Genomic DNA, 56,494 nt, shown 5'->3' with positions numbered 1-56,494 from the left:
ATAAAACGTGAAGGCAGGGGAATGTATGACGAAATTTAATTGGCATGAATCAGCAGAGAAAAAATGGGATAATAGTGCAGAATTTTGGACTCAAAATAGTCAGGAGATGTGGGACAGCGGGAGTAGGAGTACAATTATTCCATTTTTTGAACAATACGTGAAAAAAGAAGCTCAAGTGCTTGATGTTGGTTGTGGTGATGGATATGGTACATATAAATTAAGTCGGACGGGCTATAAAGCAGTTGGAGTAGATTTATCAGAAGTGATGATTCAAAAAGGGAAGGAGCGCGGAGAAGGACCGAATTTATCTTTTATAAAAGGGGATCTTTCTTCCTTACCATTTGAAAATGAGCAATTTGAATCAATTATGGCAATTAATTCTTTAGAATGGACCGAGGAGCCATTACGAGCATTAAATGAGATAAAGCGCGTTTTAAAAAGAGATGGGTATGCATGTATTGCAATTTTAGGACCGACAGCAAAGCCTCGAGAGAACAGTTATTCTCGTTTATATGGCAAAGACGTTGTTTGTAATACGATGATGCCTTGGGAGTTTGAACAGTTAGCGAAAGAACAAGGTTTTGAAGTTGTGGATGGGATCGGTGTATATAAGCGCGGAGTAAATGAGAAGATGCTAGGTCAACTATCTATCGAGTTACAACAATCGTTAACATTCTTATGGGTATTTATGTTAAAAAACGCATAAAGAAATGAAAGAATTTTTAGGAGGTAAATAAGTGCAGAAAATACAAAAAACTGATACAATATCATCAGAACCAATTAAAGGGGGACTAGGGTATATGACAACTACTACAACAGTTAAATCCGATATTGAAATCGCGCAAGAAGCGAGTATGAAGAAAATTCAAGAAATTGCAGCTGAATTAAATATTTTAGAAGATGAATTAGAGCCATACGGGCATTATAAAGGTAAGTTATCTCTTGACATTTTTAAGCGCTTACAGGATGAGAAAGACGGTAAAGTTGTTTTAGTAACAGCGATTAACCCAACTCCAGCTGGAGAAGGTAAATCAACAGTAACAGTTGGTTTAGGTCAAGCTTTTAATAAAATTGGTAAGAAAACAGTAATTGCACTTCGCGAACCATCTCTTGGACCAACGATGGGGCTAAAAGGTGGAGCAGCAGGTGGTGGTTTTTCACAGGTTGTACCTATGGAAGACATTAACCTTCACTTTACTGGAGATATTCATGCGATCACAACTGCCAATAACGCGTTAGCGGCGTTTATTGATAATCATATCCAACAAGGAAACACACTTGGAATTGATACGCGTAAAATCGTTTGGAAACGCTGTGTTGACTTAAATGATCGTGCCCTACGTAACGTAGTAATTGGTCTTGGTGGACCAGTTCAAGGTGTACCACGTGAAGACGGTTTCGATATTACAGTAGCATCTGAAATTATGGCCGTATTCTGCCTTGCAACAGATATACAAGATTTAAAAGCGCGTCTATCTCGCATCGTAGTTGCTTATAACTTTGCAAATCAACCTGTAACGGTTAAAGATTTAGGTGTAGAAGGTGCGTTAACATTATTATTAAAAGATGCATTAAAACCAAACTTAGTGCAAACGTTAGAAAATACACCAGCTATCATTCACGGTGGACCATTTGCGAATATCGCTCACGGTTGTAACAGTGTTATCGCTACAACAATGGCCGCAAAATTAGGTGATTATGTTATTACAGAAGCTGGATTTGGTGCTGATTTAGGTGCAGAGAAGTTTTTAGATATTAAAGCTCGTGCAGCTGGCATTAAACCAGAAGCAGTTGTTATTGTTGCGACTATTCGTGCGCTTAAAATGCATGGCGGCGTAGCAAAAGATCAATTAAAAGAAGAAAATGTAGATGCATTAGCAAAAGGTATGGAAAACTTACAGAAGCATGTTGAAACAATTCAAAGCTTCGGTGTGCCTTTCGTAATTGCAATTAATAAATTCATTACAGATACAGATGCAGAAGTTGCTTACTTACAAGAGTGGTGCAATGAGCGTGGCTATGCAGTATCCTTAACAGAAGTTTGGGAGAAAGGTGGCCAAGGCGGAGTTGACCTTGCTGAAAAAGTATTAAAAGAAATCGAAAAAGGTGAGAACAACTACGCACCACTTTATGAATTAGAATTACCATTAGAAGAAAAAATTCGTACAATTGCTCAAAAGGTGTATGGTGCAAAAGATATTGAATTTGCTCCGAAAGCACGTAAGCAATTAGCTCAATATGAAGGAGAAGGTTGGAGTAACCTACCAATTTGTATGGCGAAAACACAATACTCTCTTTCTGACGATGCAACGAAATTAGGTCGTCCATCTGACTTCATCGTTACAATTCGTGAGCTAAAACCATCTATTGGTGCAGGGTTTATCGTTGCGTTAACAGGAACAATGTTAACAATGCCAGGCCTTCCAAAACAGCCAGCAGCACTACAAATGGATGTAAATGAAGATGGAAAAGCAGTAGGTTTATTCTAAAAGGTTGTAATTCATCTCGTTTATCTGTACACTATATATACATCAAGTGGCGCCTTTCCATCGAAAGGCGCCTGTTTTTTGGAGGAAATTATGTTTGATCCAACTGCTTTTGATAATTTAAAAGTAATCGTAGAAGGTGCTGTTTATGATTTTGATTTACATGGAGATATTCTTGTAACAGATCGAAAAGATATGATGGACCTTGCCTCATTAAGTCGTATATACCGTATTTCATTTCAATTAACAGAACCGTTCGAACCGGTAGTAAAAGCAACATTTTCACTATCTGTAGATGCAAAGAACTTGTCTGGTGAAATATTGGAAGTACCACAATTTACACCAGGTTGTGAAATGAAGTTAGCATTTTCATTCCCGATAGAAAAGCCAGAGGTAGTGTGTGAAGAAATTGAAAATTTCATGCATTCTATATGGGGAAAAGAAAGAATGATTACGCAGAAAATTTCATACGAATATAATAAGCAAGCGATTTCATATCATAATAAGGTAGAGGTTCTATTTCAAAAAGCGATTACAGAAGACCATGTTGATGATTTAATAGCTGTTATTTCACACATGATAGAAACGGTGCGAACAATACAACATTTTCTTCAAAAATAGAGATAAAGGAGAAAAACAAATGATAAAAGATATGCAACCATTTTTACAACAAGCTTGGGAGAAGGCTGGTTTTAAAGAATTAACTGAAATTCAAAAACAAGCGATTCCAACTATTTTAGAAGGACAAGACGTTATAGCTGAATCTCCAACTGGAACAGGAAAAACATTAGCGTACTTATTACCCCTTTTACATAAAATTAATCCTGAAGTAAAACAACCACAAGTTGTTGTTTTAGCGCCAACACGTGAGCTTGTCATGCAAATTCACGAAGAGGTTCAAAAGTTTACAGCAGGGACTGAAATTTCAGGGGCATCTTTAATTGGTGGTGCAGATATTAAGCGCCAAGTTGAAAAATTAAAGAAACATCCGAGAGTAATTGTCGGTTCACCAGGACGTATTTTAGAATTAATTCGAATGAAAAAGCTAAAGATGCATGAAGTGAAAACGATTGTATTTGATGAGTTTGATCAAATTGTAAAACAAAAGATGATGGGCGCAGTACAAGATGTAATTAAATCTACAATGCGAGATCGTCAATTAGTATTCTTCTCGGCGACAATTACAAAAGCGGCAGAAGATGCTGCACGTGATTTAGCAGTTGAACCACAATTAGTACGTATAACACGTGCAGAGTCAAAAAGCTTAGTTGAGCATACGTATATCATTTGTGAGCGACGCGAAAAAAATGATTACGTAAGAAGAATTATGCATATGGGCGATGTAAAAGCAGTTGCTTTCTTAAATGACCCATTCCGTTTAGATGAAATTACACAGAAATTGCAATTCCGTAAAATGAAAGCAGCAGCTCTTCATGCAGAGGCAAGTAAGCAAGAGCGTGAAGCAACGATGCGTGCTTTCCGCGGAGGGAAATTAGAAATTCTACTTGCTACTGATATTGCAGCACGCGGTATTGATATCGATGATTTAACACATGTAATCCACTTGGAGTTACCAGACACAGTAGACCAATATATACACCGCTCAGGACGTACAGGACGTATGGGTAAAGAAGGAACAGTCGTTTCTCTTGTAACACAACAAGAAGAGCGTAAATTACTTCAATTTGCAAAAAAACTAGGCATCGTATTTACGAAGCAAGAAATGTTCAACGGATCATTTGTAGAAACGAAACCGAAAGCACCAAAGAAAAAGAAACCAGCGTTTACTGGGAAGAAAAAACCTAGATAAATAATGGAGAAGGCGTAGCTACTTGTAGTTGCGTCTTTTATGTTTGTAATTGAATGAAAAAGGAATAATAATAACATCTGTAGAAACCTACATAGAATATAAAAACCATTAGGGGGAAAAACAATGATTCATAAAGTCGGACAAATTATGTTATATGTAAATAATCAAGATGAGGCAGTACATTTTTGGACGGAAAAGGTAGGGTTTCATGTAGTTGCAGAGGAAGATAATAAGCAAGGAATGAGATGGATTGAAATCGCTCCGACTAACAGTGCAGAAACGAGCATTATATTACATAATAAAGAAGTTATTTCTAAGATGAGCCCAGAATTAAATCTTGGTACACCGTCCCTAATGTTCTTCTCAGAAAATCTTGATCAACTATATACAGATTTAAAAAATAAAAATGTTACTGTTGGCGAAATGGTAACTATGCCTTCTGGTAAAGTATTTAACTTTGCTGATAGTGAAGGGAATTATTTTGCGGTTATGGAAAAGAACAAATAATAATATTGCTATGTGAAAATCCCCCTCAAATATATTGAGGGGGATTACATGTTTGAAGTGGATTTTTCATTAGAGAGTTGTTTAATAAAAAATGTCCCTTTTTCAATAGCTGTTTCAATATAACCAACGATTTGATCGAACGTAAATACTTGCAAGTTTTCATGTAAATGTTGCTCTGGATACAACATATCTTCAAAAAGATACTTTCGAAAAGCTAAAACGTTTTCTTTAGAAACCTCTTCAATATCTATAATGTGAGCCTCTTGATTGAGAAGAGAGAAGAGCCGTTGTTCTTTATCGTAATGATAAAGTAATTTTGCGTTCAATAATTTAAAGTCGTTGTAGTACATAGGCGCGATAGTTTCGTCATTTTCGATTCTGTTTTTAAGCCAAGGTAGAAAAAAGCCGCTTAGCCAATTATCATCGGCAATGAGGTGGGTGCAATAGCCTAGGAGAAAAGGGGACTCCATATAATCTTTATATTTATGAATAAATGATCCATAATCAATTCGTCTCGTATAGTCTTTCGTTGAGCCGGCGTAAAAATGTGAGGTGACTTTTTCTATCTTTGAATGCACAGCATCAGGGGCCACACCTCCAAGTATAAAAGAAGTTTTATCTTGAATAGATAATTTCTCGGCAATCCTGTTAGCGATAATAGCATGCATAATTCGTGATCCCATGAATGACACCTCGGTTTCAAGTATTCATTTCAGGAAGGGGACTGAACAGTTAGTATTACTTTCCCTGTACTTTTTCTACTTTCGACCCATTCATGTGCTTTCCCTGCATCTTGAAGTGGAAAAGATTTCGCAGCTTTCATTTTCAGACGGCCATCACGTAAATAACGGAAAACTTCATTTGCAGTTTCTTGGAGTAGTTCAGGACGTTTTTTTCGTGTAGTACCAAAGCTAAAACCGAGTATAGAGCGGCAACTTGCGTGTAAATCTTTCGTTTGCGACAACGTATTCTGCGTAAGATCCATTTTGAGGAAAAGCAATGACACGTTGTCCAGGATAAATATTTTTCACATGAGAACCGACACGTTCTACAATACCAGCGGCATCTATCCCTGGTATAAAAGGTAGTGCTTTATTTCCTTTTTTACCATAACGGGATTTAATATCAGCGAAATTTACACTAGTAGTAACAACGCGAATTAAAACTTGATCTTCTGAAATAGCTGGAATATCTACATCTGTATATTTCATCACTTCAGGACCACCGAACGACGTTACAACGATAGCCTTCATCATTTATCCTCCTAAATTTGACTATATAAATCATTTTAAGACTTCATTAGAAATTGGAGAATTATATAATAGTTATGCAAGGTTATAAGTGAAGCTTATGAACTCATTGAATCATTATATTAATTTATATAAAAAACTTTTTAAAAAAATCGAACGAAATATAAATTACTTGCCAATATATTGTGTAAGACAAAGGAGGGCTGGTATATGAAGAGTGAAATAGATTACGTACATTTAATTCAATTAACTTTATCAGGCAATAAAGAAGCGTATAGCGAGTTGTATGATGTGACGATTCAAGAAGTATATAAAACAGCACATTTTTTGATTGAAGATAAAACGGATGTAGATGATGTCGTTCAAGAAATATACATACAGCTATATGAATCGCTTCGTAAGTATGATAGCGAGAAGCCATTTCGTCCTTGGCTAATTGGACTTGCGATTAAACAAATTCACTCTTATAGAAGAAAGAGGTGGATGCGACTACGAATTATAAAAAAAGCAGAAGAGCAAAGAAAACCAGTACAAATTGATTTTTCTAATGATCTTATAAGTAAAATATCAAACCAAAAACTAATCGAACTTATTCATAAATTACCGTATAAATTAAAACAAGTTATTATCTTAAGATACTTACACGATTACTCTCAAGAAGAAGTAGCACAAATATTACATATTCCAATTGGTACTGTGAAATCTAGAATTCACGCAGCATTAAAAAAACTACGTCAAAAAGAGCAAATAGAAGAAATCTTTTTAGGAGAGGTAGGGAATGTGAAATGAGTTTAGATTATAGAGTTAGAGAATCTATACAAGAAGAAGCAAAGGGGATTGTTGCCCCGCCGGAGTTGAAAGAAAAAGTAATCGTTCAAATAAAAATGAATCAAGGGGGGCGTAAGAGGAAGAAACGCCTTATCGCAGGAGTACTTGCAGCGGCTTTTTTAATCCCGACGACTGGTTTTGCGTATCAATCTATTATGGCAGATGGTATTTACGGATCTTTTGAGAATTTAAAAAAACATGCTGGAACGATGACATTAGAGGCGTACATGCGTTTTAGTGCAAAGCTATCAGAAGCGAAAGATGAAATGGGTACGAAAGAATATGAAGTGTTTACAAAAGAACTAAAGAAATTAACCAATGCAAAGCTTGCGTACGGAGATTCGAACGGTAATATTGATTATGATGCATTATCACCAGCAAAAAGAGAAGAAATGAAAAAGGTAAGTATGGGCCTTCAACCATACTTTGATAAATTAAATGGTCATAAATCAAGTAGAGAAGTATTAACGCAAGAAGAGTTTGATCGCTATATGGAAGCTTTAATGACACATGAAATAGTACGAGTGAAGACAAAATCAACCGGTGGGATGAAAGTAGAAGAAGTACCTGAGGTATATAAAGAAAGATTTATGAAAGCAGAGCAGTTTATGGAGTATGTAGACGAAAAGGTGAGATAAGTAAAAAAGCTCAGAGTCTAAGCTCTGAGTTTTTCTTATTGAAACGTAAATATATTAACCACCTATGCCTTTTGCTAGCAATAGGAAATATGCAACTACTAGTATTAGTCCATTTAATACTGTACCAACTATTCCGAATAACCAATTTTTTGATGCTATCGCAAAAATAATGCCGAGTAATGAGAGAATAACTAGTATGGAAATAACTAAAGTTAAATTTGCATTAGGCCCTCTTAAAATAAAGAAAGAACATATGCTTGCGAGAAACATTAGACACGAGAATCCAAAAAATCTATACATAATAATTCTCCCTTGATTAAAATGTCTTTTGACTTAGTACGTGATTCCTTTTAGTTTAACATAAATTTCCTTTTATCGTGTATAGCGACTTTTACAAGTAATATTGCATTTATAAATAAACCGCCGAAACCAATGACATTTAAGTATTGGTTATCAATTATATTTTTTCATATTTGCAATATCTTTTTGTATAAAACAATCTAAAAGAGAATAGCCAGCTATTAAACTTATTATAGTAACAAAAGTTGTATTTATAAGAATAATATTAGCTAAATAAGGTAGGTATTGGCCAACTGGCGAAAAGAGTAGAGCTGGAGAAAAGGAAATGAATAGCGTAGGCAACGTAATAGCGATAAATTTATCCGGTTGAAAGCGCCAGTTTTGTTTACTCGTTTCGCGATTAATAGATTGAAGGAATCGTAATAAAATGCCAACTATAAGAGGGAAGAGTGTAAAGTAGAATAATCTTGGATAAACGTTAAAGTTCGCCTGCGCATCTGTATCTAAATAAAATTGAATTTTCACTCCGACAAATAATAATAAGACGATAAATAATGTGAAGCAGAGGTATAGCATCACTTTTTGCATTGCATTCCACCATCCTTTACTCAAAATATATTCAAAAAAAGAAGAGATATACAATAACTACTGTTGTATATCTCTTCTTTTACGGTTATTTAATAGTGGAGTTTGCTTTTTCTTACTTCGTGAAATAATCAATAATGCCCATAGCGCTAATTTCTATATCTAGATGTAAAATGTTATAAACGGAATGATCTGATGGAACGTTTACCTTTGTAAGGTGAGAAGAGATCTTATCCATTAATATAGTTTGTAAAGCTTTAGTCGCTTCATCGAAATCATTATACTGTTCAAAGACCTCTTTACCAGTATGAACGAAAATAGGTAGCCAATGTTCCAGTTGGTTATATACTTCTGTAACATTAGAGGATGCACCGTAATGACCGAAATAAATAGTATCTACATTCATACTTTGAATGTGATTTTTAGAAGCAATCATCGCATCTGGTTGGAATTGTGAAGGGGACGTTGATGGTAAATATAGTTCGACACCAAGGTCTGCGAGTTCTCTATAATAAATTCCAATTGTATCGCCAGTAAAAATGCCGTTTGTTAATGAATCGTGAATGCTAATATGGTGTTTCGCATGTCCCGGTGTATCGTAAAATGTAAGTGTACGGTCTGCGGCAATTTTTAACGTATCACCATTTTGTACAATACGAACACGTTCTTCTTCTATAGGAAGAATTGGATCAAATAGTTTATCGAATTCTTCTTTGTATACAGCTTTTGCGCCTAAAATGAGTTTTGTTGGATCAATCATATGACGAGCACCGCGAGAATGCGCATATAAAGTAGCGTTTGGACATCTTTCCATCATTAAACCAGCAGCCCCGGCGTGATCTAAATGAACATGTGTAACGATAATGTTTTTAACTTCGTTTAAATCAATATGTAATTGTTGTAAGCCGTCTAAAATATAAGGAAGAGAAGGGGCTGCACAAGTTTCAATTAAAGTAATATCGTCACCTAATAAAACGTACGTACCAGTTCGTTCACTATGTTGTAAATCAAAATCATCAATAAGATATAGGTGAGAAGATAATTGCTCTACTTTTTTCATCGTTACCACTCCTTAGTTATTGTATGTTTCTATTATACGCTAAAATAGAAAAAGGCAGAAAACGAAAGCTCGTCTTCTGCCTTTTTAAAGTGTTGTTATTTCATTTGTTCTTTATTGATAGACATAACGAACAGTCCAACTATGCCACCAACGATTGGAAGCATAATCTCTCCTGCTAAATTAAAGTAGGAGCTTAAAAATAAACCATTTACATCGATTACCCAGCCAATCACATACAATAACATCATATATAGTACGAAATAAAACTCGCGATTTGAAATCGTTTCATGTTGTGCAGTTTTCATAATGAACACCATCCTTTTCTTTTATAATGGAATATAAACTGTCACACTTTGTTCACAATTTAATTGTAAAACTTTCCATCATAAAAGTCTAGTAGTTTGTGTCGAATTTTTGAACGGAAATAAAGCGCTATCATATTGGGGTGTAAGTACGTAATAAGAGCTGTATATTCATGAATGTAGTATAGTATAAACATAGAATGATAGTGAAGAGAGGGGTAAGGAAAATGACAGTTTATGATTTTTCAGCTAAAACGATAACAGGAGAAGATAAATCGTTAAAAGATTACGAAGGAAAAGCACTTCTTATTGTAAATGTAGCTAGCAAGTGTGGTTTTACACCGCAATATAAAGGTTTACAAGAAGTATATGATAAATATAAAGACCAAGGACTAGAAATACTCGGTTTCCCTTGTAACCAATTCGGAGGACAAGAACCAGGTACAGAAGCAGATATTACTAGTTTTTGTGAGTTAAACTACGGTGTAAACTTCCCGATGTTTGCAAAGGTTGATGTAAAAGGTGACAAGGCTCATCCTCTGTATACATATATGACAGAACAGGCCCCAGGTTTACTCGGTATGAAAGCAGTGAAATGGAACTTTACTAAGTTTCTAATTGGAAAAGATGGGAAAGTAGTAGGGCGTTTTGCGCCGCAGACGAAGCCGATGGATTTAGAGGTTGAGATTGAGAAGGTACTTGGAGAATAACTAGAAGTTTCACTTTATTAAAAAACGCCTCAAAGAACAATGTAGTTCTTTGAGGCGTTTTCTTTCAACTCACATTATCAAGATTAAATCGCTGAATGGAAGTCATTTGATTTAGGCGGAGAGGCTGCTTTTTTCATAAGAATTTCCCATATGTGTACGGATTTCTTCCATTCTGCTGCGGCCTGTCCTTTTTGATACATAGCGTTCTCATAACTGAAAGTAAGTTGTTGCATATGAGCCGAGTTGTAAAGTGTATCAATGTGGAGAGCATATTCTCGGAATGTTTGACTTTCCCCTCGTGGTATACCAATTCTGCCAAATTGTTTTAAAAGTGCACCGTAAGCTTTGCTATAAACAGCATCATCTTTTCGGTATTTATAGAAAAGAATGATAAAAAATGTAATCCATTTCATTCTAGTAGCGAAGAGAATGTATCCTATAATACTAATTAACATCGAAGAGAGGAATACGTACCACCAAAAAAATCTATTTTTAGCATTTGTAATCTTTTTAGTAGGAGCTTCTTCTGTATCTTCTATTAAACTTTTGAGCTTTGCTTCATTGTTTCTTTGGTGCATTTGCGCATTTTGAGAATTAGTTTCTGCGCTATTTTGTATAGTAGGAGCAGGCGTATTATTTGTAAAGTTATATGGATTGGTAAATCCTTTTGTTGGTTCGAATGGAATCCATCCGTATCCAGGGAAATATACTTCGACCCAAGAGTGTGCGTTATCGTTCGCGATTTTATAAACATCCTCACCTTCTGCAGAGGCAAGCGTATTATCAAGAGTTCCTTCTGTATAACCTTTTACCCAGCGAGCAGGAATCCCAGCAGAACGAAGTAACACAATCATAGACGTCGAGAAATTATTACAGTAGCCGCTTTTTGTATCGAAAAGAAATTGATCTACATAATCTTGGTTTTTGGCAGGGAACGACACATTCATTGTTTCATATACGAAAGAATGGTCGGTGAAGTAGTTTTCAATAGCTAAAACTTTATCATATCGGTTGTCTTTATCATTTGTTAGATTAACAGCTAAGTCTCTGACTCGCTGCGGTAATGATTCGGGAAGTTGCGTGTACTTTGTCATGAAATAAGGATTTGTTTCTTGGCCTTCATTCGTGTTTACAGCTTTCAAGTTTTCTATGGAAAACTCCGGGATCTCATATGTTACTTTATATGAATGTAAAGTAGTAGAAGAATCTCCTTCCATCGTATAGATTTTTTCTGAAAAGGGGTCAACACTGTATGATACATTAGATGAAGCCTCGACAGATACTAATCCTGCTGGATAGGTAAGGTGAGGATAACTTTTTTGCATGGTGATTGTTGCCTCAGTGGCCTCCGTTTTTGTATTTTGTTCGTACCAGCTCACGACGTCGTTTTTATTTTTAAAAGAAACCTTTTTTTGATTTTCAGAAACTTCCCAGCCTTTTCCTGTATAAAAATCTTTCGTTTCGACTCTCCAATATTGTTTGTTTTGCGTTTGTGCTGTGAAAACAATTGTCGGATCTGCCTTAAAAGGACCGCCTAATCGCGAGTCATCTAAACCATACCCAATTTTAGAAACTTCTTGTTTTTTACTTGCTTCGGATGTGTTGAATTTTAAAAAATCCATTGGGTTTGGCCATTGAGGGCCAAATTTTGGAGCGAAGTATGCGATCGTTGCTGACAATACAATAAATATTGTAAGAGGTCTAAGTAATTTTGAGATTTCTCTAGCAAAATTTTGTAGGTGTTCCATCTCTTTTATTCGTTCTATTCGAAGAAGACTAAGCATAAAAAAGCCGATGACAACAGTACGAATAATAGCGTAGTTTGCAGTGTATAAATGTAAGTTATGAAAAGTGGTGATATAAATAATAGTCAATATAAGAAATAACAACCCACGTTTTTTATGAATCATCCAAAAAGAGATGAAAGCACTCAAAAACCAAAAGGATAAAAAAAATAAAAGTGTTGGAAAAACTGGAGAGATATCCAGCAAATTCCCCTGAAATAACAAGGAGGAATTTCGAGAAATATCAGTGAAAAATTTCGTTAGCCAAGATGGATTTATAAAAACATTTTTATAATATAGGAAATGAATGATGAATAAAATCGTGACGATCTTTATTGGAATCTGCCATTTTATTTGAAAAAAAGAGAGAGTGAAGCAAATCCCTATAAATATTACGAAAACATCTAATCTACCTACGTTTGTAATACCTACGAGCGGCCTTAGCCATTCTAGTAAAAGTAGAAATGCGCATGCATGCATGAAAAATCTAGTCATATCCAATTGTTTTTTTGCCTGTAATGTTATCATTTGCTCACCTCAAAAAACACGGTTGTATACTGGTTTCCATAAACCACATTTACAAATATTTGTCGTTTTTGTAGAGTTTCTAGAATACTAAGTTCTCGGTGTGAGAGTTGATTTGCTTTTTCTTTTACGACAAACACCATTAATTTTCTATTTTTTATAGCAGCAAAGTCAGCCGCCTTTTGAATATCGGAGGAAAGATCGCTTGTCACGAGTATAATCGTGACGGGCTCATAAATTTTTCTTAATTCCATTTCTACACTCCGGGAGAGCGGGAATACACTATCTGCGTGTACTTTCGCTAAATGACAAAAGATTTGATGCAACTGACTATCCCCATTGTCTAAAGGGAAAAAAGTTCGTTCTTTTCCGATAGATACGAATGACGCCGGTGAATTTTGCTTCAAGACAGACCTGACAATAGAGGCAGTAAATGTGACGACTGATTCGAATAGAGGGGATGGGGTTCTGTCCATGAATATCATAATATTATGGCTGCGCTGTTGTTCAAACTCTTTCGTCATAATGTTGTTTGTTCGTGCAGTTGCTTTCCAATCAATCCATGAAAAGCGGTCACCAGGTTTATAGTCTCTCACACCGACAGAAATGGTAGAGTCTTTTACTAAATTTATATTTGCTGAAAGTGCTCCTTGTTCGAAATGATTTTCCATTTGTCGATATGTTATATCTACATACTGAGGGTAGACTAAAAATGTATCTGGAACTGAAAAAGTTACTTCTTTCTCCATCATACCGAATAGATCGCCAGTTTTGACACGTACGCTTGAAAAAGAGTGCTCTCCTCTAGGGATTGTGTCAATTGCATATTGAAACGAAATATTTCGTTTCAATCCTGGAAAGAGTATTGCCTTATTTACTTTCGTTTGTTTACAATTTGTGAATTGTAATGGCAGTTCATCTTCTATAATTAAATAAAGTAAGGGAAATGGAAAACTTCTTTTTATTGTAATCGTGCTTAAAAATGGTTCTCCTGCTACATATTCGTCTTGATTTGTTCTTCGTTTTACCTCGGCGTTCCGTAAAGCAAAGAAGGGAAGCAATAGTGAATAAAGGCCAATAGGAATCGCACTGTAAAACAAAAACCAACTTACAAATCCTCCTTGAAGCATAGCGTATACAAATGTTAAGACTAGGCATAACGGAATGAGTGATAACTTAATAAAATGATAGAGTGCTCGTAGTATCCGTTTCATTAAAGGTTCATCTTCCTTTGAGTAGGTACGGTAGTTCGCGCAACGATTTTTGCGATAACTTGTTCTCCTGTAATTCCTTCAAATTTTGCTTCCATTTTTAGAATGAGTCTGTGAGCCAATACGTAAGGAGCTAAAAATTTAACATCGTCTGGAATAACATAATTTCTACCATGGATGAATGCATAAGCTTGTGAAGCTTTCATTAAAGCAATCGAGCCACGTGGACTTGCACCTAGTTGTATAGAACTATAAGAACGAGTCTGACTAACAAGCTTTACAATGTAATGCTTGATTGCTTTGTCCATGCTTATTTCCCGTACGCTCTGTTGTAAATAAAGTAATTCTTCTATTGTTGTAATAGCTTGTAAATGGGAGAGGGGATTTGTTTTTTCCATCCTGTTTAAAATTTCAAATTCTTCTTCTGGTGTAGGATATCCCATTTTTAGCTTCAATAAGAAACGATCGAGCTGTGCTTCTGGTAAAGGATATGTTCCCTCATATTCGACCGGATTTTGTGTAGCCATTACAAAGAACGGTTTTGGTAACGGTCTTGTCATGCCATCTATTGTAATATTGCCTTCTTCCATACTTTCAAGTAAGGCAGACTGTGTTTTTGGAGATGTACGATTAATTTCATCAGCAAGTATAAAATTCCCCATGATTGGTCCAGGCTTGAACTCAAATTGGAGCTCTTTCGGATTATAAATAGAAACTCCAGTTACATCTGACGGCAGTAAATCAGGTGTAAATTGAATGCGCTTGTAATCAGCATCAATTGATTTAGAAAGTGCACGTACTAACATTGTTTTCCCAACGCCAGGCACATCTTCTAATAGTACATGACCATCAGCTAAGAGAGCTGTCAAAGCTAAGATCGTTTCTTTTCGCTTTCCGACCATTAACTTTTCAATATTGTTAATTATTTTTTCTATAATGGGATGTAATGAATCAAGCTGGTGCATCGTAATCCTCCTAATTTTATTATCGTTTTCTAATCTATTTAGTGAAAAAATAGAATGACTCCATCTAATTGCGGGCAGTAAAGATTCTATCTTTAATTCTGAGAATATTCAGATTATTTATCGCGATTACATCTAGTATAATTGTTTCCGTAACTTAGGGCAATATGGTAAATAATGATTTCTCGTTTTATGTGAAATACGTTTTGATATAGAATAGTATCGTCGGTAAAAGTAGAAGAGGGGAAGGAAAGGAAAGATTGACCTCAATGAGCAAAATAAATAGCGTAGGAAACCCTACGTGTAAAGTTTGGAACATATATTAATACGCCTTGTGATTAAAATGTATATGAATAAAATAAAGTCGGCTTCACATGAAGAGGCCATCTATTTAAATTAATACACTCCTTTATTTTTTATCTTTTTTATATTCTTTTCGTTTATTTAACCAAATATGAATCAATTCTACCAATTCCATTGTTTCAATCTCACAATATTCTCCTTTCCCATCTTCGGCTAAATTGTCTAACACAGTAGTTGTGTCGTGCCGGATTTCTAAACCGCAAATGTTGCCATTTACTACTACATAATTTTTTTCTCCGTTTAAAACACTATGTATTTCTTCTAAAATCCAATCTCCAAAAGCTGCAACTTCAATTCCTAAAAAAGTTTCAACAAGTTTTATTTCTTGAGGAAGTCTCATAACTAAATCACTACTGTTAAGTACTTCAAAACTATATGGATATTTCATGACTATTTTACTCCTTTATTTCTGGCTTTAGTGACTCTATTTACTTTTCTATTAATCTCATAAGCTCTATTAAGGTAATAAATTCTTATACTATCATTACTCTTGTCTTACTTACATTTATAGTAAAAGTAGATTGTTATTAAACTTATTTATCCAATATCTCTCTGATGTAGGTATGAGTTCAGTGAAATCTTCATATGTACCTATCCAATCTTTTGGTACATAGTTTTCGTATGATGCCGGTTCTGGAAACATTGAATATAGTATTTTATTATCAAAGTTAATTAATAAGACTGGACTATAATCTAATAGATCTTCTCCTGCCTTCTTCCTTTTAATATTTTCAAGTAGTAAATAATTTAATTCTTCTTTAGTTGTTTTATATTGATTAATCCTTACTAAAAATACTTCTACATTTTCATGATCTAATACTTTTATTTCATTTCTTTCTTCCGTTTCATCATTATCTTCAATGCTTATACCTAAATTTTTATATGCATTATCTAATTTATTATAATCTAAAAACCATAGTTCTTTATCTGTTACATACCACCTAAACTCATTTTTATATATGACGGCTACTATAATGTTTTCTGCATAAAGCGGTTCTAATATCATAATCTACTCCTTTTATTATTATCTTAATATCCTGCCATTCTGGTGTATTCTTCTCTTCATTCAATCCAAGTTGCTGGCAAATCATATGGATTTCCTGGCGTTTTTGGTTCAACTATTTTCAGGATATTTACCCTTAGTATGGTGGATTGAAAGTATTTTATTTTCATTTATAAACTTATCTTACGATTTAGGCAAATCAAATTTAACTATTCCCAAATTACTTCCGCTATTATATAAGAAATTTTTTGTACGCTCAGTTTAATCTGTACTACATCTTAAACTTTGCTAGAAGCAAGGAAGTAATTTAACAGTCAGTGAAGTATGTGAACCCTCCACAATGATTAGATTTTCACTTTTTTATATTTGTTCCGGAATTTTTGACAATCTCTTGAACTGTGCGAAATGTCACATCTGTATTTTACAACCTCTCTTATAGTAAGGGTATGTAAGAGAGACGTATTAAAGGAGTGAACAATATGAAGAAGAAACCTTCAGCACTAATGAGACGTTTAAAATATTTTTCACCAATAGATCGTTATAACGATAACCATACACAAGAAACATATGAAGATCGCGAATGGGAAAATGTGTACAGAAAGCGTTGGCAGCATGATAAAGTAATTCGTTCTACACATGGCGTGAACTGTACTGGTTCATGTAGTTGGAACATTTATGTGAAAGATGGAATTGTAACTTGGGAAGGGCAGGAGCTTAATTATCCGACTACAGGTCCTGATATGCCTGATTTTGAACCGCGAGGATGTCCGCGTGGAGCAAGTTTTTCTTGGTACATTTATAGCCCGCTTCGTGTGAAATATCCGTATGTACGTGGTGTTCTTTGGAGTATGTGGCAAGAAGAATTACAAAATAACGAGTCACCACTAGACGCTTGGAAAAGCATTGTGGAAAACCCTGAAAAGGCACGTACGTATAAGCAGGCACGTGGTAAAGGGGGATTCATTCGTGCGAATTGGGATGAAGTGTTACAACTCGTTTCAGCTTCTTTACTTTACACAGTAATAAAATACGGTCCAGACCGAAATGTTGGTTTTTCACCAATTCCAGCTATGTCGATGTTAAGTCATGCAGCTGGTAGCCGCTTTATGCAACTTATGGGTGGACCAATGCTTAGTTTCTATGATTGGTATGCAGATTTACCACCAGCTTCTCCTCAAATTTGGGGCGATCAAACAGATGTACCAGAAAGTAGTGACTGGTATAACTCTGGTTACATTATGACATGGGGTTCAAATGTACCGATGACGAGAACACCAGATGCACACTTTTTAGCAGAGGTTCGATATAAAGGAACGAAAGTCGTTTCTGTCAGTCCTGACTTCGCTGAATCTACAAAGTTTGCGGATGATTGGATTAGTGTGAAACAAGGTACAGATGGTGCGCTTGCGATGGCAATGGGGCACGTAATCTTACAAGAATTTTACGTAGATAATCAAGTGGAATACTTCACAAAGTATGCGAAACAATATACTGATTTTCCTTTCTTCGTCACATTGAAACAAAAAGGGGATCAATTCGTTGCTGATCGTTTCTTAAATGCTTCTGATATTGGACGCGAAACGAAGTTAGGAGAATGGAAACCTGTACTTTGGAACGAGAATACGAACGATTTTGCAACACCTCACGGCACAATGGGGTCACGTTGGGATAATGAAAAGAAATGGAACTTACGTTTAGAAGATGAAGAAACAGGTGAAAAGATCGATCCACGTCTTTCTTTACTTGGAATGGAAGATAATGTTGGAACTGTACAAATTCCGTACTTCTCTGATGATGGAAACAAAGTATTAGAACGTACAATTCCAGTGAAAAAGGTTATGACAGAAGAAGGCGAAGTGTTCGTTACAACTGTATATGACTTAACGTTAGCAAATTACGGTGTGAACCGAGGACTTGGCGGACAAGAGCCGAAAGACTTCAATGATGACGTACCGTTTACACCTGCATGGCAAGAGAAAATGACAGGAGTAAAACGTGAGCTTATTATTCAAATCGCTCGTGAGTTCGCACAAAATGCTGTTGATACGAATGGTCGCTCAATGATTATTGTCGGAGCAGGTATTAACCATTGGTTTAACTCTGATACGATTTATCGCGCCGTTTTAAATCTTGTTCTTCTCGTTGGGGCACAAGGTGTAAACGGCGGTGGTTGGGCGCATTACGTTGGTCAAGAAAAATTACGACCAGCGGAAGGATGGCAAACAATCGCGATGGCAAAAGATTGGCAAGGGCCACCAAAATTACAAAACGGTACATCTTTCTTCTATTTTGTAACAGATCAATGGCGCTATGAAGATACACCAGTGGGACATTTAGCATCACCAGTGGAAGGCAACTCTCGTTATCAACATCACGGTGATTACAACGTATTAGCGGCACGACTTGGCTGGTTGCCTTCGTATCCGACATTCGAGAAAAATGGGATCGAATTATATAAAGAAGCTGTTGCTGCTGGTGCAACAACGCAAGAAGAAATCGGAAAATACGTTGCACAAAAATTAAAAGATAAAGAACTGAAATTTGCGATTGAAGATCCTGATAATAAAAATAACTTCCCGCGCAACTTATTCGTATGGCGTGCAAACTTAATTTCAAGTTCTGGTAAAGGACACGAATATTTCTTAAAACATTTATTAGGTACAACGAACGGATTAATGAATGACGATAGTGATTCGTTACGACCAGAAGAAATTAAGTGGCATGAAGAAGCACCAGAAGGGAAGTTAGATTTACTCATTAATTTAGATTTCCGTATGGCTGGAACAGCGCTTTATTCTGATATCGTCTTACCTGCTTCAACTTGGTATGAAAAGCATGATTTAAGTAGTACAGATATGCATCCATTTGTACATCCATTTAATCCAGCAATCGGTTCACCGTGGGAAGCACGCTCTGACTGGGACATTTTCACTTCTCTTTCTAAAGCTGTGTCAGATTTAGCGAAGAAAATCGATCTTGAACCAATGAAAGAAGTTGTTGCAACACCACTTCTTCACGATACACCACAAGAATTAGCGCAACCACTTGGCAAGATTAAAGATTGGAGCAAAGGCGAGTGTGAACCGATCCCAGGTAAAACGATGCCACAAATTCATGTTGTCGAAAGGGATTATAAAACGATTTATGACAAAATGACTGCGCTAGGACCAAATACCGGAAAACAGCCGATTGGTACGAAAGGGATTTCTTGGTCTGCGGAAAAAGAATATGAGCAATTAAAGAGTCGATTAGGGGTCGTTCGAACGGATTCTATTGCGAAAGGTTGCCCTGACATAAAAGAAGCAATTAATGCTGCTGAAGCGGTATTAACACTTTCTTCTACAACAAACGGTCATATGGCTGTAAAAGCATGGGAAGCACTTGAAAAACAAACGGATTTAAAACTACGTGATTTAGCAGAAGAACGTGAAGAAGAATGCTTCACATTTGAACAAATTACAGCGCAGCCGAAAACAGTAATTACTTCTCCGGCATTTACAGGTTCAGAAAAAGGTGGACGCCGTTATTCACCATTTACTACAAATGTGGAACGTCTCATTCCTTGGAGAACGATAACTGGTCGACAATCTTTCTATTTAGATCATGACATGATGAAAGAATTTGGTGAAACGATGGCAACATTTAAACCAATTCTGCAACATAAACCGTTCCGTAAATCACGACCTGAAGTAGAAGGGAAAGAGATTACACTAAACTATTTAACACCGCATAATAAGTGGTCAATTCATAGTATGTACTTCGATTCATTACCGATGTTAACGCTATTTAGAGGTGGTCCAACTGTTTGGATGAATAAAGAGGACGCTGCAGAAGCTGGCGTTGCAGATAATGATTGGATTGAGTGCTTTAACCGTAACGGAGTTGTTGTAGCGCGTGCTGTTGTAACGCACCGTATACCGAGAGGAATGGCATTTATGCATCATGCGCAAGATCGTCACATTAACGTGCCTGGTACGAAATTAACAAGCACCCGCGGAGGAACGCATAATAGTCCAACCCGTATTCATGTGAAACCGACACATATGATTGGTGGATATGGCCAATTAAGCTACGGATTTAACTATTATGGTCCAACAGGGAACCAGCGTGACTTAAACGTTGTAATTCGCAAACTGAAGGAGGTAGATTGGCTTGAAGATTAAAGCACAAGTCGGAATGGTAATGAACCTAGATAAATGCATCGGCTGCCATACTTGTAGTGTAACGTGCAAAAACACCTGGACAAATCGTCCAGGTGCTGAATATATGTACTTCAATAACGTAGAAACGAAACCGGGAATTGGTTATCCGAAGCAATGGGAAGATCAGGAGAAATATAAAGGCGGCTGGGAATTGAAAAATGGTGAAATTCAACTGAAATCCGGTTCAAAAATGAAGCGCCTTATGAATATTTTCCACAATCCAGATCAACCAACAATTGATGATTACTTTGAACCTTGGAACTATGATTATGAAACGTTAACAAATAGTCCACAGCGTAAGCATCAGCCAGTTGCTCGTCCGAAATCAGCAATTACAGGTGAATTCATCGACAAAATTGAATGGGGTCCAAACTGGGAAGATGATTTAGCTGGCGGACATATAACAGGATTGCAAGACCCGAACGTAAAGAAAATGGAAGAAGAAATTAAAACGGATTTTGAAAATGTCTTTATGATGTATTTACCGCGCATATGCGAACACTGTATGAATCCATCTTGTGTATCTTCGTGTCCATCGGGTGCGATGTATAAACGTGAAGAAGATGGGATTGTCCTTGTAGATCAAAATGCATGTCGTGCTTGGAGATTTTGCGTATCTTCTTGTCCTTATAAAAAAGTGTATTTTAACTGGCAAACGAATAAAGCTGAAAAATGCACAATGTGCTTCCCGCGTATTGAAGCGGGTATGCCAACAATATGTTCGGAAACATGTGTAGGACGTATTCGATATATTGGGGTAATGCTATATGACGCTGACAAAATAAAAGAAGCGGCGTCTGTTGAAGATGAAAAAGATTTATATGAATCTCAGCTTACTGTTTTCCTAGATCCAAATGATCCAGAAGTAGCAGCTGAAGCGAAAAAACAAGGGATTCCTGAAGAATGGATTAAAGCGGCACAACAGTCACCAATCTATAAAATGATTATCGATTGGAAAATCGCTCTACCTCTTCATCCAGAGTATCGTACAATGCCAATGGTTTGGTATATCCCGCCGCTTAGCCCAATTATGAACATGGTGGAGGGGAAAGGTAGTAACTGGCAAGCAGAAGAGATTTTCCCTGCTATTGATAATATGCGTATTCCAATTCAATATTTAGCGAATTTACTCACTGCAGGAGATGAATCACATATTCGTCTTACATTGAAAAAAATGGCTGTTATGCGAACACATATGAGAGCATTGCAAATTAATAAAGAACCAAATGAATCGGTATTAAAAGAACTTGGCTTAACGAAACAGGATGTAGAAGATATGTATCGTCTTCTTGCTATCGCGAAATATAAAGATCGCTTCGTCATTCCGGCCACTCACCGCGAGCAAGTTGCAGATTTATATAGTGAACAAGGAAGTTGTGGTTTATCATTCGCAGGTGGTCCAGGTTCTTGTATGACAATTTCTTAAATAATGGGGGCGGAAAAATATGAAACAAAGTTTACAAACTGCTTTTTCATGTTCTTCATTCCTTCTTTCCTATCCGGAACTCGGGTGGAGAGAAGCTTTAACTGAATTGCAAGAAGAGATTGAAGCGATTGAACAGGAAGACGTTAAAGCATCACTTACATCATTTATAAAGCAAGCGCTGGATAAAATGGATGATCAATTAATTGACTGTTACGTATATACATTTGATTTTGGTAAAAAGACAAATATGTATCTTACTTATATGAACACCGGCGAACAAAGAGAAAGAGGTATTGAGTTATTAGAGTTAAAACAACATTATAAAAAATCAGGTTTTGAAGTAACAGATAAAGAACTACCTGATTATTTACCGTTATTACTCGAGTTTTTTGCAAATGCAAATGAGCAAGACAGTGAACCAATTATGAGTAAATACAAGGAAAACATACAAGCATTACACGTTCAGTTAAAAGAAGCAGATAGTATGTATGAACCAATTCTTGCGGCTGTTCTACTCACTATCGATACATGGGGTGTACAGACAAATTAGAAAGGAGAGTTGTCAAAATGATGGATCAATTTCTATGGGTATTGTTTCCCTATATCATTTTTGCAATCTTTATCGGTGGACATATTTTCAGATACAACTATGATCAATTTGGATGGACATCAAAATCTAGTGAACTATTAGAAAAGAAAATGCTCCGAATTGGAAGTCTATTATTCCACTTTGGGATCATGTTCGTAATTGGCGGTCATGTTATGGGGATTTTAATTCCAGAGGCTATATACCGTTCAATAGGTATTTCGGAGCATATGTATCATGTAGTAGCGATTAGTTTCGGACTTCCGGCAGGTGTTGCTTCTATCATCGGTTTAATTATATTAACGTACCGCCGCGTAACAGTAAAACGTATCATTGCAACGAGTACAAAGGGAGATTATATTGCGCTTATTTTATTACTTATCGTAATGCTAGCAGGACTTTCTTCAACTTTTTTAAACATCGACTCAAAAGGGTTTGATTATCGTACAACGATCGGTCCTTGGTTCCGAAGTCTCTTTATTTTCCAACCGAAAGTCGAATATATGATGGAAGTGCCTGTATGGTTTAAAATTCATATTCTTGCAGGGATGGGGCTTTTCGCAGTATGGCCATTCACTAGGCTAGTACATGTTTTTAGTGCCCCAATTAAATACTTAAGCCGTAGTTATGTGATTTACAGAAGACGTATTCCAAATGAATTGAAAAAATGATTTAGTTTTATATGTTTAGTAGTTTATAAGGAAAGCCGAGATCTAATTGGAGACCTCGGCTTTCCTTATAGGTATAAGTATCTAAAAAAGATGCTAATCAATACTACAAACAGAGGCAGAGCAATCTTCACAAGCAATTTCACATTTTAAAAATTGTAAATCGTGAATTGTAATCTTTCCTTTATGAATAGAAATTGTACCTTGCTTTTTTAATTCATTTAACATTCGATTTACACTTTCACGTGAAGTTGCACAGAAATTAGCGAGTTCTTGATTTGTTAACGGTAAATCGATGAGAATACCATTTTCTTTTAATACACCATAACTATTTGTCATTCGAATGAGAGTAGAATAAAGGGCACCTTTTTTGCCGTGTAATACTAAATCTCGGAACTTCGTTTGCATTCTTCTTAAATGTTCACTAATCCATTTCATAAATTCAAATACAAGTGCGGGCTTTTGGAGTAATTCTCTTTCTAACGCTTCACGCTTTATAACGCCTACTTCAACATCTTCAAGGCATTTTGAATTTAATAAATACTTCGCATCGTCCGTGAACAATGTTAATTCTCCAATAATGTCATATGCCGAACAAATTCGAAGTGTTAATTCTTGTCCGTCAGCACTAAGTTTACTAATTTGTACTTTTCCTGAGTGGATAATATAGAGTTCGGTTGCCTCCATACCTTCTTGAAAAATAAAACTACCTTTTTTTATCTGCATTTTATATTCAACAGATGCAAGTAATTCCTTTAAATCTTGAGATAATTTCATACTGTTTGTCACAGCAATCACCTTTCTTCTTATAAGCAATCCATTTCCTATTTTGAGTGTAAGTATGCTGGAAATGCAAGAGATATTTGAAAAATATAGTGAAATTTCAATGACCGTAAGGAGTAGGCACTGAAGATGTGAACAAAATTCGAACGGATTTGTGAAGAATTTTTGAATGGGGAAAGTGATGTGAGAAAAGTCACATTGAATATGTAGCTTCTTTTTTATAATAAAGACAAATGAAAAATTGAAAACTTACTAAGGATTGCAGCAGAAAAGAAGGGATATAGATGCACGAGAAAATGAAAGATTCTTTAGAACGGCCACTTCAAGATTTACGTATTTCAGTTATGGATCGTTGTAATTTCAGGTGCACATATTGTATGCCCGCTGAAGTATTCGGACCTGATTACGCTTTTTTACAAGAAGAGTTATTATTAACGTTCGATGAAATAGAAAGATTAGCAAGATTGTTTATAAGTATGGGAGTCAATAAAATTAGGCTTACTGGCGGCGAACCGTTATTGCGTAAAGACTTACCGAAGTTAATCGCTAGACTTACAAAGCTAGAAGGTTTAAAAGACATTGGGCTCACAACAAACGGAATTCATTTAGCAAAACAAGCTAAGGCGCTAAAAGACGCGGGATTAAAGCGTGTAAATATTAGTTTAGATGCGATAGAGGATCACGTCTTCCAAAAAATTAACGGAAGAAATGTAAGTACAAAACCTGTACTGAAAGGAATTGAAGCAGCGAAGGCAGCTGGATTAGAAGTAAAGGTAAATATGGTCGTAAAAAAAGGAATGAATGATAGTCAAATTCTTCCTATGGCTCAGTATTTTAAAGAACAAGAAATACAGTTACGTTTCATTGAGTTTATGGATGTTGGCAGTACGAACGGATGGAACTTTGAACAAGTTATTACGAAGGAACAATTAATAGAGAAGATTAATCGCGTATATCCGATTGAGCCTGTTCAACCTCGTTACTTTGGAGAAGTTGCGAAATTGTATCGATATGTAGGGAGCGATGCCGAAGTTGGATTTATTACTTCAGTATCTGAGTCATTTTGTTCTTCTTGTACGAGAGCTCGTATTTCGGCAGACGGCAAGTTTTATACGTGCTTATTTGGAGAAAAAGGAACGGATTTGCGAACGCTTCTTCGAGAAAATATTTCGGATGCCTCACTATTAAAAATTTTACAACATACATGGCGATATAGAACAGATCGATATTCAGATGAAAGAACGATGGAAAGTACAAATAAACGTCCAAAAGTTGAAATGTCATACATTGGCGGATAGCGAAAGGAGGATTCTCTATGCAAGAGCGATATTCAAGGCAAGTATTGTTTTCTGGAATTGGTGAAATGGGACAAAGCAAAATAAGCGAAAAGCAAGTGCTCCTAATCGGTGCGGGTGCACTAGGAGCTGCAAATGCGGAAGCGCTCGTTAGGATGGGAATTGGGAAATTGACAATTGCCGATCGTGACTACGTCGAATGGAGTAATTTACAGCGGCAACAGTTATATACAGAAGAAGATGCAAAGCATTGTAAACCGAAAGCAATTGCAGCGGCAGAACATTTAAGAAAGATTAATTCTGAAGTGGAAATTGTACCAGTTGTAACGGATGTCACAATGCAAGAAATAGAAGAGTTAACAAAAGAAGTGGAGCTCATATTAGATGCGACTGACAATTTTGATACGCGCCTACTTATAAATGACATTTCACAAAAAGAAAATATACCTTGGATATACGGTGGATGCATTGGAAGTTACGGTGTAACGTATACAATTCTTCCTGGGAAAACACCATGTTTTCGCTGTCTAATGAATCATCCTATGGGCGGTGCAACATGCGATACAGCCGGAATTATTCAGCCAGCTGTACAGATGGTTGTTGCTCACCAAGTGACAGAGGCGATGAAAATATTGGTGGATGATTATGAGTCGCTAAGAGGAACGATGTTATCATTTGATATTTGGAACAATCAATATCTCTCATTAAAAGTAAATAGACAGAAAAAAAGTACATGTCCATCTTGTGGGAAATCACGAACGTATCCAAGTCTAGCATTTGAAGCGCAGATGAAAACTGAAGTGCTATGCGGACGGAATACAGTTCAAATCCGTTCAGGAATAAAGAGAGATCTTAATTTAAACGAAATTCAAAAACGATTACAAAAAAGTGTACATGTCCAAAAAACGCCTTACTTACTATCATTTCTAATTGATAAATATCGTTTCGTTTTATTTACAGACGGTAGGGCATTTATTCATGGAACAAATGATGTGAAAATAGCAAAACGATTATACGCAAAATATATAGGATGAACAGAAAGAGCGTTGTCCCTTATTAAAATGAGGTGAAAAAGAATGTTAGAAAAACGTATACCAATTCCGGTGGCAGAAGCAGTGGCACGTGTAATGAAATACGCTCATCAAGGTGAAATAGAAGAGGTTTCTCTTATAGAAAGTTACGGAAGAATTCTTGGAGAAGATGTTATTGCAGATCATGATGTCCCTCATTTTGATCGCTCTCCATACGACGGGTTTGCGATTCGAGCAGAAGATACAAAAGAAGCAAGTAGCAGTAATCCCATTCTGTTTGAAGTGATTGGTGAAATTGGAGCCGGTTTTGTTTTTACAGAAGAAGTGAAAGCATTTCAAGCTGCCCGTATTATGACAGGAGCCGCAATTCCGAAAGGGTGTAATGCGGTTGTTATGTTAGAGCTAACAGAAGGGTTTGAAGAAAATGAAACGACTTATATGAAATTGAAACGTTCCTTTATTGCTGGGGATAACATTTCTTTTAAAGGAGAGGATGTAAAACAAAATACCATCCTTGTGAAAAAAGGGACTGTTATTAACCCTGGAGTAGTGGCGCTTCTTTCAACGTTTGGTTATAGTACCGTTCACGTTGTAAAACAGCCGGTTATTGGAATTGTAACGACAGGAAGTGAACTGCTTGAAGTACATGAACAATTAAAGCCAGGGAAGATTCGAAATAGTAACTCCTATATGATAGCTGCTCAAGTTGAACGAGCGGGCGGGGTTGTACAGTATTATGGACAATTCGCTGACGATTTTGAGACATGTTATAACACTGTGAAAAAAGCGATAAAAGAAGTCGATATTTTAATTACAACTGGTGGCGTTTCGGTAGGAGACTATGACTATTTACCTGCTATTTATGAGAAATTAAGAGCTAATGTACTTTTCAATAAAATAGCGATGCGACCAGGAAGTGTGACAACTGTAGCTGAGCTAGAAGGAAAACTATTATTTGGTCTATCTGGTAATCCTTCTGCATGTTATGTCGGTTGTGAATTATATGTCCGGCCAGTCATTAGAACATATTTGCATAGAAAAGATCCGCACATATTTCGTGCAGAGGCAATTTTACAGAAAGACTTTCTGAAAGCAAACCCATTTACTCGTTTTGTAAGAGGGAAAGTGGAAATTGTAGATGGAACATTGCAAGCAACACCAGTTGGTTTAGACAAATCTAGTGCCATTTCTTCACTTGCAGAAGCGAATGCATGTATCGTCCTGCCGGGCGGAACGAGAGGATTTGAAGCAGGAATGACTGTTTCGGTACTGTTATTAGAATCAAACGTCGGAAGTGAGTGGCCGTGGGAAGAACAGTTTCGATCATACAAAGAATAGAAAAATAGATTGCTAACTTATACAAAGATAAGAGGTGCAAGATGACACATACGTATTATGAAGTAATTGATACACCTATTTCAATTGAAGAAGTTACAAACAAAGTAATTCTTCGTGAATGTGGCGCAGTTGCAACTTTCATTGGTACTGTTAGAGAATTTACGAAAGGCCGTCGTACGCTATATTTAGAGTATGTAGCATATAAGTCAATGGCGGAGAAACAGCTTAAGAAAATTGGCACCGAAGTAGGAGAGAAATGGCCTGGGACATATGTCGCCATTACACATCGCATTGGTACATTACAAATTTCTGATCTTGCTGTTGTCGTCGCTGTTTCTACACAACACCGGAAAGCAGCCTATGAGGCGAACGAATATATTATGGAGCGTATAAAACAAATTGTTCCAATTTGGAAGAAAGAGTTTTGGGAAGATGGTGAGTCATGGATAGGTGATCAGTTAGAGAAGGTAGCGTATGCAAATGGTGAGCCTGGAAAGAAGATGAGAATATGATTGAAGTACTATTATTTGCACATTTACAAGAAGAAGTAAGTAAGTCAGCATTACACATAGATTGTGAAAATATTACGGTTGCTGAACTAAAGGAAGTCCTTATTACGAAATACAACGTAGCAATTTCAAGTGAGATAATGGTCGCTATAAATGAAGAGTATGCACATGAGGATGACATCATTCAAACTGGCGATGTCGTAGCAATGATTCCGCCAGTAAGTGGTGGTTGATTCTTTTCAGCCTAATCATGTTAGGACGTGATTAGGCTGGAGGGAATGAATATAACTATGCATACATAGGAGGGAACAGGATGAAAAGTCCTAATTTTCAATTAAGTTTACAAACTTCTAATCTAGTAATCGGTTTTATGGTGTGGGTGATTTTATCATCATTAATGCCTTATATTAAAGTGGATATTCCATTAACTGCGGGACAAATTTCTATGGTAACAGCAGTACCAGTTATTTTAGGTTCTGTTCTTCGCATTCCAATTGGTTATTGGACAAATCGTTTCGGAGCAAGAAAATTATTCTTTATTAGTTTTATTCTATTATTATTTCCTGTCTTTTATATTAGTGTTGCCAATTCAATGATGGATTTAATTATTGGTGGCTTATTTGTCGGAATCGGTGGGGCCGTATTCTCCGTAGGGGTAACTTCTTTACCGAAATACTTCCCGAAAGAGAGTCACGGTTTTGTAAATGGTATTTACGGTGTCGGTAACGCCGGAACAGCAATTACTTCGTTCTTAGCACCCGTCATTGCAACATCAGTTGGCTGGAGAACGACGGTACAGTGTTATTTAGTTTTACTTGCAGCATTTGCACTTATGAACTTTTTATTAGGTGATCGTAAGGAGAAAAAGGTGAATACACCATTAATGGAACAAATAAAAGGGGTATATAAAAATGAAAAACTTTGGTTTTTATGTATCTTTTACTTTTTAACATTCGGATCATTTGTCGCATTTACAGTATACTTACCAAACTTTTTAGTATCTCACTTCGGATTAGAAAAAGTAGATGCAGGTATGCGGACAGCCGGATTCATCGTACTCGCAACAATGATGCGTCCGATTGGTGGTTGGCTTGGTGATAAGTTTAACCCGTTTAAAATATTAATCTTCGTATTTGTCGGTTTAACACTTTCAGGTATTATTTTATCATTTATGCCTAGTATGAACGTGTATACTTTTGGTTGCCTACTAGTCGCATTTTGTGCAGGGATTGGTAATGGTACAATCTTCAAACTCGTTCCAATGTACTTCTCAGAACAAGCTGGTATTGTAAATGGACTCGTTTCAGCTTTAGGTGGACTAGGAGGGTTCTTCCCGCCCCTAATTTTAACTTTACTATTCCAACTAACAGGTCATTATGCAATTGGATTTATGGCATTATCAGAAGTCGCACTTGCTTGTTTAATCATTACAGTGTGGATGTATAGCCAAGAGAAACTGTTAGTGATGTTAAAAAATCATTAATAAGGAAAAAGAACCGTTCCAAAGTATTTTGGGACGGTTCTTTTAGTAATAGGCTTCAACATGTTTTTTATTGATATCTCAACAAACGCTTGTTTTCTAAAATAATGTGGTTTTAAAATGAAAAAAGAAGGCTTATGTGATTTTATGTTAAAATATAGATGTCAGGTGTTATTCAATTAAAGGGCAGGTTAGTTAAAGAAAGTTTAAATTTCTTCCAAAGATCGAACTAATTTTTAACATACAAATATTTAATTGAATCGGGGTGTTTAGATGAAAAAATTATATAAGTCCACTCAAGATAAACAAGTATCAGGTGTGTTAGGTGGCTTAAGCGACAAGTATGGAATTGATGTAAGTATTCTTCGCATAGTAACTGCATTATCAGCTTTTTTTACTAGTGGATTTACAGTGTTACTTTATATAATTGCTGCAATTGTTTTGCCTACGGATAAAGAAATTAAGGGATAAATGTATGACCTTAAACCTAATTCTACAATCAGGAACTTTAAAGAAACGAGTAGATAAAGGCATTCCGCTTCTTACACGTTTAGCGTACTAGAAAGAGGCTTCCTTTGGTCAGCTTGCTTTTGTAGGGATGGGAGTATCAAGTAAGAGTGTTATGAGATTTTTACGCTAAGGGGGATGATTCTAAGTTGAATAAACGGAATATTAGAACGACAGTTTCAGGAGATTTGATTGTTACCCATCTAATTGGCCAGATTAAAACAGAGGATGTGTATGAATGGTTTAATGGTTTTGAACAGGTTTGTCAGCAATTTATTTCTGAGGGGCGGAAATACAAATTATTGGTAGATAGAAAAGGATACAAGCCAACTCATTTTTCTGTTCAAAAAGTATGGAAAGATAAGTTCTTCAATGAAACCATTTTGAATCATAGTAAGGCAATTGCATTTCTTCTTGAAGAAGGGGAGATACTGAATTATTTGCAACAATCCAATACGAAAGAATCTGTGGAATTTTTTGATGATTATGAACAAGCGCTAATTTGGTTGGATGAATACCCAATATAAAAAACTGAATGGAACGAGTTGCTCGTAATGTTGCAGTTATCATAACATTTACTGGTTTACAAGTTGCCAACACCATTCAATTTCTTCGCAGATTGCCTGTGCAGTTTCAAAAAAGAAACCAAAACAAAAAGAACAAACGCCTCTAAAAAACGTTTGTCCAAAGGTAATTACTATTTTAGCTAAGAAATAGATTACAATTTGTGTGAACGAGAAAGTCTTTTTATAAGATTAGGAAGGATAGAGGTTAACTCTAGTTTCAAACGCTTCGTAAACGATGGATCTTTACCAGAAGTTGAAATAGTGACAACATATTCATCATGTCGGATGACACCAGGTGTGTGAAACGATGATTCTGTACCATCACTTACAACGTTAACCCACTGGGAATCGTGGGCGGCCTGTTTGACCATCATATTTATAGCATGTTGATTTGTAGCTGCATAAATAAGATGAGCATTTTTAATATCATCATTAGAAAAAATTTTTTGCTTCCAATTAATATAAGGAAGTTCTTTCATTTCCTTGCAAATTTCTGGGCTGACAACGGTGACAAAAGCGCCTGTATCTTTTAATCCAGACGCTTTTCGATATGCGATTTTACCTCCACCAATGATAACGACCACTTTATTATGTAGATTAAACATAAGAGGGTACATGTTATACATACACACATTCCTCCATTCGTTCTAGTAATGTTAATTTCATATATGTATCAAACTGAAGGCAATTGCAAGTTGTAACGTGATCGTATTTTTTTGTATGCAACTTAATTTTTTGAAGCAATAATCCAGTAAAGAGAAGGTACGGCATGACATATACATGGGATGCAGTCGATGTTATAGTCTTGAGCTCAGCAGTAAAAATGGGCGTTCCTTTCGTTAAAAAGGAACAACATACTGGCATACCGAGTTTTCGTTCGACAGCTGCTCCGATTTGTTGTAACTCATGTATCGGCTGGGGGTCACTACTACCTCTCCCTACGAGTAAAACACTACTACTTTGCATTGGAATAGTTTCACGTATTCTTTTTACTACAAGTTCAACCATATGTGGATGTGTACTAAAAGGTTGTACAACTGAAAATGTTATATGTGGATATTGCTTTTGTATTTTTTCTATCTCAAAAGGAATATCACGTTTATAGTGAGCTGCTGCAAATAATAAAACAGGTACAATCATTATTTCAGTTGCTCCCTCTAGTATTGTTTCTGTAATGGCATCTTGAATGGTAGGTGTCGTTAGTTCAAGAAAAGCTATTTTTTGACTCCTTTCGTTACGTTCTTTCATAACAGATTGAATAAAGTGAATGAATTGTTCATTACCTTCTCGCAGGCGACTACCGTGTCCAACATATACAATTCCTTTCATCGTACCACCAAATCTTTCTTCATAATCATGTCTTGTAATTGCTCATCTACATTATGAAAACCGACTTTATTCGCATAGTGTAAAGTTGGAATGTCGGTATACGAGAAGGGAAGAGTAAGAATATCGATAAAGCCAAGTCGTTTTATTTCTGATAGAAATGTATCAATTGAGGCACGCCCTTCAAACACAATGCTATCCCATGAGAATTCAGAAAGCATACGAGAATGGACTTCATCGAAACGATGATCAATTGTATACGAATGAGTCATCATATATGAACCGGCACCAATTTTCTCTTGAATAAAAGCAATTCGATTAATATTTCTACCTAAATAAACAGTTGTATCGGAAGAGAACTCTGCTTGTTTACTTAGTAGCCCATATTGCATAAGTTTTTCTTGAGTGGCAACGTTCAAATATTGCAGTTTCGCCTGTAAGGAACGAATATCTTTCTGATGTTTACTACATGATTGCATCAATATTTCTACACTTTCAGCTGAACAAAAAACAAGGCGATCAACGTTAAAAATTTCATTGATTTGTTCAAGTGTTAATGTGTATTCTGCTTTTTTGAAAGTAGGAATTTGATATATTTCTGCACCGGCTTCTTGTAACTTTTGCTTCATTGAACTTGTTTTATTCGTTGCGGATGCAAATAAAACTTTTTTACCATGTAATGGTTTACGTTCTTTCCAAGCGATTTGATTACGTAAGGAAACGACATCACCAACAATTGTCATGGATGGATTTGAAATATTCTCGTTTTTGACGATAGGAACAATGGTTGAAAGTGTTCCTGTGACAACGCGCTGCTTTCCGGTTGTACCCCATTCAATGACGGCTACTGGCGTATCTTTTTTCTTTCCTGCTTGTAGTAAGTTTTCACAAATTGTAGGTAAGTTTTTTATACCCATGTAGTAGGCAATTGTGTCGCTATTGTGGGATGAATTATATTTTCCATGATCGGTTAAAGGCCCTTTTGCATGCCCAGTTAATAAAGTGACGCTATTACTGTAGTTACGGTGGGTGAGGGGGATACCTGCATAGCTACTAGCGGCGATGCTAGATGTAATACCTGGTATGATTTCATATGGAACGTTCGCTGCTGCTAAAGTTTCTGCTTCTTCACCAACGCGGCCAAAAATAGATGGATCTCCGCCCTTTAATCGGACAACGATTTTTCCTTCTTGTGCGAATTGAAGGAGGTGGGCGTTAATCATTTCTTGTCGCATAATATGATTCTTTGGCATTTTGCCGCAATAAATAAGTTCACATGTTTCTTTTGTATAACTAAGAAAGAAAGGGTTTAATAAACGGTCATATAAAACGATATCTGCACGCTTTAAACAATCTATCGCTTTCTTTGTAATAAGCCCTTCATCACCTGGTCCTGCACCAACTAAATATACATATCCGTTCATCATCGCACCTCTTCTATTTTTATTTAAAAGGAAGCCAGAGGAGGCTTCCTTTCGAAAATTACATGTATAAATAAATGTCACCATCAATAACTTCTACTTCGTATGTTTGAATACAGCCGTCATCAGGTTTTTGAACTTCACCTGTTAGTAATGAAATTTTCCAATCATGCAGTGGACAAAAGACGAATTCTCCAGATACAATTCCTTCTGCTAACGGTCCGTTTTTATGAGGACAACGATTTTCTACAGCTCGAATATCTCCATTTGAAAGGCGGAATAGGGCGATAGATATACCTTTCATTTGCACTTCTTTACCGATTTGAATAGGAAGGTCTTCCGCACGCATAACTTTTATTTTTTCTTTCGTTTGTATCATATAGATCACAGCTCCTTATTTCACAGTTTCTACTTCATACATCGCTTTTAATGACTTCGTTTCTAGTGCTTGTCCCCACGCTTCCGTATATGTGCTACGAGCTGTTTGGAAGCGTTCATTTAGCGTAGTCACCATACTTGCATCTTGTAGTATTTCTTTTATGTGATCGAAACCTAAACGTTCTGTCCAGTAGGCAGTACGCTCTCCGTATATACCAGTTTCACGATAATATTGCATGTAAGCTGTAGCGATGCGAAGGACATCACCTTCAGTAGGGACAATCATTACAAAATCAGCTTCGCGTACTTCTGTACCACCATTTCCACCAATATAAAGTTGGTATCCATTTTCGACACAAACAACGCCAAAATCTTTCGTCAGTACTTCCGCACAGTTACGCGGACAACCCGTTACACCCATCTTCATTTTATGGGGTGTATCTACCATTTCTAATGATTGTTCAAGGAGCATACCAAGTCCTAATGAATCTTTCGTACCGAAACGGCAGAAGCGAGAACCAACACATGATTTTACATTACGAAGCGATTTTGAATACGCATACCCCGAAGTCATATGTAAGTCAGCCCATACGTTAGGTAAATCTTGTTTTTTCACACCATATAAGCCGATTCGACTCGCACCTGTAATTTTCACAAGAGGGACGTCATATTTTTTCGCAACTTCAGCAATTTTCATTAAATCATCAGCTGTTGTAACGCCTCCGTACATACGTGGAATAACAGAGAATGTACCATCGTACTGGATGTTCCCGTTCATTCTTTCATTAACGAAACGGGACGATTTATCATCTTCATATTCTTCTGGAATCGCCATACGTAAATAGTAATTTAAAGCAGGACGACATTTTGAACAGCCATCTTCATGTACAAAACCAAGAACATTTCGTACTTCTTTTGGAGATTTTAAGCCTTTCTCGTGAATGGCGGCTACGACTTCATCACGTGATAAAGTTGTACATCCGCACATACCAGCAGACTGCGCAGAAGCATCAAAAGCATCTCCGAGTGTATGAGATAAAACTTGTTCCACAAGCGGACGACATTTACCACAAGATCCTGCGGCTTTCGTGCAGCCTTTTACTTCTTCAAAAGTAGTTAACTCTTGCTCTAAAATGGCATGAACGATTGTACCTTTCGTAACACCATTACATCCACAAATCGTGTCATCTGCACTCATTGTAGCAACGTCAAGTTCACTTTCTTCACCAGCTTTGTGAAGAAGGGAAGCGGCTGTATATTCTTGTATATCCTCTTCTTTCTTTAACATGCTAAAGAGGCGTGTACCATCAGCTGTGTCACCATATAAAACGATACCGACGACTTTATTATCACGAATTAATACTTTTTTATAGGAACGTTTACATTCATCAAATATTGAAATTGCTTTCGTCTGATCATCTTCATAAATTTGGCCAGCAGAGAATAAATCACAACCAGCAACTTTTAATTGCGTACCGACGATACTGCCCGTATATCCATCAGTTTGTAAATTCGTTATATGTTTCGCTAATATTGCGCCTTGTTCATAAAGAGGGGCAACAAGTCCATATGCGATACCATCATGTTCTGCACATTCGCCAACTGCATAAATGGATTCATCATTTGTAAGCATGTAGTCATTGACTACAATGCCTCGATTGACAATGAGACCAGCATCTCTTGCTATTTTCGTATTTGGTCGTATTCCGACAGCCATTACGATTAAATCACAATCTACAACTTCACCATCTTCAAATTGAATGCCCTCAACATGTTCTGTGCCAAGAATTTTTACAGTTTTCTTTTCCATTAAAAACTTCATGCCTTGTACTTCTAAATCTTCGCGCAGAAGAGAAGCGGCTTTCGTATCTAGTTGCTGCTCCATTAAGCTAGGCATTAAATGAACAACATGTACGTCCATTCCTAAGTCAATAAGACCTCTTGCGGCTTCTAAACCGAGTAATCCACCACCAATGACAACGGCCTTTTTCTTTTCTTTAGCGGTATCAATCATAAATTGTGTATCTTCAATTGTTCGAAAGCCTGTTACACCAGGAAGGGTGGAACCTTCAACAGGTAAAATAAAAGCACTAGAACCTGTTGCAATAATGAGCTTGTCATATGTAAGAGTACGATTTTTTTCTGTAGTAATAATTTTTTCTTCTCGGTTAATACTTTGAACTCTTTCGTTTGTATACAAAGTTATTTCGTTTTCATCGTACCAACTATATTCATTCATAATGATATCTTGCATATTTGTTTTGCCTTGTAAAACATGAGAGAGCATAATACGGTTGTAGTTTGGATGCGGTTCATCTCCAAAAATAGTAATCTCATATGAATCACTATCATGTTTTAATATTTCTTCCATACAGCGTATGCCAGCCATACCATTTCCGATCATCACTAAACGTTTTTTCATTTTCGTTTCCCCTTTTTATGTGAAATGTTGAACAAAGGATTATATTTCTATTATAGAAAATCAAAAAAGGGGGAGATGTGATATTTATCACACTTCTATAATGATTCACAAATTATTAAAATTCGGGTTAATGTGAAGGGGAGAAGTGTGGATGTTATTCACGTAATGAAAAAGCAGGACATGAGTAGAAATACTCATGTCCTGCTTTTATTTATGCTCTTGTAATTGCACGTGGAAATAAAATATTATTTTCTAAATGAATATGCTCAAATAAATCAGACTCTAGCGCTTCAAGACGTTGATAAACAAGTCGATAAGTGCCGCAAGCTCCTTCTGGCGGCGTAAAGTCATTTGTCACTTTACGAAGTTCTTTTATAATATTTCCGGCATGATTGTGTTCATTTTCTAGTTCATCTACTACTTTACGTAACTTTGCATAGTTTTCATCAGTTGGATTTTGTTCAAATTCTAAAATTAATGGAAAATCTTCCGTTTTTTCTTTAATTAAATGCTGTTCTAATTCCATTTTAAGTTCATGAAATAGCTTATGAATTTGAGCTAAATGAGGCTGATTTGCTCCATGAACGCGTAATACTTTCGTCACATATGGACTTAGCTGTGGCAACTCTTCATTTAAATAACGATGATGCTTATTAATTACATAATCAATCAATTCACGATAAGAAGCATTTTTCCAATCAATTTCAGATTCATTTAATAGTTTTGTTTTATGATAAAGCGTATTTATCTCTGTAAGTACTTCTGTTGCTGATAAATTTCTTTCATGAATTGCATCAATAAGTGGTTTATTACCACCACAACAAAAATCTATTCTATACGATTTAAAAAGATCACTAGCTTTCGGAAATTGTGTAACAATCTCACCAACAATTGAAGTTTCAGTAAATGTATGTTCCATATGAATGCCTCCATAAAGTTTAAATGTAATATCTAAATTAAGAATAGCGATAATTGAAAAACAATGTGGTGATTGAAATCACTTATTATGTGTCTGATTTGAGAATAATAGGAGTGTTATAAATGGAAGAGAGAGGAGGTAATTAGTCGCAATACTATTTGATAAAAAAAGAAGCTTACTAGAAGCTTCTTTTTTTATACTATTTTTCACATGCAACTCCATCACCATCACGATCAAGTTTAGAGCTATAACCTGGTTGGTCTCTATATAAAGGAGCTTTCCCAGCACTTCTAACTGCGGCACAATTTGCGTAAGTTACATTACTATTGTTACTTGCAGCCGGTTGTGTTTGAGCTTGCTGTGCTTTTTTCTGTTCCTCTTGTTGTTTACGATCTTGCTCATCAGCTATGCGTTTTTGCTCTTCTTGTTGCTTACGAGCTTGTTCATCAGCGAGACGTTTTTGCTCTTCTTGTTGTTTACGATCTTGCTCATCAGCCTGGCGTTTTTGTTCCTCTTGTTGTTTACGATCTTGCTCATCAGCCTGGCGTTTTTGCTCTTCTTGTTGTTTACGAGCTTGTTCATCAGCGAGACGTTTTTGCTCTTCTTGTTGTTTGCGAGCTTGCTCTTCGGCTTGGCGTTTTTCATCCTCTTGCTTACGAGCTTGTTCTTCCGCTTGACGCTTCTTATCTTCTTGCTTTTGAGTTTTTTCATCTGCTTCTTTCTTTGCTGCTTCATCTTTTTTGTCGCTATCTTTTTGTTCTGCATTGTTAGATGCAACTTTTTTACTAGTAGCTGACGTCTTTTCAGAAGAAGGGTTTGAAATACTTGATAACGCACCAAAAATGACAAATAAAATAGCAGTGATTATAAATTGTTTTTTTGCTACACCTGTCTTTTTAATTACGGATAAGATTGCTAGAATAAGGAAAAAAATAAATAAAATTAAACTTAAAGTAGCAAAAAAATCGATGACTGGGTGTTCAGATTTTGTAGTGCCCATTCCTGTTAAGAGAATTGAAATCATAAAAAGAATAACAGTAGGACGACCATATTGTTTTGCTTTTCCATTTTTCTTAAAGAATGAAATGATACATAGTATTAAAAGAATAAAAGCAATAAAAAATAAAGCTGCACCAATATTACTCAAAATTGCCATTTTTATACCTCCATTTGTAAGATTTTCACTATTGATTATATAGGAACTTATTGGATATTACACGATTTATATAAATTTAGAAAATTAGTATTTTTAATAGACTTATAAACATTCATTTCATATATAAGGAAAAATGGATATATTCCCTATTACATTTTTGAAGAGAATTCATAAAGTGTAATATAACGATTGAAAGGAGGGGGTTTAAATGGAATTTCAATTATTGGTAACTTGTATATTACAAGAAGGTAATGCTTTCTTTTTAGTAACGAAAGTAGACGATGTTATTACGTTAAAAGTACCGATTACTGCGGGAGTAGCAGGTTTATTCTTAGCTTTAGGTGTACCAAGATGTTCTTAATTTAAGTTTCTAGAGTAGAAGGGAAGGGATATACCTTTCTCTTCTACTCTTACATAATATGATTATGTAAACTGAAATATTGTTTTGTAATAGCACGTTTAAAATGGACATGCATATACTATAATGTTTCATTGGATGTTAGTGATGAAAGGTAGTTTTCACACGTGCATGTAATGATGTTCATTAAGTTATGAAATTAAAGAGGTGCTATTATATATGAAAAGAAGAACATTGGATATTCCAGTTACATTGCGAAGAGAGTGGTTTTTAATAGAATTAGCCCATTTAACGAAAAAATATGGAATTGAAATTGCAACTAGCAAAATGGAAGCTGCACCGTTTTTAAGAGATCAAGTTACGGAATCAAAAATAGGATCAGGCCTCCAATATGATAAATATGATGATGAGTATATCATTGAAAATTAAAGGATACCAGCAAAAAAATTCTTTATAACAAAATATAAAATAAAGCAGATTCTAAATATGGAATCTGCTTTATTATGAAATACTTCTAGTCAACTAGCCTCTTTCTAGTGTTTTTCCTACATATTTTACTTGCGTTATTCCAAAAGATTCACGAAGAATGCGAGCATAATCTTTTGATTCTATTGGTCGTTTATTTTTTGTGCCTTTAAAGGTTTCTGTATAATTTTTATTTGTTAATGATACGTGACCATAATCAGTTAATTTACAAGTAATAGCCCCTTTATTAAAAGGCGATTCTTTATGCTCTACAATCACTTTTTGAATGTTATTCACTTTTTTCTCATCTATTGGATGTAAAGTGAAAGCATAGCCTATTTTCCATTCGTGTGAAGGTTCAGATTGCAAGAAATTTGTAGATTCCCCGTTAGCTCCTTTTCTCATTTCTAAAATGTGTGTACCTTTTCGGGTAGTTTGTTTGCGAATTCGATATTCTCCCGTTTGAGAAGAAATCACTTCTCCGTTAAAAGGGACGGGATGTAGAGGTAGATGAGATGCAAAGCCTGCGTCTATAACATAATCTTTAAAATTATGATTTAATATGATTATGACATGACCATCATCGGGTTTCCATTTATTATCGTAAAGATCATAAACAGTACCAGCTACTTTATATACTTGAAACCCACAATCCATTAAAAAGTAATACAATAAGGAGTTTAATTCATAACAAAGACCGCCTCGTTTTTGAATTAGTAACTTTTCTACTAAGTTATTTTTTGAGATGTTTTTAATAGTACCAGCCATAATATCGAGATTTTCATAGGGGAGAATCAAGCCCATTTTCAAGAGAATTTCATCTAAATCATTAAATGTTATTTCTTTTGCAGGAATTTTTAGTCGTTTAAAAAACTCCTTTTGTAAATTGGTCATCATAAAGCATTCTCCTTTCTTTTTACAGAATTTTCTTCTGCTCACCGATAGGTTAGTACTTATAAAAGTTTAATTCAAATCTGCGAAAATTATCATAATATATGTTTCTCGAAATATTATTTTCTATTCGGAAATTTCAGTTTAAAGTTTAATGGTAGGAAAGTCTTACAGTATAAGCCTCTATTCATTTGTTTTGTATAAAATTAAATAAAAGTACATATCTTCATTAATCTTTTTTATAACTAGGTGGTAATAAAGTGTTTTTTTCCTAAAGTTTTTTCAAGATTTGTATACTTTATATAGACAATAATGATTTAGAGATATTTGGATTTAGTACGGTTAACAATTATTGAGAAACTTTTTTATAGTGTTCTCTCAAAAGGAAGAGATAGAAACAAAGAGAATAACGTGAGTTAAGAAAGAAGGTGTACTAGTAATCTCTTGCAAATAGGGACAAGATTTTGTTTAAGTAAAAAGATTATCTAGTATTAAGAGAGAAGATAAAAAAATATTACAAAGAGCACCTTCTTTCAAAAAAAGTGGGGGGAGTAACATGCGATTGATGAGAAGATGTGTTGCCTTACTGATTATATTTTTAATTATGGCTCCAATGATTAGCACGAATGTACGGGCAGAAGTTGTAAAAGAGCTTGGAAAGGGATTTCCTGATACAGAAGTATTTACACCTGGAGAATGGTTTTTAGGTCAAAAACCTGCCAATTACGATGAGAATAAGCCTCCAATTCTTTTTGTACAAGGAAGGAATGGGAATGCTGATAGTTGGTATGGAAAGACAGTGTATCACGATATAAATGATATGTATGATTATGCTTTAAAAGCAGGATATCAAACAGTATTTATACAATTATATGATGCTGCTGGGAAAGGGTCAGCTAGTCAGTGGGACAACGGAAAATTGTTAGCACAAAAGTTAGAAGAAATATATAATCACTTCGGTAAAAAAGTTAATATTGTAGCACATAGTAAAGGCGGTATCGATACACAGGCTGCATTAGTAGGATATGGTGCAAATCGATTTGTAGGAAATGTTATAACGCTTGCGACGCCACATCATGGCTCAAATTTAGCGGACTTATCATATAGTTGGTGGGCTGGATGGCTGGCTTCTATATTAGGTCAAAAAGATGATGGTACGTACTCATTACAAATGGGCGAAATGGCAAAATTTCGTTCAACGATTGATAATAATCCAGCAGCTAAATTAAACCGTTACTATACGGCTACTGGGACTAGCTGGGGACCAGTATTTTCTGCGCTATCTATGGGCGGGTTATATTTGTCATCATACGGTTCAAATGATGGACTAGTAAATGAGTGGAGTGCTAAGCTGCCATATGGAACGCATTTATTTACAGATTCCAGATTTGATCATGATAATATACGAAAAGGATCTGCTGTTTTCTCTCGAATTGAACCATATTTACGTACATCAAATGTAGCTGTACCAGCTTTAGTAGCATCCAGCACTAGTTCAGATGAAAATATAGAACAACTAAATACAACTTCAAATCAAAACATTTTAGGAGGAGAATTGCCACAAAATCAGTGGATAGAGCAAACTGTTACGGTTGATAAAAAAGCTGAAGGAATCGTTTCTATCTTAACAGCGTCTTCTGATGTAGAAGTACAAATGATGTCTCCAAAAGGAAAAATGTATACAAATAAGGATAGCGTTATTACTACTGATGAAGGTGAATCTTTCTTTGGTGGTGCGACAATTAGAACATTTAAATTTGATAAAATGGATGTAGGAGAATGGAAAGTTAAAATGATGGCGAAGCAGTCGAAAGATGCATTTTTAATTGTAAGCGATTACAATAGTGGTGCACCATTTGTTCTCCAAATGCCTACAAAAGTTAAAGTGAATAAATCTGAGTATAAACTGAAAAAATCACCTGTGGCACCTGAAATGAAAGGGGATCTTTCTATAACAGTAAGAGTAGTTAATAAAGAAGGGAAACTAGTCTCTGAATACAATGAATTACAAAAGGGTAATAACAATACGTTTACTGGTGCTTTGAAGGACATAAAGCAACCAGGAGTATATAACGTTACGATGGATATAAAAGGGACGAATAAAGAAGGACAACCGTATAATCGTACAATTGTTAAGTCGGTTTATGTGGAGAAGTAAGAAAGAATGAGGGGTTTTTAATATAAAAAGTACCGAACTTTTGTAGTAGAAGAGTTCGGTACTTTTTTCATGTTTATTAGATTAACAGAAACGTACAATGGAATTTATGTTTGATTATAGGAATCAAAAGAGCATTATTCAATAAAAAAAGATGCTGAAATAGCATCTGAATGTGAAGAGAATTATTAACTTAGTTTTATAACTGTTAATTCAACTGAATTAATACCATTATCACAAGTTGCAATACTTTGACGATTAAAACCACTATTATTTTTCAGTTGAAGAGTGGAATTAGCTGTCACTGTAACAATCGTTTCGCCTGCTAGTTGAAGACATTCGTTATTTGATGAAGTATTCATTTGGAAAGCGAAATCACCTTGACTATTAGCGAGTGGATTATTATTTAAAAATATAGTCATGACTGGAATATGTGGAAATACAGGATTTGAAGTAGTGTTAATCGTTGAAATGAAAGAAACTCTATAATCACCAGCTTGACTAAATTGTATAGTAGTAGGATTTAGTAAGGAAACTCCTCCTGCTATAGGGCCAACGTGATTGAATGGAAAAGGATCTCCAAAAGGAACAGTTATAAACTCAGTTTGCCAAAAAGTGCCGTATGCTGGACAGCTTTTTTTATGTGAATGGTCGCATGAACATTTTTTATAGGAACTAGAAGAGGAGTTGCATGAACATTTTTTATATGAACTGGAAGAAGAGTTACATGAACATTTTTTATTTGAATTTGAAGAATGATAGTATGAACCCAATATATTACCTCCTATTATGAATGAAGTGTATACTCATAGTATTTTATGCTTGTCTTATATAAAAGGTGATAGATTTGGAGTATAAAGTGCGAATACGATGAAATGTAGTAATAGAATAGTAGCTGTAACGATTTTGAAGAAGAAAAGGTTGATGTTTTGGTGGAAATATCAGTGGAATATCTTGAAAGATTGAAGTAAAGCGGGCACGCATATTTTACATGTGAAAGTAAAACCATTATCCTCAGTTGCAATGATGTGATCGTTTAAGTGAATGTCTATTTTGAAGTGTTTGTATATTAGAGTTTGTGGTTATTATCTTTTATTTACGTAGTGGGGCAGGAAGAAGACGAAAAGTATCGAATGAATGTACATATGTAGCATTGTTTGCTTTTGGTGTGAATAGTAATAAAAGATACGTTGAAATATTTTAAACCGTAACAAAAGAGCGATTAAATAATAGAGGGAGCAACTTACATGGAAAATATATTAAAGGTATCTTCAAAATCAAAACCAAATTCAGTAGCAGGTGCAATAGCTGGTGTACTAAGAACAAGTGGCAATGTGGAAATTCAAGCGATTGGGGCAGGTTCTATAAATCAAGCGATAAAAGCAATTGCAATCGCAAGAGGATTTGTTGCTCCAAGTGGTATTGATTTGGCTTTTGTTCCAGCATTTCAAGAGGTTACTATTAATGATCAAGAAAGAACGGCGATTAAATTAATTGTAGGTCCTAGAAGGAAAAGATAACTGCAGTAATTCAGTATTGAAATGATGTTTAACATAACAAACAAAAAGTGTCACAAATGCTTATGAAATAGGCATTTGTGACACTTTTTTTGTTTTGTTTAAAATGAAATGAATAACCCCAAAACTGCTCATTCTTCTCCCAAGATTCAACGATATAGGCTTAGAAACCTTATTATATCAAGGTTTCTAAGTGGTGGTTTTCCTCGATGCTCACATTTTGCTCACATTAAATATTTTCATTTTTTATCAGGTGTTTTCATTAGATTTTATTATGCTCTCGAAGTTTTCTGCTGCTTGTTGCTGCATGTTCTGTGTGATGTGACTATACTTGTCTAAAGTCATTTGAATAGAGGAATGCCCTAAGCGGTCTTGTACGATTTTAGGGTGTTCTCCAGCCTGAAGCATGAGTGTAGCGTGAGTATGTCGCAAGTCGTGTATACGAATTCGAGGAACACCAGCTTTTTTATAGTGATCATTCAAAAAGCGATGAGGAGCATCTATATGTAAGGGTGAATGTATCGTATTGCCGGTGAAAATAAAGGCCTCTTCATTCAAGTGTATACCCCAGCGGAAAAATTCTTTCTTTTTATAGGAGTAGTAGGATTGTAACTTCCCTATAACAAAAGAAGAGATACTAATGTTTCTATTTGAAGACTTAGTTTTTGTCGCAGCTTTAAATAGTCCTTTTTCTGTTTTTACAAGCGATTTATTAACCAGGATACGTTTATTATCAAAGTCAATATCTTTCCACGTTAGTGCAAGTAATTCTCCGCGTCTCATACCTGTATAGATTGCAAGTAAAAAGAACGTATGGTACTTAATATTTTTTTCTTTTAGATACTGGAGGAATCGATTACACTCTTCGCTAGACCATGTTTTCATCTCACCTTGCTCTTCACGTGGTTTTTTAACCTTATTCATTATATTATCATGTATGATTTCCCATTCTACAGCGTGTTTGAAAATGCATCTTAGGCAGCGGTGGATATTGCTGATTGTACCATTTGATAGTCCTTTTTCCTTAAGTTCAGCATAGTAGCTTTGAATCATTACGGGTTTAATACTCTTAATTTTTTTATAACTAAATGGGGGAAGGATATAGAGCCTAACTAAGCTCATGTCTTTTTCATAAGATGTAATTTTTAATTCAGCTTTACGAAGGGGCTTTAACTTTTCCCATACATCTAAAACAGTTAATTGTTTGTCATCAAAATATATTCCTTTCTCTATCTCTGTAATCATCGTTGCAGCAGCATTTTGGGCTTCTTTTTTTGTTCTAAATCCACTTTTACTTTTTTGCTGTCGTTTTCCTGTGGTTGGATCTATACCGATATCTATCGTAAAAGACCACGCATTTCCACGTTTACGGAAACTTCCTTTCATATTCAATACCTCCTGTATCGTTATTTTTGAAAATTACAGTATTGTGATATTTGATTTTGTAATTTACTTGCTAATAATTGATTTTCATAATGTAAAAGCCTTTTTTCAGCAAACTGTGTTGTTACATTGAATTTTTCTGAGATTATATATGCTTTTAACTGTAGGGGAGGAAGCTTTCTTAACATAAAAGTAGGTACACAAAATTGTTGTGCGAAGTTTTTAGCCTTTGCTTCTTGATAATCTAGAAACATTTGATGCATTAATAATTGATTACCAGAATGAAATAGGATGTGACAGGCCTCATGGCCAAAATCCTCCCATTGTTCTTGCTGAGAGATACGATTATCAATAACTAAGTTAGCTATTTGATTTCTTTCCATTGCATGACTTCCAAACGGAGCAAAGTACAGCAAAATGTTTAGCTTTTTCGCAATCTCCATCATATCAATTTGCTCGGGAACAAAAATAGATAAGGATTGGTACAAGTGCTGGATATAGTCTTCAAGTTGTGTTGTATAGTAGGGTTGCGATTGAAACATATTTTCACTCCATTCATATATTAAGAACGTACGTTCTTATGATATAACAAAAATAAAAAACTTGGAAGAGCAAGAAAGACAGGCAAAGAGATAATTATGAATTATATGTCTTGGAATCGTGAAGTTGAAAGTAAATTAAATATTAGATTATCGGTGCGATAAATTGATAAAAAGAAAAAAGCGTAAGAAATACATTTCTTACGCTTTTTTTTATGTGTCTTAAATATTATTTTCCTTTTGTAACTAAATTTCCCATGAAAACCTACTTATTTTTATTACAGGAATAATAATCCACCAAATAATAGCTAGCAAGCTAATAATAGATATTGTAGCCGTAGCAAATTTTAAGTATTGATTATTTAAATTTAAAGTATATATGAAAAAATTAAGTGAAATTGCTAAGTACGAAAATATATTAAAGATAATGATTGAGGATTTATGTTTTGAATCAATTAGCTTAGTTCGATTGATTAACATTATTTGATTATATTCACTTACTTTATTTAGCAGTAATTCCTTTAAATTTTCTAGTTCTTGAAGGGTTTCTTGTGAATAATATAATTTATCTTCTAAAAATGAAAAGAATATAATTTCATTTTTTAATTTAACAACAGCAATATTGGATTTGTTTATTGTAATCTGATAAGCTTCATAATCTTCTTTAGAAATAAACATTTTTATTTTTTGATTTAGTTCTTCTGAAATAATATTCTTATTGAATTGTTTTTTTGTAAAGTAACTACTGATACTCTTATGGTAAATATGATTTATATCTCCTAACTCTAACCCATCAAAAAAGTTAAATCTAATTTTCTTATCATATTGAAAACGTTCAAATTCATTATTTAAAAATTCACAGAACATTATTAGGATATTGTGATTATTTATAAGATCTAGCCAAAACAGAGAAAATTCAAATGACATAGGTATACAAAAATGAATTACATTATTTAAATTATAAACTTCCTCTGCATTTGGATTGAAATTCAATTGAAATTCTTTGGAGATATCTTCAGACTCTTTACTTTGGAACTGAATTAAACTCTCATCTTTATTATATTTACAAATGAATGAATAACCTAAGTTAATCATTGTTTTTTCTAACTCTTTTATAAATAAGTCAATCCAATTGTTAATGTCAATATAGATAAGATCGCTTTTCTTTGATAAGATTCCTTGATCAGTTAAACTCATAAGAGAGTCTATTTCTGTTGAGTGAAACTCATCTGTTAGTTTTTTTTGATTGAATATAAAATAATTACTGTTGTGTAACGTGAAATGCTCTGGTATTCTAGACAAAATTTCATATTCATGCCCCAATAACATTTGATGCACATCCCATAGGTTTTAATTTACTATCAATTTGACTAAGGAAATCTTCAAAAGTTTTTTCTTTATCCTTTTTTTTGTAAAAGTCTATTAAGTAACATAGATTATTATGTATATTTTGTTTATCCATTTTTGAGATAGAGGAGAAAAGTTCTAAAGTTTTATTTTCAATCCTTAAAATTGATGTATCTATGTTCTCGTTTGTCTCTAAAATGAAATTGTTAATTAAACTATAAAAGAAAGCATTTTTAATAGTTTTTATGTACATTAATGTCTCATCTTCACATTTATTTGCAATAAGTTTTTCTATTTCTTTGAAACCTTTAGTAAGTTCTACTTTTATAAAACGTGATGTTGAAATTATTTTTTCGTTTGCTAAAGATAATAGTACTTTGTTGTAGTCCTGATTTAAGTAATCGTATTTTAGTAATTTCGTTAATTGTTCAATAAATAAGTCGATGTCTTCTGTTTCAATATTTTTAGAACGGGATAAAAGTTTCCCTTCATCGCCATTAATTAATAATATCTTATCATCTTGTTCAGAAATAGTGACTTTAATGTGGGAAATAGGATATTTATCATAAAAATATCTAAGTTCATCCTGAGCTAATGCTTCGTAAGTACTGATATTTTGATTTATATTAATACCGACTTCCATGCGCCCTTCTACTTCAAACTTTATTTTTGTTGGAATTGCTTTGTCAGCAAGTAAAATACTGCGTAAAGAATGATCTTTCAATTCCATAAAGGAAAAACTACTATTGTTAGTAATAATATTTAACACGCCACTAATAAATTCTTTTTTTTGCGATTCTGAGTGAGTGTAGTCAGAATAATTTGTAACAAGTGCGATATTATGCTGTAAGTAAAACCTTAATTCGGTATGAATTAATTTTTCATTTTTATTTTCTTTAAAGTAGGTATTTTTAGAACTTGTAAATCTTATATCTAACACAGTGTTATTACATTCTAAAAAGTGATGTATTTCTAAATTTTCAATACTTATTTTTTGAGAAAGTGTAGTTGATAACTGCTTAAAGCGATCTCCTAGGTTTTCTAGATTCAAGATTGTTTTAGAATAAGTAAACATAAGGGCATTAAAGTCTGATTTTGGAGATGAAAGGGTGTGAAAAAACGAATCTACTAGACACTCTAGTTGTCGCTTATGTTCACCCTGAAAATCTAAATATTTACAATAAAAAAAATTAGGATAATTATCCGGAGCAACTGCTGTATTTGTTATAAGCCGTTTTTGTACAAGTTGTGAATATAGATTGATATATTGATTGCTATTTAAATGCATAAGTTTTTCCCAAAAACTAAATTGGTTTCTTCGAGTGAAAAATAATTTTTGTTCTTGCATAATGGCTTGTTCAATCCTCCTTTATTTTAGTGTTTGGAAGGGTATAATTAATGTAATGACTAGCTTTATCAATAGAGGTACTACTACTATGTGAAATTAGTTTTGAAATTGTATCTTGAAGTTCTACTATTGCTACATTAAAAGCATCAGCTTGACTTAGGAAATTACTGACTGCTTCTCGAATAATATCATCTGTAATAATCTTTTTATCATATTTCTTTAGTAAATCAATAATTTCATATGTAAGTGCAGCTGTAATAAATTTATAATATTCCTGAAGAGTTTGTTCACTTGTTTTGTAAAATTTAATATCGAAATTTTCATTATTTCCAATCTGTTTCATAAAGTCTTTCAATCTTTGTTTATACAATAAATTATTATTATCCTCTATAATCTCATTTTCTAATGTGTTTTTTTCTACAGAAGATTCATTTTTAATTTCTACTGGCTTTTCCTTAGATTCTGCTGGTAAACTTTTCATTGTTAAAGATAACCCCCTAAATATATTTGGAATAGATTTGCTTAATAAAGGTTTAAAAAATAGTGATAGTATATTTTGAGATTGATAGTTGGCATTATAAAATTTAACATTTACTGTATTATTCTTGTATAGGAATAATATGGCGTTATTTAAGTAGGAAAAACAGCCTCTAAAGGCTGTTTTTCCTACTTTTTATCTCCAGATTTACGTTTTATTTCATTTTGCATAATGAACTCCCAAAAGCGTTTTAATTCTTCACGCTTTTCAGGACTAGCATCTTTAATATCTTTAAACCAAAGACCTAATTCAGCGTCATCAAGAATGTTTTTAAAATCAGGGTTGGTATAATTTATATTATCCGTTCTGCCATGTAAATAATCTGTTGTTACATCAAAATAATCAGCTATTAGTTTTATTGTTTCAGGCTCAGGATTTCTTTCACCACGTTCGTATCTTGATAGTTGAGTATTTGTTAATCCTAATGCATCAGATAACCTTTTTTGAGAAAGATTATTCAATTCTCTTAAGTACCTGATTCGATCACCAAGGATATTCATAAATTTCATCCTTCCTAGTAAAACTTAGTATTATTTTACCATATTGGGGATATGCATATCATTTAAATTGCCGATATGGTGATTTTTTTGGTTGACTTTGCCGAAATGGCGATTTATTATTGAGGTAGAAGTTGCCAAAATGGAGAAAAGGAGGATTAAAATGGTTGCAATTAGAAGGGTTAATTTAAAAAAGATAAAGGATTTGCGAAAAGAACAACAGATTACTCTTGAGGAAATGTCTAAAATATTAGGATATGATAGTCCGAATGGATATCATTATATCGAAAAAGGAAGAAGTAAATTTTCCGCCGAGGCACTTGCGCAGGTTGCAGATGTTTTAAAGGTAAGAATAGACTCTCTTTTTTTTGAAAAATAAATCGCCAAAATGGCGAATTCAATATTTTAGTAATAAGAAAAATAGGGGGATATAAATGATTAACTTCGATATCGAATCATTTCGTCAAATCATCCGAGAAGAAGTACAAAGAGCAACAGAACATCTTCAGCCAATGAAAGAATTACCACCATTTTTAACTATTACAGAATTAATGGAACTATTACATATTAAACGTACCAAAGCATCTGAGTTATTAAACCGTTCTGATTTTCCAGTATGCCGTGAAGCAGGAGTTCTTATTCCTACACATCTTCTTTTTAAGTGGATGGAAAATCATACTGACTGGGTAGAAAATAATACTGAGTATTACAATCCATTTAAAGAATCCGTCTAATAATAAATTACCATAGTAAGGTGTCACAAATAAATATTGCTTTAGGTACGAATGGGGGAAGTAAACGATGTCCATAGGAAAAGAAGTTGCTATGGCACGAAAACGAAAGGGAATCACCCAAGAACAACTCTCCTTAGAAATCCCCGTGAGTCGTGAGTCACTAGCAAAATATGAAACTGAACAACGACGGTTACCAGAAGATTTACGAAAATGTATTACTGAAGGAATTGATGATCCACAGTTGTTTTTTAAAATGTGGAGTGAAGCAACAGGGCATGCAAGTATCCCGTTCTTCAATGGAGAGGATATAGACCTTCATCCTACAAGTATGAGATACATGGTTTATCAAGAGACAAATGAAGCTTTGGAACAACTCGATACGGTATGTTGGTTTAAACCTTCACAAACTTGGTCCGAAAGTGAGAAAGAGGATTTGAAAAAAGTAATGCATGAAATCTTGGATGCTACAGGTTCGATGATGAGCCTCGTAGCGGTCCTCTGTGATCAATATGGTATTTCAATGAAAGAAGTCTTTAAGTACTGGAAAGTATCATTACGAGCTAGGAAGTATATAAAAGCTTAATTTAATTATTTTATTGGGGAGGTTTAAGTTATGACAATTGATTATGCAAGTCCAACTTTAAATCAATATAAAACGCTAATTCGTAAGGAAGCAAATTTATATGGTGATATTCGAATTGCAGCAGTTTGTGGGGACTATATGAAAGCTAGGGATTTAAAACAAGAGAAGAAATTAATGGAGATAAGAATTCGAATTATAGAAGCAGCATTTGTTTTGAAAAACAAAAAGAAAAAAGGAAAGGCCACCGCGTAGCCTGCGATAGCCAATCATGACAGTAGATAAATTATAGCATATAACAATTTAGTGCGACAAGCTGTTGTGCTTGTCGTTATGACCAGAAAGATTTGTTAACTCTAACCGCTTAATATACATTACATTCTGTTCATAACGATGCGTACAGTATCAAATTACTAGAAATGAGGAATAAGTCATGAAATCAGAATGTAATCGTCTGTTCGACTTAGTTCTACCAGGTGATTTTGCTTTTGCAAATGAATTACATAATTGCATGGTTACATGTCTTTATAATCTGTTCAATGCTGAATCGTTGGATGAAGCAAATCGTTGGGAGATGGAATTAAATCGATGTACACAGGAGTTTAAAAGTCTACGCAATGCAAAAGAGGAACATGAAATATCTAAGAGTTATCGTGTAGTTATTAAAAGGTTTCAAGAAAGGGGGATTAACGCATCAGTAGTTAGTCGAAGAAAATAAAAAATCTATCACTTGGCAGAGTGATAGATTTTAGACTCTTATAGAGAGTCTTTCTAAAAATTGAATTGGATTAAGTATATCAAAGTAAATCAAGTAAAACAATGGAGGATGAATAATATGGCAGTTTATAGACCTGTTCAAGTTTCATATTGGCAAGATGCTTTCGTTTTAGATCTTACACCGGAGGAGAAATACTTCTACTTATACTTAATGACTAATAGCAAAACTTCTCAGAGTGGTATCTATGAGCTTCCACTACGAGTGATAGAAATGGATACAGGATATAACCGTGAAACGGTTGAGAAGCTGCTAGAGCGGTTTGCTGATTACGGGAAAATTCATTACAACAAAAAGACGAAAGAAATTGTGTTGATTAATTGGCTTAAATTCAATGCTATTACAAATATGAATATTGAAAAGTGTGTGTTAAAAGAAATCCAAAATATTAAGTGTGAAGATTTTTTAATTGATTTTTATGAGACATGTTTAGATTTAGAACAGCAGCAAGATTTTAAAATTCCTCGTATTAAGGAATACTTCCAAGCTCGTTTTGAGTGGCTTATAAGGGGCTTCGAAGACCCTACGAAGGAAAAAGAAGAAACAAAAACAGAAACAAAAGAAAAAGAAGAAACAAAAACAAAAGAAGAAGCAGCAAGCTGCTCAAGAGATAAAAAAGTTGCAGAAGAAAATCCAATAGCATTTTATGAGCAAAACTTTGGAGTTCTTAAACCATTTGTGGCTGAAGGGATTGATGCGTGGATTGAAGATTTGAATGCACAGCTTGTTATCAAAGCAATGAAAATAGCTTTAGAAAAGAATGCACCTAATATGTCTTATGTACAAGGTATTTTAAGAGATTGGCATGCTAAGGGGTATAAGAGTATTACTGATGTTGAGGCTGCGCAAACTCAATTCCGTAAGAAATACCAGTCTCGTGGTGGGAGAAGTAATACTAGAAAAGAAATCGTCCCTGATTGGTTACATACACAAGATACAGAAGTGCAATCTCAGCCTGTAAAGCACGATGAAATGGATTTAGAGGGTGAACGTAAACGTTTAGAACAAGTGTTATCTAAATATAAAAAAGAGGCTTAGGAGGATTGTAATGCCAAAGCAGTTAACAATATTTGATGTTGAGCCTGTAGTAGCATTCGATATTGAGAAAGCACACATTCATCGATTAAATTCTAAAGTTCGTTTTACGGATGTAGTTGTTCAAGTACCAAAGCAAGTAAGAGCTACTGATGAATTAAAACCAACAACAGCGCCAAATGATCAGTATGAATTATTTGAGGAATATACAATTGGAATTTGGAGATTTAAGCGAGTGGAAGATAAGCAGTTCGATTGGGAAGAAGCGGAGGAGCTTTGCAAGTCTGCGAGAGATAATAAAGAGCCGATTTCAATACGACTTTATTTATCATTAGAACAATCATTTATTCCTGATAATGTTGTGGAATATCTATAACAAAATAAAAAAGTCGAGATTGCTCCCGACTTGCTTCGACAAAATAATCATAACATACGGGAGTGGTCCTAATGGGAATTATTAAAGAAAATCTTGTAGAAATGACAGCTGAAATAGATTTGAAAATAAACGGAATATATGTTGTTAAAAATGGTCAGGTCCAACTAATAGAACCACCCCAAGGTGGATTTGGTGAACAATCATTTGTATATCAAAGTGGAAAAGTAATTCGTATGGAAGAACGAAAAACACAGTTACTTTAATCAAATTTGAATTTTATAAGAAATGGGGAATGAGAAATGGCTATTGAAGCACATAGATGTAACGTTAAAGGGTGTAATGGTCTTGTAGTTTTCGAAAATGCTGATTTTGATTTGCGAAATCCAGACACAATTAAAGGAGTTTATGCACTTGATGATCCTTCTTGTAACGTTTGTGGAAAAGAATTTTTAGTAGTTCCTAGCTATTCTGTCATCGATTTTGATAAAGAAACAGGAGACTTTGAAGAAATTGAAGCGGCTTGTATTACTGAATGGCAGAATCAAAAATTTTAACCAAAGCGTTATTATATGAAAAACCCCTAGTTTTCTAGGGGATGGAAAAATAGGATTGCTTTATTCTGAATCACTTAAAGTGTGAAGCTTAACCTCATATCTTTTATATTCCGGACAGAAAGGGGCAGGTATAATTGCTGTCTAGGTAGTCTGATTTAAAAGATTACTACGACTAATTACTTTATCAGGAGAAGAAAAAAATATTATTTCCGCTCTCAACATTGGAGGAACTATTATATTTATAGGTTCTCTTGTAATAATAATCATCTCCTATATTTCGTATTTTCAAGAGCATATGCTATTAAAAAGTATTTATTTCTTCTATTGGTGTTGTTTTAACAAATTGAGAAATTTTATAAAAACGCTACTTTAGTTAAAAAAGAGGTGTCTCGGGAATTATTCAAGTACAAACAATAGAGTTCATAACAATTAGGCTGTTAAGTTTTTATCAACAACCTAAAAGTGAAAGTAGGTCCTTTCCGCTAAATGTATTGTTTTATGGACCAACCCTTTTTAATATCAAGTAGGCAGAATTAGAGAAAGTACCATCTTCGGCAGTTACTAGGGTGTCCGGTGTGGAACCAACATTTCGAAGTGTAATATTAGCACCTGCTGGGAAACTTCGTATACCTTGCACTGAAAGCATCTGGACTTGACCAGTTACCTGGATAGATCCGTAAATTGCAGTGAGAAAATCATTAGTCCCATTAACATTTAGTGTATATACGGATTCTGACGGACCTAATATTGCTACTCCATATGCGTATTCATAATCACCTGCTGGACCAATTGTTATTGTGCTGGGGGATGTAAATATAGCATTATTCGCTGCACCTATGCCAAAAACAGGAGTGAATTCAACATCACTAAGCGATTCAACTGTTTGTCCAAAGAAAGCTGCAACACTTATATATGAGTTCGAAATAATTCCAGTAGGTCCGGTAGGTCCGGTAGATCCAGTAGGTCCGGTAGGTCCGGTAGATCCGGTAGGTCCGGTAGGTCCGGTAGATCCGGTAGGTCCGGTAGATCCGGTAGATCCGGTAGGTCCGGTAGATCCGGTAGATCCGGTAGGTCCAGTAGGTCCGGTAGATCCGGTAGGTCCAGTAGGTCCGGTAGATCCGGTAGATCCGGTAGGGAATTGAAATGGTGGGATAGGTGGTAAGGTAGGTCCAACTAAATTTGGATTTATTGCAGCAGAAGATATGGATTCGTTAGAGATAAAATCTTTATGGGATTCTTCATTAAACATATTTTCACCTCCGAAAAGTCGTATTTACTAATAGTAAATGCGGGAGTAGAGCAAAGTGAAATGGACAAGCGAGGAATTAGACAATTTAATTTAAACAAAAGCGTTATTTTAATCGAAAAGGGGAATGAGAAATGGAAATTTCAAAGTACAAAATACCATCTGTTAACGGTGAAGGTTGGGGAGTTTTCTTATTCGATGATACAGGAATATTCACGGCGATTACGGATTTCGGCAACTTCTCATATTGGTTTGAAACATGGAATGGCGAGAGTATGAAAGATTTTTTGAGTAGTAGACGTCCTGATCAAATTCTATGCAAGGTAGCAAGTGAAAACGTAATTGATATTAAGGAAACGTTTAAATACATTAAAGAAGAATTGATAAGTCAACGTAGATCGGAATACTTCACGAAAGAAGAGGCACGCGAGCAATGGAAACTTATCGAAAAGTTGAAAGAAGACATTCACGTTTACTCTGAAGATACAGCATTTACTCTGTTTTACGAGGAAACGAAGATTCAATTTTACGATGGTTTTCTAAGGTTTAAATATCCTAATGCAGCAGTTAGGTTTTGCAATGAAACATTCGTTAGATTACAAGAGAAAATCAGATTGGAAATGGAGAATTAGAATGTATACAAAAATAGTTAAATATGAAAATAACAGAATTAGAGTTTGGGATAAAGAGTATGAGAGTTTTGAAGTTCTAAAAAAAATAAAACCTACGGATAACGATTTTTTTGAGAATATCTTAAAAATAGACGGTAAATTGTACAAGCCTTGCAGCGCGTACGGTGAATATATAGCAGTTGATGAAATTAAAATTAATGAAAATCCGGAAATAATAGTAAGGTCAGAAAACGAATTGCAATGTCCATACTGCGACGGTACAGACCAGGATTTAGCAGAATTAGAAGGCGATAAAGGGGAAACGGAATGTATTCATTGCGGATCAATATTGAAATATGTATGCAATGCAGTGATGAATACATTTGACGAATGCGAAGATGTTATCTGTTATACGCAATTAATTAAAAATAATGAGCCTATCGAACTTTAACAAAATAGTTGTCTTGTAGAAAGGGGAATGAAAATGAAACCGCAATTCGAAATGATAAAGAATGAACACGGTGGGGTAGAAATGACTTATACAACGAGTGGAGGTAAGCAATCTTCTACTTACTTCCCTGGTCCTCCAGAAGATATAGATCATGTTTGCCTGGACTACATGAAAGGACGCTTTGCAAATGTTAGAACGTTGAAGCAAGTAGATTTTATAAAGCGCAAATATAAAGAAGCTTATCAAACAGTATTCGGTGCTATGGACGGATTAAAAGTAGGCGACAAGGTAGTGATGCACACTTGCTTAGAAGCGAAGCGTTATGAGGGGAAAGTTTGGACTTGTAGAACAGATCAATTTAAAGCAAGTAGTGGTTCGCAAGTGGTGTTTTTAGAAGGATTTAGTGGTTACTTCTCAGTTAAATATTTACAGCGTATAAGCTTGTTAGAAAACTAAACAAAATAGTTATTTTAATAAAAAACGGGGAAATGAGGGGAGTGAAAGGAAAAGAACCCTTTATATAAAGGGTTCTTCTGGTGATTTAATCTATTAATTACATTCGTGGTAATATTCATCACATGAATCGTTATTATCGTTACAGCAGATACAAAATGTTTTTTGAACAAATAAACTAACTGCACTATTAGGACCTTCCTGCTTTGTAAGAGTAAGACTTTGAAAATCTTCAACTTGAAATATTTTTGTTTGAACGGGTAGTAATGTAGTAGTAATTGGTATGCTAGATCTTCTTGTTAGA

64 protein-coding genes and 1 pseudogene (1 of these 65 cut by a window edge) are annotated in these 56,494 nt (G+C 35.0%); 36 read left to right on the top strand and 29 right to left on the bottom strand.

Annotated features, from left to right (window positions below):
- The first annotated feature begins 25 nt into the window (after positions 1-25).
- The 5 genes from ACUN0F_RS23065 to ACUN0F_RS23045 all read left to right on the top strand — a co-directional run bounded on the left by ACUN0F_RS23065 (position 26) and on the right by ACUN0F_RS23045 (position 4,803).
- Positions 26-706, top strand: a complete 681-nt coding sequence (locus ACUN0F_RS23065; RefSeq protein ID WP_445540241.1) for a class I SAM-dependent methyltransferase — start codon at positions 26-28, stop codon at positions 704-706.
- 94 nt (positions 707-800) lie between these two features.
- Positions 801-2,489 carry a formate--tetrahydrofolate ligase gene (locus ACUN0F_RS23060; RefSeq protein WP_046953671.1) on the top strand — a complete coding sequence of 563 codons (1,689 nt, stop codon included), beginning with the start codon at positions 801-803 and terminating at the stop codon, positions 2,487-2,489.
- Between the two features lie 90 nt (positions 2,490-2,579).
- Positions 2,580-3,107, top strand: a complete 528-nt coding sequence (locus ACUN0F_RS23055; RefSeq protein WP_000460230.1) for a hypothetical protein — start codon at positions 2,580-2,582, stop codon at positions 3,105-3,107.
- 19 nt (positions 3,108-3,126) lie between these two features.
- Entirely contained in the window at positions 3,127-4,296 is a 1,170-nt protein-coding gene (locus ACUN0F_RS23050) for a DEAD/DEAH box helicase (RefSeq protein WP_000588608.1), read from the top strand.
- A 123-nt stretch (positions 4,297-4,419) separates the two neighbouring features.
- Complete coding sequence (locus tag ACUN0F_RS23045) at positions 4,420-4,803, top strand: VOC family protein (protein ID WP_264463147.1); 384 nt, start codon at positions 4,420-4,422, stop codon at positions 4,801-4,803.
- A 44-nt stretch (positions 4,804-4,847) separates the two neighbouring features.
- On the opposite strand, the gene ACUN0F_RS23040 is transcribed toward ACUN0F_RS23045, so the two are convergent.
- A complete protein-coding gene (locus tag ACUN0F_RS23040; protein WP_000535608.1) occupies positions 4,848-5,486 on the bottom strand; it encodes a zinc dependent phospholipase C family protein in 639 nt (212 codons plus the stop codon).
- Between the two features lie 29 nt (positions 5,487-5,515).
- Positions 5,516-6,056 (bottom strand): annotated as a pseudogene (locus ACUN0F_RS23035) (alcohol dehydrogenase catalytic domain-containing protein).
- A 207-nt stretch (positions 6,057-6,263) separates the two neighbouring features.
- Between ACUN0F_RS23035 and ACUN0F_RS23030 the strand changes: the two are divergent.
- Together ACUN0F_RS23030 and ACUN0F_RS23025 are read left to right on the top strand one after the other, a co-directional pair.
- Positions 6,264-6,842, top strand: coding sequence for a sigma-70 family RNA polymerase sigma factor (locus ACUN0F_RS23030; protein ID WP_215563114.1), 579 nt, complete (start codon positions 6,264-6,266; stop codon positions 6,840-6,842).
- Positions 6,839-7,519, top strand: coding sequence for a DUF3600 domain-containing protein (locus ACUN0F_RS23025; RefSeq protein ID WP_264463146.1), 681 nt, complete (start codon positions 6,839-6,841; stop codon positions 7,517-7,519). Before ACUN0F_RS23030 ends, ACUN0F_RS23025 begins: the two co-directional genes overlap by 4 nt.
- Positions 7,520-7,573: 54 nt before the next feature.
- Here the strand turns inward: ACUN0F_RS23025 and ACUN0F_RS23020 are convergent, their stop codons facing one another.
- The 4 genes from ACUN0F_RS23020 to ACUN0F_RS23005 all read right to left on the bottom strand — a co-directional run bounded on the left by ACUN0F_RS23020 (position 7,574) and on the right by ACUN0F_RS23005 (position 9,769).
- On the bottom strand, positions 7,574-7,819 hold the full coding sequence (locus ACUN0F_RS23020) for a hypothetical protein (RefSeq protein WP_445540240.1): 246 nt from the start codon (positions 7,817-7,819) through the stop codon (positions 7,574-7,576).
- Between the two features lie 153 nt (positions 7,820-7,972).
- Positions 7,973-8,407 carry a hypothetical protein gene (locus tag ACUN0F_RS23015; RefSeq protein ID WP_445540239.1) on the bottom strand — a complete coding sequence of 145 codons (435 nt, stop codon included), beginning with the start codon at positions 8,405-8,407 and terminating at the stop codon, positions 7,973-7,975.
- Positions 8,408-8,519: 112 nt separating this feature from the next.
- Entirely contained in the window at positions 8,520-9,464 is a 945-nt protein-coding gene (locus tag ACUN0F_RS23010) for an MBL fold metallo-hydrolase (RefSeq protein ID WP_445540238.1), read from the bottom strand.
- A gap of 95 nt (positions 9,465-9,559) precedes the next feature.
- Entirely contained in the window at positions 9,560-9,769 is a 210-nt protein-coding gene (locus ACUN0F_RS23005; protein ID WP_060488575.1) for a DUF3925 family protein, read from the bottom strand.
- Positions 9,770-9,993: 224 nt separating this feature from the next.
- Here ACUN0F_RS23005 and bsaA point away from each other — a divergent pair, with 224 nt between their 5' ends.
- Positions 9,994-10,476 carry a glutathione peroxidase gene (bsaA, locus tag ACUN0F_RS23000; RefSeq protein ID WP_000219425.1) on the top strand — a complete coding sequence of 161 codons (483 nt, stop codon included), beginning with the start codon at positions 9,994-9,996 and terminating at the stop codon, positions 10,474-10,476.
- Positions 10,477-10,559: 83 nt separating this feature from the next.
- Here bsaA and ACUN0F_RS22995 read toward each other — a convergent pair whose 3' ends face one another.
- The 5 genes from ACUN0F_RS22995 to ACUN0F_RS22975 form a co-directional block, all read right to left on the bottom strand.
- Positions 10,560-12,788 (bottom strand): transglutaminase TgpA family protein, encoded by a 2,229-nt coding sequence (locus ACUN0F_RS22995; RefSeq protein ID WP_445540237.1) that lies wholly within the window; start codon positions 12,786-12,788, stop codon positions 10,560-10,562.
- On the bottom strand, positions 12,785-13,999 hold the full coding sequence (locus ACUN0F_RS22990) for a DUF58 domain-containing protein (protein ID WP_445540236.1): 1,215 nt from the start codon (positions 13,997-13,999) through the stop codon (positions 12,785-12,787). The genes ACUN0F_RS22995 and ACUN0F_RS22990 overlap by 4 nt, the downstream gene beginning before the upstream one ends.
- Positions 13,999-14,961 (bottom strand): AAA family ATPase, encoded by a 963-nt coding sequence (locus tag ACUN0F_RS22985; RefSeq protein ID WP_445540235.1) that lies wholly within the window; start codon positions 14,959-14,961, stop codon positions 13,999-14,001. The genes ACUN0F_RS22990 and ACUN0F_RS22985 overlap by 1 nt, the downstream gene beginning before the upstream one ends.
- A 406-nt stretch (positions 14,962-15,367) precedes the next feature.
- Entirely contained in the window at positions 15,368-15,709 is a 342-nt protein-coding gene (locus ACUN0F_RS22980) for a hypothetical protein (protein ID WP_445540234.1), read from the bottom strand.
- A gap of 117 nt (positions 15,710-15,826) precedes the next feature.
- A complete protein-coding gene (locus tag ACUN0F_RS22975) occupies positions 15,827-16,327 on the bottom strand; it encodes a hypothetical protein (RefSeq protein WP_445540233.1) in 501 nt (166 codons plus the stop codon).
- A 476-nt stretch (positions 16,328-16,803) separates the two neighbouring features.
- Here ACUN0F_RS22975 and ACUN0F_RS22970 point away from each other — a divergent pair, with 476 nt between their 5' ends.
- The 4 genes from ACUN0F_RS22970 to narI are packed head-to-tail and all read left to right on the top strand — an operon-like array spanning position 16,804 to position 23,209.
- The gene (locus ACUN0F_RS22970) at positions 16,804-20,487 is read left to right on the top strand and encodes a nitrate reductase subunit alpha (RefSeq protein WP_445540232.1); all 3,684 of its coding nucleotides are present in this window, start codon (positions 16,804-16,806) and stop codon (positions 20,485-20,487) included.
- On the top strand, positions 20,477-21,952 hold the full coding sequence (gene narH, locus ACUN0F_RS22965; RefSeq protein ID WP_445540231.1) for a nitrate reductase subunit beta: 1,476 nt from the start codon (positions 20,477-20,479) through the stop codon (positions 21,950-21,952). Before ACUN0F_RS22970 ends, narH begins: the two co-directional genes overlap by 11 nt.
- A 19-nt stretch (positions 21,953-21,971) precedes the next feature.
- On the top strand, positions 21,972-22,502 hold the full coding sequence (narJ, locus tag ACUN0F_RS22960) for a nitrate reductase molybdenum cofactor assembly chaperone (RefSeq protein ID WP_445540230.1): 531 nt from the start codon (positions 21,972-21,974) through the stop codon (positions 22,500-22,502).
- A gap of 17 nt (positions 22,503-22,519) precedes the next feature.
- Positions 22,520-23,209: a respiratory nitrate reductase subunit gamma gene (gene narI, locus ACUN0F_RS22955; protein ID WP_445540229.1), complete on the top strand. Its 690-nt coding sequence runs from the start codon at positions 22,520-22,522 to the stop codon at positions 23,207-23,209.
- Positions 23,210-23,302: 93 nt separating this feature from the next.
- Here narI and ACUN0F_RS22950 read toward each other — a convergent pair whose 3' ends face one another.
- On the bottom strand, positions 23,303-23,995 hold the full coding sequence (locus tag ACUN0F_RS22950; RefSeq protein ID WP_046953630.1) for a Crp/Fnr family transcriptional regulator: 693 nt from the start codon (positions 23,993-23,995) through the stop codon (positions 23,303-23,305).
- A gap of 278 nt (positions 23,996-24,273) precedes the next feature.
- Here ACUN0F_RS22950 and moaA point away from each other — a divergent pair, with 278 nt between their 5' ends.
- From moaA to ACUN0F_RS22910, 8 genes are all read left to right on the top strand, one after another.
- Positions 24,274-25,287 (top strand): GTP 3',8-cyclase MoaA, encoded by a 1,014-nt coding sequence (gene moaA, locus ACUN0F_RS22945; protein ID WP_445540228.1) that lies wholly within the window; start codon positions 24,274-24,276, stop codon positions 25,285-25,287.
- Between the two features lie 17 nt (positions 25,288-25,304).
- Positions 25,305-26,318, top strand: coding sequence for a molybdopterin-synthase adenylyltransferase MoeB (locus ACUN0F_RS22940; protein ID WP_097858821.1), 1,014 nt, complete (start codon positions 25,305-25,307; stop codon positions 26,316-26,318).
- Between the two features lie 42 nt (positions 26,319-26,360).
- Positions 26,361-27,653 carry a molybdopterin molybdotransferase MoeA gene (locus ACUN0F_RS22935; protein ID WP_445540227.1) on the top strand — a complete coding sequence of 431 codons (1,293 nt, stop codon included), beginning with the start codon at positions 26,361-26,363 and terminating at the stop codon, positions 27,651-27,653.
- Positions 27,654-27,694: 41 nt separating this feature from the next.
- Positions 27,695-28,165 (top strand): molybdenum cofactor biosynthesis protein MoaE, encoded by a 471-nt coding sequence (locus tag ACUN0F_RS22930; protein WP_445540226.1) that lies wholly within the window; start codon positions 27,695-27,697, stop codon positions 28,163-28,165.
- Entirely contained in the window at positions 28,162-28,395 is a 234-nt protein-coding gene (gene moaD, locus ACUN0F_RS22925) for a molybdopterin converting factor subunit 1 (protein ID WP_264463132.1), read from the top strand. Before ACUN0F_RS22930 ends, moaD begins: the two co-directional genes overlap by 4 nt.
- A gap of 80 nt (positions 28,396-28,475) precedes the next feature.
- The gene (gene narK, locus ACUN0F_RS22920) at positions 28,476-29,645 is read left to right on the top strand and encodes a nitrate transporter NarK (RefSeq protein WP_000841870.1); all 1,170 of its coding nucleotides are present in this window, start codon (positions 28,476-28,478) and stop codon (positions 29,643-29,645) included.
- 270 nt (positions 29,646-29,915) lie between these two features.
- Positions 29,916-30,113 (top strand): PspC domain-containing protein, encoded by a 198-nt coding sequence (locus tag ACUN0F_RS22915; RefSeq protein WP_000737854.1) that lies wholly within the window; start codon positions 29,916-29,918, stop codon positions 30,111-30,113.
- 185 nt (positions 30,114-30,298) lie between these two features.
- Positions 30,299-30,676 carry an STAS/SEC14 domain-containing protein gene (locus tag ACUN0F_RS22910; protein ID WP_445540225.1) on the top strand — a complete coding sequence of 126 codons (378 nt, stop codon included), beginning with the start codon at positions 30,299-30,301 and terminating at the stop codon, positions 30,674-30,676.
- Positions 30,677-30,867: 191 nt separating this feature from the next.
- Here ACUN0F_RS22910 and ACUN0F_RS22905 read toward each other — a convergent pair whose 3' ends face one another.
- The 7 genes from ACUN0F_RS22905 to ACUN0F_RS22875 form a co-directional block, all read right to left on the bottom strand.
- Positions 30,868-31,341, bottom strand: a complete 474-nt coding sequence (locus tag ACUN0F_RS22905) for a precorrin-2 dehydrogenase (protein WP_445540224.1) — start codon at positions 31,339-31,341, stop codon at positions 30,868-30,870.
- Positions 31,334-32,044, bottom strand: coding sequence for a sirohydrochlorin chelatase (locus ACUN0F_RS22900; protein WP_046953623.1), 711 nt, complete (start codon positions 32,042-32,044; stop codon positions 31,334-31,336). The genes ACUN0F_RS22905 and ACUN0F_RS22900 overlap by 8 nt, the downstream gene beginning before the upstream one ends.
- The gene (locus ACUN0F_RS22895; protein ID WP_445540223.1) at positions 32,041-33,465 is read right to left on the bottom strand and encodes a uroporphyrin-III C-methyltransferase; all 1,425 of its coding nucleotides are present in this window, start codon (positions 33,463-33,465) and stop codon (positions 32,041-32,043) included. Before ACUN0F_RS22895 ends, ACUN0F_RS22900 begins: the two co-directional genes overlap by 4 nt.
- Before the next feature lie 58 nt (positions 33,466-33,523).
- Positions 33,524-33,841 carry a nitrite reductase small subunit NirD gene (gene nirD, locus ACUN0F_RS22890; protein WP_264463130.1) on the bottom strand — a complete coding sequence of 106 codons (318 nt, stop codon included), beginning with the start codon at positions 33,839-33,841 and terminating at the stop codon, positions 33,524-33,526.
- A gap of 15 nt (positions 33,842-33,856) precedes the next feature.
- Positions 33,857-36,262 (bottom strand): NADPH-nitrite reductase large subunit, encoded by a 2,406-nt coding sequence (nirB, locus tag ACUN0F_RS22885; RefSeq protein ID WP_445540222.1) that lies wholly within the window; start codon positions 36,260-36,262, stop codon positions 33,857-33,859.
- A 211-nt stretch (positions 36,263-36,473) separates the two neighbouring features.
- The gene (gene ric / locus ACUN0F_RS22880; RefSeq protein ID WP_445540221.1) at positions 36,474-37,181 is read right to left on the bottom strand and encodes an iron-sulfur cluster repair di-iron protein; all 708 of its coding nucleotides are present in this window, start codon (positions 37,179-37,181) and stop codon (positions 36,474-36,476) included.
- Positions 37,182-37,380: 199 nt separating this feature from the next.
- A complete protein-coding gene (locus tag ACUN0F_RS22875; RefSeq protein ID WP_445540220.1) occupies positions 37,381-38,337 on the bottom strand; it encodes an excalibur calcium-binding domain-containing protein in 957 nt (318 codons plus the stop codon).
- 208 nt (positions 38,338-38,545) lie between these two features.
- Here ACUN0F_RS22875 and exsG point away from each other — a divergent pair, with 208 nt between their 5' ends.
- On the top strand, positions 38,546-38,698 hold the full coding sequence (gene exsG / locus ACUN0F_RS22870; RefSeq protein ID WP_000395678.1) for an exosporium protein ExsG: 153 nt from the start codon (positions 38,546-38,548) through the stop codon (positions 38,696-38,698).
- Positions 38,699-38,914: 216 nt separating this feature from the next.
- Positions 38,915-39,124: a hypothetical protein gene (locus tag ACUN0F_RS22865; protein ID WP_000830261.1), complete on the top strand. Its 210-nt coding sequence runs from the start codon at positions 38,915-38,917 to the stop codon at positions 39,122-39,124.
- A 93-nt stretch (positions 39,125-39,217) separates the two neighbouring features.
- Here ACUN0F_RS22865 and ACUN0F_RS22860 read toward each other — a convergent pair whose 3' ends face one another.
- Positions 39,218-40,057, bottom strand: a complete 840-nt coding sequence (locus ACUN0F_RS22860) for an arylamine N-acetyltransferase family protein (RefSeq protein WP_000988906.1) — start codon at positions 40,055-40,057, stop codon at positions 39,218-39,220.
- A gap of 550 nt (positions 40,058-40,607) precedes the next feature.
- Here ACUN0F_RS22860 and ACUN0F_RS22855 point away from each other — a divergent pair.
- The gene (locus ACUN0F_RS22855) at positions 40,608-42,209 is read left to right on the top strand and encodes an esterase/lipase family protein (RefSeq protein WP_445540219.1); all 1,602 of its coding nucleotides are present in this window, start codon (positions 40,608-40,610) and stop codon (positions 42,207-42,209) included.
- Between the two features lie 185 nt (positions 42,210-42,394).
- Here the strand turns inward: ACUN0F_RS22855 and ACUN0F_RS22850 are convergent, their stop codons facing one another.
- Entirely contained in the window at positions 42,395-42,979 is a 585-nt protein-coding gene (locus tag ACUN0F_RS22850) for a hypothetical protein (RefSeq protein WP_002085940.1), read from the bottom strand.
- 474 nt (positions 42,980-43,453) lie between these two features.
- Between ACUN0F_RS22850 and spoVS the strand changes: the two genes are divergently transcribed.
- Entirely contained in the window at positions 43,454-43,726 is a 273-nt protein-coding gene (gene spoVS / locus ACUN0F_RS22845) for a stage V sporulation protein SpoVS (protein ID WP_000427790.1), read from the top strand.
- A 246-nt stretch (positions 43,727-43,972) separates the two neighbouring features.
- Here the strand turns inward: spoVS and ACUN0F_RS22840 are convergent, their stop codons facing one another.
- The 6 genes from ACUN0F_RS22840 to ACUN0F_RS22815 form a co-directional block, all read right to left on the bottom strand.
- Complete coding sequence (locus ACUN0F_RS22840; RefSeq protein WP_445540218.1) at positions 43,973-45,109, bottom strand: site-specific integrase; 1,137 nt, start codon at positions 45,107-45,109, stop codon at positions 43,973-43,975.
- A 20-nt stretch (positions 45,110-45,129) separates the two neighbouring features.
- Positions 45,130-45,648, bottom strand: a complete 519-nt coding sequence (locus ACUN0F_RS22835) for an ImmA/IrrE family metallo-endopeptidase (RefSeq protein WP_116365555.1) — start codon at positions 45,646-45,648, stop codon at positions 45,130-45,132.
- 243 nt (positions 45,649-45,891) lie between these two features.
- Complete coding sequence (locus ACUN0F_RS22830) at positions 45,892-46,974, bottom strand: hypothetical protein (protein WP_086398565.1); 1,083 nt, start codon at positions 46,972-46,974, stop codon at positions 45,892-45,894.
- On the bottom strand, positions 46,958-48,340 hold the full coding sequence (locus ACUN0F_RS22825; protein WP_445540217.1) for a chromosome partitioning protein ParB: 1,383 nt from the start codon (positions 48,338-48,340) through the stop codon (positions 46,958-46,960). The genes ACUN0F_RS22830 and ACUN0F_RS22825 overlap by 17 nt, the downstream gene beginning before the upstream one ends.
- Positions 48,341-48,350: 10 nt before the next feature.
- Complete coding sequence (locus ACUN0F_RS22820; RefSeq protein WP_000838839.1) at positions 48,351-48,821, bottom strand: hypothetical protein; 471 nt, start codon at positions 48,819-48,821, stop codon at positions 48,351-48,353.
- A 185-nt stretch (positions 48,822-49,006) separates the two neighbouring features.
- Positions 49,007-49,378 carry a helix-turn-helix domain-containing protein gene (locus ACUN0F_RS22815; protein WP_086398566.1) on the bottom strand — a complete coding sequence of 124 codons (372 nt, stop codon included), beginning with the start codon at positions 49,376-49,378 and terminating at the stop codon, positions 49,007-49,009.
- A 160-nt stretch (positions 49,379-49,538) separates the two neighbouring features.
- Between ACUN0F_RS22815 and ACUN0F_RS22810 the strand changes: the two genes are divergently transcribed.
- The 9 genes from ACUN0F_RS22810 (at position 49,539) to ACUN0F_RS22770 (ending at position 53,429) form a co-directional block, all read left to right on the top strand.
- Complete coding sequence (locus ACUN0F_RS22810; RefSeq protein WP_002135955.1) at positions 49,539-49,754, top strand: helix-turn-helix domain-containing protein; 216 nt, start codon at positions 49,539-49,541, stop codon at positions 49,752-49,754.
- A 55-nt stretch (positions 49,755-49,809) separates the two neighbouring features.
- On the top strand, positions 49,810-50,109 hold the full coding sequence (locus ACUN0F_RS22805; RefSeq protein ID WP_098264250.1) for a helix-turn-helix domain-containing protein: 300 nt from the start codon (positions 49,810-49,812) through the stop codon (positions 50,107-50,109).
- Between the two features lie 67 nt (positions 50,110-50,176).
- Positions 50,177-50,692 carry a helix-turn-helix domain-containing protein gene (locus ACUN0F_RS22800; RefSeq protein ID WP_002135957.1) on the top strand — a complete coding sequence of 172 codons (516 nt, stop codon included), beginning with the start codon at positions 50,177-50,179 and terminating at the stop codon, positions 50,690-50,692.
- Positions 50,693-50,722: 30 nt separating this feature from the next.
- Positions 50,723-50,944: a hypothetical protein gene (locus tag ACUN0F_RS22795; RefSeq protein ID WP_000151152.1), complete on the top strand. Its 222-nt coding sequence runs from the start codon at positions 50,723-50,725 to the stop codon at positions 50,942-50,944.
- Between the two features lie 178 nt (positions 50,945-51,122).
- On the top strand, positions 51,123-51,407 hold the full coding sequence (locus tag ACUN0F_RS22790; protein ID WP_445540216.1) for a hypothetical protein: 285 nt from the start codon (positions 51,123-51,125) through the stop codon (positions 51,405-51,407).
- Between the two features lie 117 nt (positions 51,408-51,524).
- Positions 51,525-52,502 (top strand): DnaD domain-containing protein, encoded by a 978-nt coding sequence (locus ACUN0F_RS22785; protein WP_445540215.1) that lies wholly within the window; start codon positions 51,525-51,527, stop codon positions 52,500-52,502.
- A gap of 10 nt (positions 52,503-52,512) precedes the next feature.
- Positions 52,513-52,875 (top strand): cell division protein SepF, encoded by a 363-nt coding sequence (locus ACUN0F_RS22780; protein ID WP_445540214.1) that lies wholly within the window; start codon positions 52,513-52,515, stop codon positions 52,873-52,875.
- A 71-nt stretch (positions 52,876-52,946) separates the two neighbouring features.
- Complete coding sequence (locus tag ACUN0F_RS22775; protein ID WP_000511367.1) at positions 52,947-53,138, top strand: DUF3954 domain-containing protein; 192 nt, start codon at positions 52,947-52,949, stop codon at positions 53,136-53,138.
- Between the two features lie 36 nt (positions 53,139-53,174).
- Entirely contained in the window at positions 53,175-53,429 is a 255-nt protein-coding gene (locus tag ACUN0F_RS22770; protein WP_445540213.1) for a hypothetical protein, read from the top strand.
- 496 nt (positions 53,430-53,925) lie between these two features.
- Here ACUN0F_RS22770 and ACUN0F_RS22765 read toward each other — a convergent pair whose 3' ends face one another.
- Positions 53,926-54,678, bottom strand: coding sequence for an exosporium leader peptide-containing protein (locus tag ACUN0F_RS22765; RefSeq protein ID WP_445540212.1), 753 nt, complete (start codon positions 54,676-54,678; stop codon positions 53,926-53,928).
- Between the two features lie 131 nt (positions 54,679-54,809).
- Between ACUN0F_RS22765 and ACUN0F_RS22760 the strand changes: the two genes are divergently transcribed.
- From ACUN0F_RS22760 to ACUN0F_RS22750, 3 genes are read left to right on the top strand one after another with little or no spacing between them, the layout of a single operon-like run.
- Complete coding sequence (locus ACUN0F_RS22760; RefSeq protein ID WP_445540211.1) at positions 54,810-55,307, top strand: hypothetical protein; 498 nt, start codon at positions 54,810-54,812, stop codon at positions 55,305-55,307.
- Position 55,308: 1 nt separating this feature from the next.
- The gene (locus tag ACUN0F_RS22755; RefSeq protein WP_445540210.1) at positions 55,309-55,737 is read left to right on the top strand and encodes a hypothetical protein; all 429 of its coding nucleotides are present in this window, start codon (positions 55,309-55,311) and stop codon (positions 55,735-55,737) included.
- A gap of 33 nt (positions 55,738-55,770) precedes the next feature.
- Positions 55,771-56,193 carry a hypothetical protein gene (locus ACUN0F_RS22750; protein ID WP_445540209.1) on the top strand — a complete coding sequence of 141 codons (423 nt, stop codon included), beginning with the start codon at positions 55,771-55,773 and terminating at the stop codon, positions 56,191-56,193.
- 93 nt (positions 56,194-56,286) lie between these two features.
- Here ACUN0F_RS22750 and ACUN0F_RS22745 read toward each other — a convergent pair whose 3' ends face one another.
- Positions 56,287-56,494, bottom strand: the 3' end of a protein-coding gene (locus tag ACUN0F_RS22745) for an exosporium protein D (RefSeq protein ID WP_445540208.1). The gene runs 257 nt beyond the window's last position; only the last 208 of its 465 coding nucleotides appear in the window; its start codon lies beyond the right edge, outside the window — the gene reads right to left on this strand; its stop codon occupies positions 56,287-56,289.

The sequence above is a fragment of the Bacillus sp. 1A genome (assembly GCF_052682215.1).
This window is presented reverse-complemented; position numbering and strand designations above follow the sequence as displayed.

Coding starts and splice junctions, on each gene's coding strand:
- ACUN0F_RS23065 (WP_445540241.1), top strand. CDS start 26: ATGACGAAATTTAATTGGCATGAATCAGCAGAGAAAAAATGGGATAAT.
- ACUN0F_RS23060 (WP_046953671.1), top strand. CDS start 801: ATGACAACTACTACAACAGTTAAATCCGATATTGAAATCGCGCAAGAA.
- ACUN0F_RS23055 (WP_000460230.1), top strand. CDS start 2,580: ATGTTTGATCCAACTGCTTTTGATAATTTAAAAGTAATCGTAGAAGGT.
- ACUN0F_RS23050 (WP_000588608.1), top strand. CDS start 3,127: ATGATAAAAGATATGCAACCATTTTTACAACAAGCTTGGGAGAAGGCT.
- ACUN0F_RS23045 (WP_264463147.1), top strand. CDS start 4,420: ATGATTCATAAAGTCGGACAAATTATGTTATATGTAAATAATCAAGAT.
- ACUN0F_RS23040 (WP_000535608.1), bottom strand. CDS start 5,486: ATGGGATCACGAATTATGCATGCTATTATCGCTAACAGGATTGCCGAG.
- ACUN0F_RS23030 (WP_215563114.1), top strand. CDS start 6,264: ATGAAGAGTGAAATAGATTACGTACATTTAATTCAATTAACTTTATCA.
- ACUN0F_RS23025 (WP_264463146.1), top strand. CDS start 6,839: ATGAGTTTAGATTATAGAGTTAGAGAATCTATACAAGAAGAAGCAAAG.
- ACUN0F_RS23020 (WP_445540240.1), bottom strand. CDS start 7,819: ATGTATAGATTTTTTGGATTCTCGTGTCTAATGTTTCTCGCAAGCATA.
- ACUN0F_RS23015 (WP_445540239.1), bottom strand. CDS start 8,407: ATGCAAAAAGTGATGCTATACCTCTGCTTCACATTATTTATCGTCTTA.
- ACUN0F_RS23010 (WP_445540238.1), bottom strand. CDS start 9,464: ATGAAAAAAGTAGAGCAATTATCTTCTCACCTATATCTTATTGATGAT.
- ACUN0F_RS23005 (WP_060488575.1), bottom strand. CDS start 9,769: ATGAAAACTGCACAACATGAAACGATTTCAAATCGCGAGTTTTATTTC.
- bsaA (WP_000219425.1), top strand. CDS start 9,994: ATGACAGTTTATGATTTTTCAGCTAAAACGATAACAGGAGAAGATAAA.
- ACUN0F_RS22995 (WP_445540237.1), bottom strand. CDS start 12,788: ATGATAACATTACAGGCAAAAAAACAATTGGATATGACTAGATTTTTC.
- ACUN0F_RS22990 (WP_445540236.1), bottom strand. CDS start 13,999: ATGAAACGGATACTACGAGCACTCTATCATTTTATTAAGTTATCACTC.
- ACUN0F_RS22985 (WP_445540235.1), bottom strand. CDS start 14,961: ATGCACCAGCTTGATTCATTACATCCCATTATAGAAAAAATAATTAAC.
- ACUN0F_RS22980 (WP_445540234.1), bottom strand. CDS start 15,709: ATGAAATATCCATATAGTTTTGAAGTACTTAACAGTAGTGATTTAGTT.
- ACUN0F_RS22975 (WP_445540233.1), bottom strand. CDS start 16,327: ATGATATTAGAACCGCTTTATGCAGAAAACATTATAGTAGCCGTCATA.
- ACUN0F_RS22970 (WP_445540232.1), top strand. CDS start 16,804: ATGAAGAAGAAACCTTCAGCACTAATGAGACGTTTAAAATATTTTTCA.
- narJ (WP_445540230.1), top strand. CDS start 21,972: ATGAAACAAAGTTTACAAACTGCTTTTTCATGTTCTTCATTCCTTCTT.
- narI (WP_445540229.1), top strand. CDS start 22,520: ATGATGGATCAATTTCTATGGGTATTGTTTCCCTATATCATTTTTGCA.
- moaA (WP_445540228.1), top strand. CDS start 24,274: ATGCACGAGAAAATGAAAGATTCTTTAGAACGGCCACTTCAAGATTTA.
- ACUN0F_RS22940 (WP_097858821.1), top strand. CDS start 25,305: ATGCAAGAGCGATATTCAAGGCAAGTATTGTTTTCTGGAATTGGTGAA.
- ACUN0F_RS22935 (WP_445540227.1), top strand. CDS start 26,361: ATGTTAGAAAAACGTATACCAATTCCGGTGGCAGAAGCAGTGGCACGT.
- ACUN0F_RS22930 (WP_445540226.1), top strand. CDS start 27,695: ATGACACATACGTATTATGAAGTAATTGATACACCTATTTCAATTGAA.
- moaD (WP_264463132.1), top strand. CDS start 28,162: ATGATTGAAGTACTATTATTTGCACATTTACAAGAAGAAGTAAGTAAG.
- narK (WP_000841870.1), top strand. CDS start 28,476: ATGAAAAGTCCTAATTTTCAATTAAGTTTACAAACTTCTAATCTAGTA.
- ACUN0F_RS22915 (WP_000737854.1), top strand. CDS start 29,916: ATGAAAAAATTATATAAGTCCACTCAAGATAAACAAGTATCAGGTGTG.
- ACUN0F_RS22905 (WP_445540224.1), bottom strand. CDS start 31,341: ATGTATAACATGTACCCTCTTATGTTTAATCTACATAATAAAGTGGTC.
- ACUN0F_RS22900 (WP_046953623.1), bottom strand. CDS start 32,044: ATGAAAGGAATTGTATATGTTGGACACGGTAGTCGCCTGCGAGAAGGT.
- ACUN0F_RS22895 (WP_445540223.1), bottom strand. CDS start 33,465: ATGAACGGATATGTATATTTAGTTGGTGCAGGACCAGGTGATGAAGGG.
- nirD (WP_264463130.1), bottom strand. CDS start 33,841: ATGATACAAACGAAAGAAAAAATAAAAGTTATGCGTGCGGAAGACCTT.
- nirB (WP_445540222.1), bottom strand. CDS start 36,262: ATGAAAAAACGTTTAGTGATGATCGGAAATGGTATGGCTGGCATACGC.
- ric (WP_445540221.1), bottom strand. CDS start 37,181: ATGGAACATACATTTACTGAAACTTCAATTGTTGGTGAGATTGTTACA.
- ACUN0F_RS22875 (WP_445540220.1), bottom strand. CDS start 38,337: ATGGCAATTTTGAGTAATATTGGTGCAGCTTTATTTTTTATTGCTTTT.
- exsG (WP_000395678.1), top strand. CDS start 38,546: ATGGAATTTCAATTATTGGTAACTTGTATATTACAAGAAGGTAATGCT.
- ACUN0F_RS22865 (WP_000830261.1), top strand. CDS start 38,915: ATGAAAAGAAGAACATTGGATATTCCAGTTACATTGCGAAGAGAGTGG.
- ACUN0F_RS22860 (WP_000988906.1), bottom strand. CDS start 40,057: ATGATGACCAATTTACAAAAGGAGTTTTTTAAACGACTAAAAATTCCT.
- ACUN0F_RS22855 (WP_445540219.1), top strand. CDS start 40,608: ATGCGATTGATGAGAAGATGTGTTGCCTTACTGATTATATTTTTAATT.
- spoVS (WP_000427790.1), top strand. CDS start 43,454: ATGGAAAATATATTAAAGGTATCTTCAAAATCAAAACCAAATTCAGTA.
- ACUN0F_RS22840 (WP_445540218.1), bottom strand. CDS start 45,109: ATGAAAGGAAGTTTCCGTAAACGTGGAAATGCGTGGTCTTTTACGATA.
- ACUN0F_RS22835 (WP_116365555.1), bottom strand. CDS start 45,648: ATGTTTCAATCGCAACCCTACTATACAACACAACTTGAAGACTATATC.
- ACUN0F_RS22830 (WP_086398565.1), bottom strand. CDS start 46,974: ATGTTATTGGGGCATGAATATGAAATTTTGTCTAGAATACCAGAGCAT.
- ACUN0F_RS22825 (WP_445540217.1), bottom strand. CDS start 48,340: ATGCAAGAACAAAAATTATTTTTCACTCGAAGAAACCAATTTAGTTTT.
- ACUN0F_RS22820 (WP_000838839.1), bottom strand. CDS start 48,821: ATGAAAAGTTTACCAGCAGAATCTAAGGAAAAGCCAGTAGAAATTAAA.
- ACUN0F_RS22815 (WP_086398566.1), bottom strand. CDS start 49,378: ATGAATATCCTTGGTGATCGAATCAGGTACTTAAGAGAATTGAATAAT.
- ACUN0F_RS22810 (WP_002135955.1), top strand. CDS start 49,539: ATGGTTGCAATTAGAAGGGTTAATTTAAAAAAGATAAAGGATTTGCGA.
- ACUN0F_RS22805 (WP_098264250.1), top strand. CDS start 49,810: ATGATTAACTTCGATATCGAATCATTTCGTCAAATCATCCGAGAAGAA.
- ACUN0F_RS22800 (WP_002135957.1), top strand. CDS start 50,177: ATGTCCATAGGAAAAGAAGTTGCTATGGCACGAAAACGAAAGGGAATC.
- ACUN0F_RS22795 (WP_000151152.1), top strand. CDS start 50,723: ATGACAATTGATTATGCAAGTCCAACTTTAAATCAATATAAAACGCTA.
- ACUN0F_RS22790 (WP_445540216.1), top strand. CDS start 51,123: ATGAAATCAGAATGTAATCGTCTGTTCGACTTAGTTCTACCAGGTGAT.
- ACUN0F_RS22785 (WP_445540215.1), top strand. CDS start 51,525: ATGGCAGTTTATAGACCTGTTCAAGTTTCATATTGGCAAGATGCTTTC.
- ACUN0F_RS22780 (WP_445540214.1), top strand. CDS start 52,513: ATGCCAAAGCAGTTAACAATATTTGATGTTGAGCCTGTAGTAGCATTC.
- ACUN0F_RS22775 (WP_000511367.1), top strand. CDS start 52,947: ATGGGAATTATTAAAGAAAATCTTGTAGAAATGACAGCTGAAATAGAT.
- ACUN0F_RS22770 (WP_445540213.1), top strand. CDS start 53,175: ATGGCTATTGAAGCACATAGATGTAACGTTAAAGGGTGTAATGGTCTT.
- ACUN0F_RS22765 (WP_445540212.1), bottom strand. CDS start 54,678: ATGTTTAATGAAGAATCCCATAAAGATTTTATCTCTAACGAATCCATA.
- ACUN0F_RS22760 (WP_445540211.1), top strand. CDS start 54,810: ATGGAAATTTCAAAGTACAAAATACCATCTGTTAACGGTGAAGGTTGG.
- ACUN0F_RS22755 (WP_445540210.1), top strand. CDS start 55,309: ATGTATACAAAAATAGTTAAATATGAAAATAACAGAATTAGAGTTTGG.
- ACUN0F_RS22750 (WP_445540209.1), top strand. CDS start 55,771: ATGAAACCGCAATTCGAAATGATAAAGAATGAACACGGTGGGGTAGAA.